At 55.8% G+C, this 57671-nt stretch carries 52 protein-coding genes, 1 rRNA gene and 2 other annotated features (1 of these 55 running past the window's edge); of the genes, 48 read left to right on the top strand and 5 right to left on the bottom strand.

The window, feature by feature from the left end:
• From clpP to KIH86_RS15980, 17 genes are all read left to right on the top strand, one after another.
• Positions 1–119, top strand: partial view of an ATP-dependent Clp endopeptidase proteolytic subunit ClpP gene (clpP, locus tag KIH86_RS16060; RefSeq protein ID WP_223083806.1) — the final stretch only. It extends 472 nt beyond the left edge of the window; only the last 119 of its 591 coding nucleotides appear in the window; its start codon lies beyond the left edge, outside the window; the stop codon is at positions 117–119.
• Between the two features lie 11 nt (positions 120–130).
• Positions 131–1387 (top strand): ATP-dependent protease ATP-binding subunit ClpX, encoded by a 1257-nt coding sequence (clpX, locus tag KIH86_RS16055; protein ID WP_038698041.1) that lies wholly within the window; start codon positions 131–133, stop codon positions 1385–1387.
• A gap of 194 nt (positions 1388–1581) precedes the next feature.
• Positions 1582–2718 (top strand): flavodoxin-dependent (E)-4-hydroxy-3-methylbut-2-enyl-diphosphate synthase, encoded by a 1137-nt coding sequence (gene ispG, locus KIH86_RS16050; RefSeq protein ID WP_223083805.1) that lies wholly within the window; start codon positions 1582–1584, stop codon positions 2716–2718.
• Positions 2719–2869: 151 nt separating this feature from the next.
• Complete coding sequence (lonB, locus tag KIH86_RS16045) at positions 2870–4579, top strand: ATP-dependent protease LonB (protein ID WP_223083804.1); 1710 nt, start codon at positions 2870–2872, stop codon at positions 4577–4579.
• A gap of 230 nt (positions 4580–4809) precedes the next feature.
• Positions 4810–7176 carry an endopeptidase La gene (gene lon / locus KIH86_RS16040; RefSeq protein WP_223083803.1) on the top strand — a complete coding sequence of 789 codons (2367 nt, stop codon included), beginning with the start codon at positions 4810–4812 and terminating at the stop codon, positions 7174–7176.
• 105 nt (positions 7177–7281) lie between these two features.
• Positions 7282–7908 carry a ribosome biogenesis GTP-binding protein YihA/YsxC gene (gene yihA / locus KIH86_RS16035; RefSeq protein WP_223083802.1) on the top strand — a complete coding sequence of 209 codons (627 nt, stop codon included), beginning with the start codon at positions 7282–7284 and terminating at the stop codon, positions 7906–7908.
• 251 nt (positions 7909–8159) lie between these two features.
• Positions 8160–9332 carry a nucleotide sugar dehydrogenase gene (locus tag KIH86_RS16030; protein WP_223083801.1) on the top strand — a complete coding sequence of 391 codons (1173 nt, stop codon included), beginning with the start codon at positions 8160–8162 and terminating at the stop codon, positions 9330–9332.
• A 235-nt stretch (positions 9333–9567) separates the two neighbouring features.
• Positions 9568–10950 carry a glutamyl-tRNA reductase gene (gene hemA / locus KIH86_RS16025; protein WP_223083800.1) on the top strand — a complete coding sequence of 461 codons (1383 nt, stop codon included), beginning with the start codon at positions 9568–9570 and terminating at the stop codon, positions 10948–10950.
• Positions 10951–10968: 18 nt separating this feature from the next.
• The gene (gene ccsA, locus KIH86_RS16020; RefSeq protein ID WP_223083822.1) at positions 10969–11796 is read left to right on the top strand and encodes a cytochrome c biogenesis protein CcsA; all 828 of its coding nucleotides are present in this window, start codon (positions 10969–10971) and stop codon (positions 11794–11796) included.
• A gap of 3 nt (positions 11797–11799) precedes the next feature.
• Positions 11800–12450 carry a precorrin-2 dehydrogenase/sirohydrochlorin ferrochelatase family protein gene (locus KIH86_RS16015; protein WP_407672288.1) on the top strand — a complete coding sequence of 217 codons (651 nt, stop codon included), beginning with the start codon at positions 11800–11802 and terminating at the stop codon, positions 12448–12450.
• Positions 12451–12453: 3 nt separating this feature from the next.
• Complete coding sequence (hemC, locus tag KIH86_RS16010) at positions 12454–13413, top strand: hydroxymethylbilane synthase (protein WP_223083799.1); 960 nt, start codon at positions 12454–12456, stop codon at positions 13411–13413.
• A gap of 4 nt (positions 13414–13417) precedes the next feature.
• The gene (gene cobA / locus KIH86_RS16005) at positions 13418–14965 is read left to right on the top strand and encodes a uroporphyrinogen-III C-methyltransferase (protein ID WP_223083798.1); all 1548 of its coding nucleotides are present in this window, start codon (positions 13418–13420) and stop codon (positions 14963–14965) included.
• A gap of 247 nt (positions 14966–15212) precedes the next feature.
• Complete coding sequence (locus tag KIH86_RS16000; protein ID WP_223083797.1) at positions 15213–16232, top strand: SPL family radical SAM protein; 1020 nt, start codon at positions 15213–15215, stop codon at positions 16230–16232.
• 132 nt (positions 16233–16364) lie between these two features.
• The gene (locus KIH86_RS15995; RefSeq protein WP_223083820.1) at positions 16365–17351 is read left to right on the top strand and encodes an aldo/keto reductase; all 987 of its coding nucleotides are present in this window, start codon (positions 16365–16367) and stop codon (positions 17349–17351) included.
• A gap of 496 nt (positions 17352–17847) precedes the next feature.
• Positions 17848–18846, top strand: coding sequence for a porphobilinogen synthase (hemB, locus tag KIH86_RS15990; RefSeq protein WP_223083796.1), 999 nt, complete (start codon positions 17848–17850; stop codon positions 18844–18846).
• Between the two features lie 158 nt (positions 18847–19004).
• On the top strand, positions 19005–20306 hold the full coding sequence (gene hemL / locus KIH86_RS15985) for a glutamate-1-semialdehyde 2,1-aminomutase (RefSeq protein WP_223083795.1): 1302 nt from the start codon (positions 19005–19007) through the stop codon (positions 20304–20306).
• A 59-nt stretch (positions 20307–20365) separates the two neighbouring features.
• Positions 20366–21250 (top strand): RluA family pseudouridine synthase, encoded by an 885-nt coding sequence (locus tag KIH86_RS15980; RefSeq protein WP_223083819.1) that lies wholly within the window; start codon positions 20366–20368, stop codon positions 21248–21250.
• 128 nt (positions 21251–21378) lie between these two features.
• On the opposite strand, the gene greA is transcribed toward KIH86_RS15980, so the two are convergent.
• Positions 21379–21864 (bottom strand): transcription elongation factor GreA, encoded by a 486-nt coding sequence (greA, locus tag KIH86_RS15975; RefSeq protein ID WP_223083794.1) that lies wholly within the window; start codon positions 21862–21864, stop codon positions 21379–21381.
• 251 nt (positions 21865–22115) lie between these two features.
• Between greA and KIH86_RS15970 the strand changes: the two genes are divergently transcribed.
• The 16 genes from KIH86_RS15970 to minD all read left to right on the top strand — a co-directional run bounded on the left by KIH86_RS15970 (position 22116) and on the right by minD (position 40775).
• The gene (locus KIH86_RS15970; protein ID WP_223083793.1) at positions 22116–23429 is read left to right on the top strand and encodes a LysM peptidoglycan-binding domain-containing protein; all 1314 of its coding nucleotides are present in this window, start codon (positions 22116–22118) and stop codon (positions 23427–23429) included.
• Between the two features lie 243 nt (positions 23430–23672).
• Positions 23673–24068 (top strand): GntR family transcriptional regulator, encoded by a 396-nt coding sequence (locus KIH86_RS15965; protein WP_223083792.1) that lies wholly within the window; start codon positions 23673–23675, stop codon positions 24066–24068.
• 16 nt (positions 24069–24084) lie between these two features.
• On the top strand, positions 24085–25485 hold the full coding sequence (locus KIH86_RS15960) for a DUF5808 domain-containing protein (RefSeq protein WP_223083791.1): 1401 nt from the start codon (positions 24085–24087) through the stop codon (positions 25483–25485).
• 63 nt (positions 25486–25548) lie between these two features.
• Positions 25549–25824: a binding site (T-box leader), on the top strand.
• 160 nt (positions 25825–25984) lie between these two features.
• The gene (locus KIH86_RS15955) at positions 25985–28618 is read left to right on the top strand and encodes a valine--tRNA ligase (RefSeq protein ID WP_223083818.1); all 2634 of its coding nucleotides are present in this window, start codon (positions 25985–25987) and stop codon (positions 28616–28618) included.
• 5 nt (positions 28619–28623) lie between these two features.
• Entirely contained in the window at positions 28624–30003 is a 1380-nt protein-coding gene (locus KIH86_RS15950; RefSeq protein ID WP_223083790.1) for a bifunctional folylpolyglutamate synthase/dihydrofolate synthase, read from the top strand.
• Between the two features lie 7 nt (positions 30004–30010).
• A complete protein-coding gene (murC, locus tag KIH86_RS15945; RefSeq protein WP_223083789.1) occupies positions 30011–31399 on the top strand; it encodes a UDP-N-acetylmuramate--L-alanine ligase in 1389 nt (462 codons plus the stop codon).
• Positions 31400–31589: 190 nt separating this feature from the next.
• Positions 31590–32756, top strand: coding sequence for a GGDEF domain-containing protein (locus KIH86_RS15940; protein ID WP_223083788.1), 1167 nt, complete (start codon positions 31590–31592; stop codon positions 32754–32756).
• Between the two features lie 143 nt (positions 32757–32899).
• A complete protein-coding gene (locus KIH86_RS15935; protein ID WP_223083787.1) occupies positions 32900–34270 on the top strand; it encodes an SPOR domain-containing protein in 1371 nt (456 codons plus the stop codon).
• 192 nt (positions 34271–34462) lie between these two features.
• A complete protein-coding gene (locus tag KIH86_RS15930) occupies positions 34463–34708 on the top strand; it encodes a DUF4321 domain-containing protein (RefSeq protein WP_223083786.1) in 246 nt (81 codons plus the stop codon).
• Between the two features lie 51 nt (positions 34709–34759).
• Positions 34760–35542 carry a Maf family protein gene (locus tag KIH86_RS15925; RefSeq protein ID WP_235775444.1) on the top strand — a complete coding sequence of 261 codons (783 nt, stop codon included), beginning with the start codon at positions 34760–34762 and terminating at the stop codon, positions 35540–35542.
• A 434-nt stretch (positions 35543–35976) separates the two neighbouring features.
• On the top strand, positions 35977–36666 hold the full coding sequence (gene radC / locus KIH86_RS15920) for a RadC family protein (RefSeq protein ID WP_223083784.1): 690 nt from the start codon (positions 35977–35979) through the stop codon (positions 36664–36666).
• Positions 36667–36735: 69 nt separating this feature from the next.
• Positions 36736–37767, top strand: a complete 1032-nt coding sequence (locus tag KIH86_RS15915) for a rod shape-determining protein (protein ID WP_223083783.1) — start codon at positions 36736–36738, stop codon at positions 37765–37767.
• A 63-nt stretch (positions 37768–37830) separates the two neighbouring features.
• Complete coding sequence (gene mreC / locus KIH86_RS15910) at positions 37831–38712, top strand: rod shape-determining protein MreC (RefSeq protein WP_223083782.1); 882 nt, start codon at positions 37831–37833, stop codon at positions 38710–38712.
• Complete coding sequence (mreD, locus tag KIH86_RS15905; protein ID WP_223083781.1) at positions 38709–39239, top strand: rod shape-determining protein MreD; 531 nt, start codon at positions 38709–38711, stop codon at positions 39237–39239. Before mreC ends, mreD begins: the two co-directional genes overlap by 4 nt.
• Positions 39240–39316: 77 nt before the next feature.
• Positions 39317–39976, top strand: coding sequence for a septum site-determining protein MinC (gene minC / locus KIH86_RS15900; RefSeq protein WP_223083780.1), 660 nt, complete (start codon positions 39317–39319; stop codon positions 39974–39976).
• A gap of 4 nt (positions 39977–39980) precedes the next feature.
• Positions 39981–40775 carry a septum site-determining protein MinD gene (minD, locus tag KIH86_RS15895; protein WP_223083779.1) on the top strand — a complete coding sequence of 265 codons (795 nt, stop codon included), beginning with the start codon at positions 39981–39983 and terminating at the stop codon, positions 40773–40775.
• Positions 40776–40976: 201 nt separating this feature from the next.
• Here the strand turns inward: minD and KIH86_RS15890 are convergent, their stop codons facing one another.
• Positions 40977–41153: a hypothetical protein gene (locus KIH86_RS15890; protein ID WP_223083778.1), complete on the bottom strand. Its 177-nt coding sequence runs from the start codon at positions 41151–41153 to the stop codon at positions 40977–40979.
• Positions 41154–41434: 281 nt separating this feature from the next.
• Between KIH86_RS15890 and KIH86_RS15885 the strand changes: the two genes are divergently transcribed.
• From KIH86_RS15885 to obgE, 8 genes are all read left to right on the top strand, one after another.
• Positions 41435–42274: a peptidoglycan DD-metalloendopeptidase family protein gene (locus KIH86_RS15885; RefSeq protein WP_223083777.1), complete on the top strand. Its 840-nt coding sequence runs from the start codon at positions 41435–41437 to the stop codon at positions 42272–42274.
• Positions 42267–43109 carry a M50 family metallopeptidase gene (locus KIH86_RS15880; RefSeq protein ID WP_223083776.1) on the top strand — a complete coding sequence of 281 codons (843 nt, stop codon included), beginning with the start codon at positions 42267–42269 and terminating at the stop codon, positions 43107–43109. The genes KIH86_RS15885 and KIH86_RS15880 overlap by 8 nt, the downstream gene beginning before the upstream one ends.
• 17 nt (positions 43110–43126) lie before the next feature.
• The gene (locus KIH86_RS15875; RefSeq protein WP_223083775.1) at positions 43127–44377 is read left to right on the top strand and encodes an Rne/Rng family ribonuclease; all 1251 of its coding nucleotides are present in this window, start codon (positions 43127–43129) and stop codon (positions 44375–44377) included.
• Positions 44378–44501: 124 nt separating this feature from the next.
• Positions 44502–44586: a sequence feature (ribosomal protein L21 leader region), on the top strand.
• Positions 44587–44600: 14 nt separating this feature from the next.
• The gene (rplU, locus tag KIH86_RS15870; protein WP_223083774.1) at positions 44601–44912 is read left to right on the top strand and encodes a 50S ribosomal protein L21; all 312 of its coding nucleotides are present in this window, start codon (positions 44601–44603) and stop codon (positions 44910–44912) included.
• Between the two features lie 13 nt (positions 44913–44925).
• On the top strand, positions 44926–45261 hold the full coding sequence (locus tag KIH86_RS15865) for a ribosomal-processing cysteine protease Prp (protein WP_223083773.1): 336 nt from the start codon (positions 44926–44928) through the stop codon (positions 45259–45261).
• 18 nt (positions 45262–45279) lie between these two features.
• Positions 45280–45591 carry a 50S ribosomal protein L27 gene (gene rpmA, locus KIH86_RS15860; RefSeq protein WP_223083772.1) on the top strand — a complete coding sequence of 104 codons (312 nt, stop codon included), beginning with the start codon at positions 45280–45282 and terminating at the stop codon, positions 45589–45591.
• 243 nt (positions 45592–45834) lie between these two features.
• Complete coding sequence (locus KIH86_RS15855) at positions 45835–46566, top strand: Spo0B domain-containing protein (RefSeq protein WP_235775443.1); 732 nt, start codon at positions 45835–45837, stop codon at positions 46564–46566.
• A 21-nt stretch (positions 46567–46587) separates the two neighbouring features.
• Entirely contained in the window at positions 46588–47898 is a 1311-nt protein-coding gene (gene obgE / locus KIH86_RS15850; RefSeq protein WP_223083771.1) for a GTPase ObgE, read from the top strand.
• 90 nt (positions 47899–47988) lie between these two features.
• On the opposite strand, the gene KIH86_RS15845 is transcribed toward obgE, so the two are convergent.
• The 3 genes from KIH86_RS15845 to KIH86_RS15835 all read right to left on the bottom strand — a co-directional run bounded on the left by KIH86_RS15845 (position 47989) and on the right by KIH86_RS15835 (position 50292).
• The gene (locus tag KIH86_RS15845; RefSeq protein WP_235775442.1) at positions 47989–48672 is read right to left on the bottom strand and encodes an ABC transporter permease; all 684 of its coding nucleotides are present in this window, start codon (positions 48670–48672) and stop codon (positions 47989–47991) included.
• A 46-nt stretch (positions 48673–48718) separates the two neighbouring features.
• A complete protein-coding gene (locus tag KIH86_RS15840; protein WP_223083769.1) occupies positions 48719–49453 on the bottom strand; it encodes an ABC transporter ATP-binding protein in 735 nt (244 codons plus the stop codon).
• A 65-nt stretch (positions 49454–49518) separates the two neighbouring features.
• Positions 49519–50292, bottom strand: a complete 774-nt coding sequence (locus tag KIH86_RS15835) for a MerR family transcriptional regulator (RefSeq protein WP_235775441.1) — start codon at positions 50290–50292, stop codon at positions 49519–49521.
• 302 nt (positions 50293–50594) lie between these two features.
• Here KIH86_RS15835 and KIH86_RS15830 point away from each other — a divergent pair, with 302 nt between their 5' ends.
• From KIH86_RS15830 to KIH86_RS15800, 7 genes are all read left to right on the top strand, one after another.
• Positions 50595–51032 carry an ACT domain-containing protein gene (locus KIH86_RS15830; protein ID WP_038697963.1) on the top strand — a complete coding sequence of 146 codons (438 nt, stop codon included), beginning with the start codon at positions 50595–50597 and terminating at the stop codon, positions 51030–51032.
• 73 nt (positions 51033–51105) lie between these two features.
• Positions 51106–52392, top strand: a complete 1287-nt coding sequence (locus KIH86_RS15825; protein ID WP_223083767.1) for a homoserine dehydrogenase — start codon at positions 51106–51108, stop codon at positions 52390–52392.
• A 139-nt stretch (positions 52393–52531) separates the two neighbouring features.
• Positions 52532–53512 carry a homoserine kinase gene (thrB, locus tag KIH86_RS15820; protein ID WP_223083766.1) on the top strand — a complete coding sequence of 327 codons (981 nt, stop codon included), beginning with the start codon at positions 52532–52534 and terminating at the stop codon, positions 53510–53512.
• Positions 53509–54396 (top strand): prephenate dehydratase, encoded by an 888-nt coding sequence (gene pheA / locus KIH86_RS15815; RefSeq protein ID WP_223083765.1) that lies wholly within the window; start codon positions 53509–53511, stop codon positions 54394–54396. The genes thrB and pheA overlap by 4 nt, the downstream gene beginning before the upstream one ends.
• Positions 54397–54400: 4 nt before the next feature.
• A complete protein-coding gene (gene ilvE, locus KIH86_RS15810; RefSeq protein ID WP_223083764.1) occupies positions 54401–55285 on the top strand; it encodes a branched-chain-amino-acid transaminase in 885 nt (294 codons plus the stop codon).
• Between the two features lie 231 nt (positions 55286–55516).
• Complete coding sequence (locus tag KIH86_RS15805; protein WP_223083763.1) at positions 55517–57076, top strand: LysM peptidoglycan-binding domain-containing protein; 1560 nt, start codon at positions 55517–55519, stop codon at positions 57074–57076.
• Between the two features lie 425 nt (positions 57077–57501).
• Positions 57502–57671, top strand: a 16S ribosomal RNA gene (locus KIH86_RS15800); the annotation flags it as partial.

Genomic DNA, 57671 nt, shown 5'->3' with positions numbered 1-57671 from the left:
CTGGTCAGCCCCTTGAAAAAATCGAGCGCGACACGGACCGCGACAATTTCATGAGCGCGGAAGAAGCCAAAGCGTACGGCTTGATTGACGAGGTTCTGTATTCACCGATCAAATCCTAAGGGGTGGTTAAATGTTTAAATTTAATGATGAAAAAGGGCAGCTGAAATGCTCGTTCTGTGGGAAATCCCAGGAGCAGGTTCGCAAGCTCGTTGCGGGACCCGGCGTTTATATATGTGATGAATGTATCGAGCTGTGCACGGAGATCGTGGAAGAGGAACTCGGTCATGAGGAAGAACTGGACCTGAAGGATATTCCGAAGCCAAAAGAGATTCGCGATATTCTCGATCAGTACGTGATCGGCCAGGAGCAGGCGAAGAAATCCCTGTCCGTAGCCGTATACAACCACTACAAGCGCATCAACAGTCAGAGCAAAATCGAAGACGTCGAGCTGACGAAGAGCAACATTTTGCTGCTCGGCCCGACCGGCTCCGGCAAGACGCTGCTGGCCCAGACGATGGCCAAGATCATCAATGTTCCGTTCGCGATCGCGGATGCGACCTCCCTTACCGAGGCCGGCTACGTCGGCGAAGACGTAGAGAACATTCTCTTGAAGCTTATTCAAGCTGCTGACTATGATGTGGAAAAAGCCGAGCGCGGCATCATCTATATCGATGAAATCGATAAAGTGGCCCGCAAGTCCGAGAACCCGTCCATCACGCGCGACGTTTCGGGCGAAGGCGTTCAGCAGGCGCTGCTGAAAATTCTGGAGGGAACGGTTGCATCTGTACCGCCGCAAGGCGGACGCAAGCATCCGCATCAGGAATTTATTCAGATCGATACTACCAACATCCTGTTCATCGTAGGCGGTGCCTTTGACGGACTGGAACAGTTGATCAAACGCCGTGTCGGCAAGAAGGTCATCGGCTTCAACGCTTCCGAGGGTGGACAAAAGGAACTGAAGGCGGGCGAATACCTGTCGATGGTACTGCCGGAGGATCTGCTGAAATTCGGTCTGATTCCCGAATTCGTAGGCCGTCTCCCGGTCATCTCCACGCTGGAGCCGCTTGACGAGAAGACACTTGTCCGCATCCTGTCCGAGCCGAAGAATGCACTCACGAAGCAGTACGCCAAGCTGCTGGAGATGGATAACGTGTCGCTGAAATTCGAGCCACAGGCGCTCGAAGCGATTGCCAAGGAAGCAATCAAGCGCAACACGGGCGCCCGCGGTCTGCGGGCGATCATCGAGAGTATCATGCTTGACGTGATGTACGAAGTGCCTTCCCGCGACGACATCAAGGATTGCGTCATCACGGAGAAGGTTGTTCAGGAGAAAGCTCTGCCCGAGTTGAACCTGAAGAAGGATAAGAAGCAGGAAGAAAGCGCGTAAACCGCTTTTAGCACAAATATAAGGGGCACAGCACATATAAGCTGCGTGCTTATATGCGCCCCATGAGGACATCAGCAGGCGTTTATTCTTGAGGAGTCTACTATCACTTGCCATTAGTCTCCACCTTCCTTCCGCCCCCCGTCACATGCGGGAGCGCAAGGAGGGTGGAGCTTTGGCGTTATGGGGGAGAAATCATGTTCCTTAGACATCAGACGCGCCCCGTCAATGTGGGCGGGATCACAATCGGAGGAAACAATGAGGTTGTCATCCAAAGCATGTGTACGACGAAGACAGCGGATGTAGAGGCAACGGTAGCCGAAATTCTGCGTCTGGAGGAAGCGGGCTGCCAGATCGTCCGGGTCACGGTCAATAATGAAGAAGCCGCAGCTGCCATTAAAGAAATCAAGAAGCGGATTCATATTCCGCTTGTGGCGGACATTCACTTCAATTACAAGCTGGCACTGCTGGCGATTGAGAACGGCATCGATAAGGTCCGGATCAACCCGGGCAATATTGGCCGACGGGAGAAGGTAGAGGCAGTCGTTAAAGCCTGTAAGGAGAAGGGAATCCCGATCCGGATCGGTGTTAACGCCGGTTCTCTGGAATCCAATCTGCTGGAGAAATACGGATATCCTACGCCTGAGGCGATGGTCGAGAGCGCGCTCTTTCATATTGGAATCCTGGAGGAACTGGATTTCCATGATATTATCGTATCGCTGAAGGCCTCCGATGTGCCGATGGCGATTGAAGCGTACCGCAAAGCAGCCGAGGTTATTCCGTATCCGCTCCACCTCGGCATCACCGAATCCGGCACGCTGTTCGCCGGAACGGTCAAGAGCTCGGCCGGGATCGGCGCGCTGCTCTCCATGGGCATCGGCAACACGGTCCGGATCTCGCTGAGCGCTGATCCGGTGGAGGAAGTGAAGGTTGCCCGCGAGCTGCTCAAGACCTTCGGTCTGATTTCAAATGCGGCAACTCTGATCTCCTGTCCAACCTGCGGACGGCTGGACATCGATCTGTTCTCCATCGCCAATGAGGTCGAGGAGTACATATCCAAGATCAAGGTGCCGATCAAGGTGTCGGTGCTGGGCTGTGCGGTTAACGGTCCCGGCGAAGCGCGCGAAGCGGACATCGGCATCGCGGGAGCCAGAGGGGAAGGGCTTCTGTTCCGCTACGGCGAGATGATCCGCAAAGTGCCGGAAGCCGAACTGCTGGCGGAGCTTAAGAAGGAAATTGATATCATCGTCTCCCATTATGAAGCCACCGGCGAAATTCCGGGCCGAAAGGCGCATCATGACAAGGTAATGGGTGTGACATCTGAAGCTAAATAATCCGGGCTGATCTTTAGCGCCGCTTCCGTACAGGGAGGCGGCGCTTGCCGTCTTCTGGCCGCAGCAGTCAGAAATCTCCCTTGTTGCGTTTAGGCCTTTGGGAAAAGGCTATACTACCAAGTAGCGGAACTAAGAATGGGAGGTCAAAGCTATGGAACTAAGTGTACTGCTGATGGTCGTGCAGCTGTTCTTCGCACTGGTTATCGGCGTTTACTTTTGGAATTTACTGCGCGGACAGAAGACGAACAAGACGGCGGTGGAACGCGAATCGCGCAAGGAGCTAGAGAAGCTGCGGAAGATGCGGGCGATCTCGCTGACCAAGCCCTTGGCCGAGAAGACACGGCCCGCCAGCATTAAGGATATAGTCGGTCAGAAAGATGGGCTTAAGGCTCTCAAGGCGGCGCTGTGCAGCGCCAACCCTCAGCATGTCATCGTTTACGGTCCGCCGGGTGTGGGCAAGACGGCAGCCGCACGTGTTGTGATGGAGGAGGCCAAGCGGAACCCTCTGTCGCCGTTCAAGGCAGATTCGAAATTTACGGAAATCGACGCTACGACCGCTCGTTTTGACGAGCGGGGCATTGCCGATCCGCTGATCGGCTCGGTTCATGATCCGATCTATCAGGGCGCCGGAGCGATGGGAATCGCAGGAGTGCCGCAGCCGAAGCCGGGAGCGGTGACCAAGGCGCATGGCGGCATTCTTTTCCTGGATGAAATCGGCGAGCTGCATCCAATTCAAATGAACAAGCTGTTGAAGGTGCTGGAAGACCGGAAAGTTCATCTGGAGAGCGCATATTATAATTCGGAGGACGGGAATACGCCTGCTTATATTCACGATATTTTTCAAAACGGGCTGCCGGCGGATTTCCGCCTGGTCGGCGCAACGACCCGGTCGCCGCATGAGATTCCGCCGGCGCTGCGCTCCCGGTGCATGGAAATCTTCTTCCGGCCGCTGCTGCCGGATGAGATTTCGATAATCGCGCGGGACGCCGTGCAGAAGATCGGGCTGAAAGACAGCCCGGATGCCATTGCCGTTGTGCAGCAGTACGCGACGAACGGCCGCGAGGCGGTCAACATGATCCAGCTCGCCGCCGGCCTCGCGCTGACCGAGGAACGTGACCGGCTGTCCGCTGCCGATGTGGAGTGGGTCGCAAGCAGCAGCCAGCTGCAGCTGCGGACCGAGCGCCGCATTCCGACCGAGCCGCAGGTAGGGCTGGTGAACGGGCTCGCGGTCTGCGGGCCGGGCATGGGCACGCTGCTGGAGATCGAGGTGACGGCAACTCCAGCGCCTGGCGGAAACGGACGGCTGAACATAACGGGAGTCGTCGATGAGGAAGAGATCGGCGGAGGCTCCCGGACGATCCGCCGCAAGAGCATGGCGAAGGGCTCGGTAGAGAATGTGCTGACCGTTCTGCGCTCGATGAATCTCTCGCCGGACCGTTACGATCTGCACGTTAATTTTCCCGGAGGCACGCCGGTCGACGGTCCTTCGGCCGGGGTAGCGATGGCGGTGGCAATCGCCTCCGCGATCCGCGGCCTTCCTGTCGATAATACGGTTGCGATGACCGGGGAAATCGGCATTCACGGCCGGGTGAAGCCGGTCGGAGGTGTGGTCGCCAAGGTAGAGGCTGCGCTGCAGGCGGGCGCAACGACCGTGCTTGTGCCGAAGGACAACTGGCAGTCGCTGTTCGCCGATCTGGAGCCGATGCGCGTTATCCCGATCGAGACGGTGGAGGAAGCGTTCCGTCATGTGTTCGGCGTACTGCTGGAGGATGTGCGCATGCCCGCCATCTCCGGCGAGACCTTCGCGCCTGCGCCTTCGCTTCTGAAGGCCGATGCTTCAAGCGAGAGCGCCAATCTGTAGAATAGGAAATCCGTCGCTGTACAGCCAGCCGCCGGAAAGCGGTCCGACCGGAGAATAGAGCGAGTTCTCCGGTCGGCTGTTTCATGTTCTATTCCGCAAGATAGCGGAAGGAAACAGCAGTTCACGGATACACGGTACGCAGTGTGGGGTTCGTTGGTGTTTTGAAGCCGCTTTTGTTAAAATATATAAACAACAATAGGTTACAGAGAGCGATTGGAGGTCAACAAGCGATGGTATCCAAACAGACAAAAGGTCGCCGCTTCCCTTTGCTGCCGCTCCGAGGTCTTCTTGTCTACCCCAGTATGGTCCTGCATCTGGATGTCGGACGCGAGAAGTCGGTAAAAGCGCTGGAAAAGGCGATGGTAGAAGATAATTTGATCCTCCTCTGTTCTCAATCGGAAGTCAATATTGAAGAGCCGGGACAGGATGATATTTTTCGGGTTGGTACGGTCGCCAATGTCCGCCAGATGCTGAAGCTGCCGAACGGTACGATTCGCGTATTGGTGGAGGGCGTGGAACGGGCCGAAATTATTAACTATACGGACAATGAGGATTTCTACGAGGTGATGGCAAGGGAGCTGCCGGAGCAGCCGGATGCCGATCACGAGAGCGATGCGCTTATGCGCACCGTACTAAGCCAGTTCGAACATTATATTTCCTTATCCAAAAAAGTAACGCCGGAGACGCTTGCTGCGGTCTCCGATATTGAAGAGCCCGGCCGGCTGGCTGACGTCATTACAAGCCATCTGTCTCTCAAGATCAAGGATAAGCAGGAAATCCTGGAGACAATTGACGTGCGCCAGCGTCTGGAGAAGCTACTGGATATTCTTGGCAATGAACGCGAGGTTCTGGAGCTTGAGCGGAAGATTAACCAGCGGGTCAAGAAGCAGATGGAGAAGACACAGAAGGAATACTATCTGCGCGAACAGATGAAGGCGATCCAGAAAGAGCTGGGCGACAAGGAAGGACGGGCCGGAGAGGCCGAGGAATTGCGTACCCAGGCGGAGGAGAAGGAGCTGCCGGAGCGCGTGCGGGAGAAGATCGAGAAGGAAATCGACCGCCTCGAGAAGATGCCGGCCAGCTCCGCTGAGGGCGGTGTTATCCGCAACTATGTGGAATGGCTGCTCAGCCTCCCCTGGAGCGAGTGGACCGAGGATGATCTGGACATCTCCAAGGCTGAGCAGGTGCTTGATGAGGACCATTACGGTCTGGATAAGCCGAAAGAGCGTGTGCTGGAGTATCTTGCCGTCCAGAAGCTGGTCAAGAAGCTGAAGGGACCGATTCTGTGTCTGGTTGGACCTCCCGGGGTCGGTAAAACCTCGCTGGCGCGTTCCATTGCCCGTTCACTGGGACGCAAGTTCGTCCGCATCTCGCTTGGCGGCGTGCGCGACGAAGCGGAAATCCGCGGCCATCGCCGCACTTACGTAGGCGCCATGCCGGGACGGATCATCCAGGGGATGAAGACCGCTGGCTCGCTCAATCCGGTGTTTCTGCTTGACGAGATCGACAAGATGGCATCGGATTTCCGGGGAGATCCTTCGGCTGCGCTGCTGGAGGTGCTGGACCCGGAGCAGAACAATACATTCAGCGATCATTTCATCGAGGTTCCGTTTGATCTGTCGAATGTGATGTTTGTGACGACGGCCAATGCGGTTCATAATATTCCCCGCCCGCTGCTAGACCGGATGGAAATGCTCTATATTCCGGGCTATACGGAGCTGGAGAAGCTGCAGATCGCAAGCCGCTATTTGCTTCCGAAGCAGAAGAAGAATCATGGTCTCGAAGAAGGCCAGCTGGCGATTGAAGAAGACACGCTGCTGCGGGTGATTCGCGAATACACGCGGGAATCCGGCGTCCGGAACCTGGAGCAGCAGGTGGCGGCGCTCTGCCGGAAGGCAGCCCGGCAAATCGTATCCGGCGAGAAGGAGAGCATTGAGATTCTCCCGGATGACGTCAAGGATTATCTGGGAGCGTCGAAGTACCGGTACGGCATGGCCGAACTGGAAGATCAAATCGGCACCGTGACGGGTCTTGCCTGGACCGAGGTCGGCGGAGACACGCTGATGATCGAAGTGACCGTCGTTCCCGGAAGCGGGAAGCTGACGCTGACCGGCCAGCTTGGCGATGTCATGAAGGAGTCCGCGCAGGCTGCGTTCAGCTACACCCGGTCCAAAGCGGAAGAACTCGGCATTTCACCGGATTTCTATGAGAAGAACGACATCCACATTCATATTCCGGAAGGCGCTATTCCGAAGGACGGACCTTCGGCTGGAATTACGATCGCTACCGCGCTGATCTCCGCGCTCACGAAGCGCGAGGTGTCCAAGGATGTCGCGATGACGGGTGAGATTACGCTCCGCGGCCGCGTGCTGCCGATCGGCGGACTGAAGGAGAAGTCGCTGGCGGCCCATCGCGCCGGATACAAGAAGATTCTTCTGCCGAAGGACAACGAGCGGGATCTGAAAGAGATTCCCCAGAGCGTCCGGAATGATGTGGAATTTGTTCCCGTCTCCCATATGGATCAAGTCCTGAAGCATGCGCTTGTCGGCTCGGCTCTGCACGAGTTGCCCGAAGCGTCAGTGGAGACGATGCATTAATCTTGATGAGACGAGGCTCCGTCCACTCAGCGGCGGGGCCCGTTTTGCTGAAAGCTGACAAGTTGGTCAGGAATTATTATTCGTTCGTACAAGAAAGGAAGTCCTATGAAAGTTACCTCTGCCGAATTTGTGATCAGCGCCGTCGGGCCTGCCCAGTACCCGGAGGATGCCCTGCCGGAAATCGCCCTTGCGGGACGCTCCAATGTGGGAAAGTCCTCTCTGATCAACCGGATGATCAACCGGAAGAATCTGGCCCGCACCAGCTCCACACCGGGCAAAACGCAGCATATGAACTATTACCGCATCAATGAGCGCCTGTATTTCGTGGATTTTCCGGGCTATGGCTATGCAAAAGTGTCCAAAGTGCAGCGGGCAGCCTGGGGCAAGATGGTCGAGAAGTACCTCGCCGAGCGGGAGACACTGAGGCTGGTGCTGCTAGTCGTCGACCTGCGCCATCCGCCTACTAGCGACGATAAGATGATGTACGACTGGCTGAAGCATTACGGCATCCCGATGTGCGTCGTGGCCACCAAGGCGGACAAGATCCCCAAGACCCGCTGGCCGAAGCATATCAAAATCATGAAGGAGGCGCTCGGCGTGCAGCCCGGCGATAACTTCATTCCTTACTCCTCGGAGATCGGGCTTGGACGGGAGGATTTATGGAGCCTCATTGCCTCGCTGACGGCTGAAGAGGAGCCGGAGAGCGGACAGGAGACGGAGAGCGTCGAATAATATACTGCGCAGACAGTTCAGGCAGCTGACCCGGGAGGGCGGCTGCCTTTTTTAATAAAGGCATTTTGCATCATTTCAATATAGACGCTTGTAGCTTTAAGGTTTTCGCCGGGGCTTCCTCAATACGTTAAGGGAAATACTGGATAAAGTTACATCCATTTGCCGGCAATAATCTGGACAGGGAATTCGGGATTGCGTTATATTAAGGTAATATTTGAACTGCCACATGATCTAAGAAACGGAGGATGGAGATGCGAAAAATAGCCGTTGCCGGAATCGGATATGTTGGTCTGTCCAATGCGGTGTTATTGGCCCAGCACCATGAGGTGACCGCCTATGACATCATGGAGGAGAAAGTGAATCTCGTTAATGCCCGGAAATCGCCGATTATCGATCATGAGATCGAACACTATCTGGCGACCAAAGAATTGAACCTGACTGCCACAATCGATGCGCAGGAGGCGTTCGGGCAGGCGGAATATGTGATTATATCAACGCCGACGAACTATGATCCCGAACAGAACTATTTCAATACGAGACATGTCGAAGAAGTCATTGAGACTGTGCTGTCCATCAACCGGGACGCAGTCATGATAATTAAGTCGACCGTGCCTGTAGGATATACGAAGTCGGTCAAGGAGAAATACAACATCGGCAATATTTTATTCTCTCCCGAGTTCTTAAGGGAAGGTAAAGCTTTGTACGATAACCTGTATCCGTCCCGTATCGTACTTGGCGAGCGTTCGGAGCGGGCGGAGACATTTGCGGCACTGCTGGCCCAAGGGGCGTTGAAGGAGAATATCGATGTGCTGTACACCGATTCGACGGAAGCCGAGGCGATTAAGCTGTTCGCCAATACGTACCTGGCAATGCGTGTTGCATTCTTCAACGAGCTGGATTCCTATGCGGAAATTAGGGGGCTTGATGCACAGCAAATTATCGAAGGCGTTGGGCTCGATCCCCGGATCGGCAACCATTACAACAATCCTTCCTTTGGCTATGGAGGTTACTGCCTGCCGAAGGACTCGAAGCAGCTATTGGCCAACTACCAGGATGTACCCAACAAGATTATGGCCGCCATCGTCGACGCGAACCAGACGCGCAAGGATCATATCGCCGATATGATTCTGAAGCGCAGTCCCCGGACGGTGGGGATTTACCGGCTGACCATGAAGATGGACTCCGACAACTTCCGCGAATCCGCCATTCAGGGCGTGCTGAAGCGTATTACAGACACGGGGGTTCAGGTCGTCATTTTTGAGCCGGCGATTGGGGAGCCTGAGTTTCTGGGGGCGAAAGTGGTTAATGATTTTGAACAATTTGTAAGCATGAGCGATGTGATCGTGGCCAATCGGCTGTCCCCTGAAATCGAGAAGATCGATCCGGGCAAAATATATACTCGAGATCTATACAGCAAGGATTAAGCTTTTTTTAAGCGTGAAAATGCGTACTGGAGTACTTTGTAATTATTCTAATTTCATATATAGTTCAAAAAGATGGCCGGGAAGACGGTTTGTGTTGTGATATACTTAACAAAGAATTTTTGATAATTGTGATTGAATTAGCAGCTCCAATACGGATTGAATATAATTTTGGACTGCGCGAATGTTATATACAGCACAGATTTAGACCAGATTATTTAGGATGGTGAACTTTCAGATGCACATCGTCGCGGTTGGCTTGAATTATCGAACAGCGCCTGTCGAGGTGAGGGAACAGTTCGCTTTTGCGGAGCAGGATTTGCCTGCGGCGCTTCACCAGCTGATGCGGACGAAGAGCGTGCTGGAGGGAGTCATCGTTGCCACCTGCAACCGGACGGAGATTTATGTGGTCGTGGACCGGCTGAATATGTGCGGCTATTTTCTCCGTAACTATATGGAACAGTGGTTCGGCGTGAAGAGCGAGCAATTTACACAGCATATGTATCAATATGAGGATGATCAGGCGATTCAGCATCTGTTCCGGGTAACCTGCGGACTCGATTCCATGGTGATTGGCGAGACGCAAATACTGGGACAGGTTCGCGGTGCGTTCCTGACCGCCCAGAGTGAAGGCGCGACTGGAGCCTGGTTTAACCGGCTGTTCAAGCAGGCGGTTACGGTCGGCAAGCGGGCGCACAGCGAGACATCGATTGGCGAGAGCGCGGTATCCGTCAGCTATGCGGCCGTCGAGCTTGGCAAGCGGATTTTCGGAAGCTTCACGGGTAAAAAAGTGCTTATTCTCGGAGCAGGCAAAATGAGCGAATTGACCGTCAAGCATCTATACAGCAACGGGGCGGCGGAGGTAGTCGTCGCCAACCGGACGCTGGCGCGGGCCAAGGAGCTGGCCGAGAAGTTCTCGGGCCGGCCGCTGACTCTGGAGGAAGCGTCATCGCGGCTTCGGGATTATGACATTGTCATCAGCTCAACGGGCGCGGAAGGCTATGTGCTGAGCTCGGAGGCGATTGCGGAGAGCATGAAGAGCCGTCCATCCCGCCCTTTGTTCATGATCGATATCGCGGTGCCCCGTGACATCGACCCTTCGGCTTCGGCACTCCCGAACGTATTTCTGTACGATATCGATGATCTGGAGGGAATCGTGGAGAACAATATGGAAATGCGGCGCAGCGAGGCTGTGAAGATTGAAGGGATGATTGCCGAAGAAGGCCAGCAGTTTCAGCAGTGGCTCAAGACGCTGGGCGTCCAGCCTGTGATCCGGGCGCTGCAGGAGAAATCGAACTCGATTCACGAAGAGACTCTGGAGAGCCTGTTCAACAAGCTTCCCGAGCTGGACGAGCATCAGCGCAAGATCATCCGCCGCCTGACCAAGAGCATTGTGAACCAGATGATGCATGATCCGATCAATGTGATTAAGGAAATGTCCGGCGGCAAAGAGGGAGCGGAAGCTCTTGGACTGTTCACCAAAATCTTTGCGCTCGAAGATCGACTGGAATCCGCCGATGAAGCCGGCTCCGCACAAGCCAAGGAACGGAAATTCCCGGAGATCCAGCCGGAAGCCGGCGGTGCTATGAAGTCGGCTCCCTTTGCCCCGGCCGGTCTCTAGGAAGGATGTCGGCATGTGATGCGCCATCTTAACGAAATATACGACGCAGCTCTGCTGCTGTACGCCCTGAGCCTGCTGTTTTATTTCTCGGACTGCGTGAAGCGGAATCCGGAACGGAAGCGGCTGGGCACAGGGCTTCTTGTTATGGTAGGCATCCTGCAGAGTGCAGGGCTCGGTATACGCTTTTATGAGGTGAGCGGGCTGCCGGTGTTTACCCCATACGATTTTCTGTTCGGATTCTCCTTCACGATCGTACTCGTATCGCTCGTCCTAAGCCTGTTGAAGCGTTCCGAATTTACCGTGCTGCTTCTCGGAGCGGCAGGCTTCAGTGTCTTTCTGCTGAACCGGTTCTGGCTGACGGCGGAAGATCATACGCTGCAGAGCTGGGAAGCGGTGCATGGCTGGCTGTCGCTTCATGTGATTTTGGCCAATCTGAGCTTCGCTGCGCTAACGCTGGGGGCTGTGTTCGCCGTGATGTATTTATTTTTACATGCCAGATTGAAGCGCAAGAAGTGGGGGGACTCCGTCAGAAGACTGCCGAGTCTGGAAATGCTGGACCAGTATTCCTATACATCGGTGCTGGCAGGAATGCCTCTTCTGGCCGGGTCGCTGATTGTTGCGGGCATCTCCATCATTTCGGAAGGCAGGCTTGGGCTGTTTCTGGATTTGAAGGTGCTGTCCACGCTTATCGGGCTTGGGATTTACATAACCTATTATGTGATCAGGCGTTCCGGACGGCACACCGGAATCGTGATTGCGCGATGGGCGGTCTCTGGATACGGATTCATCATTCTGAATTTCCTGTTGAATTCATGGTCCCGGTTTCACCGTTGGGGAGGGGAATAGCTGTTGGAGACGAGGTATTTGCCGGTCATGCTGGATGTTCGGGAACGTAGATGCGTGGTGATCGGCGGCGGCAAGGTGGCGGAGCGAAAAACGCTGGGTCTTCTGGAGGCCGGAGCCGATGTTACGGTAATCAGTCCGGCGCTGACTCCGGTGCTGCAAGAGTTGGCCGGGCGTTCCTCCCTCGAGTGGATGAACCGCCGTTATGCTCCCGGGGATGCCCGAGGAGCTTTTCTTGTATATGCGGCGACCGACGACCGCGAGCTCAACGAGGCCGTCGCCCGGGAGGCGGACGGTCTGGGCATTCCCGTCAATGTGGGGAGCCACGGCGAGGCGGGCAGCTTCATTACACCCGGCGTATTCCGCAGAGGGCGGCTGACCGTAGCGGTATCGACCTCTGGTTCGGGGCCTGGCGTCGCGGCCCGGATTACGAAGCTGCTGGAGGATACGTTCGGCGGTGAATACGAGCAGTACCTGGATTTTTTGTATGAGATGCGCAGGGAAATCAAACGCCGCGAGACGTCGCCGGAGATTCGAAAAGCCCTGCTGAAGAAGCTCGGCACGCTTGAGGTTCTGGATGAAATCCGGGCCGGAACGTTTATGGAATGGGGTCCGGAGCGGATAGCATCCTGGATCGCCCAAAATCGGGAGGAATAAGGCATGCGAACGATAATGGTAGGCAGCAGACAGAGCGCGCTCGCGCTGACACAGACGGGCCAGGTGATCGCGGATTTGCAGCGGCTCTGCGCCGAGCACGGCTTTGCTTTTACATTTGAGGTGAAAAAAATCGTCACGAAAGGCGACCGCATTCTCGACGTTACGCTCTCCAAAGTCGGCGGCAAGGGGCTGTTCGTCAAGGAGATCGAACAGGCGATGCTGGATGGGGAGATCGACATGGCTGTGCACAGCATGAAGGATATGCCGTCCGAGCTGCCCGCCGGATTAATCAATGGGGCGGTGCCTCGGCGGATTGATCCACGCGACTGCCTGATTACGCGCGGCGGCCAGGGACTGGCCGGGCTGCCCCAAGGCGCCAAGGTTGGCACAAGCAGTCTGCGCCGGTCCAGCCAGCTGGCGGCGCTGCGGCCCGATCTGGACATTCAGCCGGTTCGTGGCAACATCGATTCCCGGCTGAAGAAGCTGGAGAGCGGCGAATATGACGCCATTCTGCTAGCAGCCGCCGGACTGACGCGGATGGGCTGGCAGGACCGCGTGACAGAGTATCTGCCGCCGCAGGACTGTCTGCCTGCCGTGGGCCAGGGCGCTCTCGGCATTGAATGCCGGGAAGAGGATTCCGAACTGCGCCAGCTCCTGTTATTATATAATGATGAAGATACCGCCCTTACCGTCGCTGCGGAGCGCCGTTTCCTTAGTGTGCTGAACGGTGGCTGCCAGGTGCCGATCGGCGCTTTTGCCACCCTTGCAGTGGAGGGGGCTGCCAGCGGTACGGGAGAGGGAGAACGGAGCCTGACGCTTACCGGAATGGTAGGTACGCCGGATGGAGCTCGGATTTTGAAAGAGACTCGCACCGGGACCGATCCGGTCACGCTCGGGGAACAGGTGGCGGAGGCGCTGATCGCCAAAGGAGCGGAGAGCATTCTGTCACAGCTAAGGGGATGAAGAGATGAAGGGGAAGGTCTATCTGGTGGGAGCCGGTCCCGGGGACGCCAGGCTGATTACGATTAAAGGGATGGATTGCATCAAGAAAGCGGATGTGCTGGTCTATGACCGGCTTGCCAGTCCGCGGCTTCTGAAATGGATGCCCCCTGGCGGGGAGAAGATTTATGTCGGCAAGCTTCCCGACCGGCACACGATGAAGCAGGAGGAAATCAATCGGCTGCTCGTCGATCTGGCTTTGCAGGGCAAGACGGTTGTCCGGCTGAAGGGCGGCGACCCGACGATTTTTGGCCGGGTGGGCGAGGAGGCCGAGCTTCTTCGGCGCAATGGCATTCCATATGAGATCGTGCCGGGCATCACCTCGGCGATCAGCGTACCGGCATATGCCGGTATCCCGGTCACCCATCGGGACTATGCCTCTTCGCTCTCCATCATTACCGGGCATGAGAGCCCGGACAAGCTCGACCGCTCGATTCACTGGGACAAGGTGACGAACGCGACGGGCACGCTCGTCTTCCTGATGGGCGTCGCGAAGATCGGCTATATTCGCGACAATCTGATCCGGCACGGCCGTTCGCCGGAGACGCCGGTCGCGTTGGTCCGCTGGGGAACCCGGGCGGAGCAGGAGACGCTTGTCGGCACACTCGCCGACATTGAGGAGAAGGTGCTGGCGGCGGATTTTCAGCCGCCGGCTGTCATCGTTGTCGGCGAGGTCGTCCGGCAGCGGGAGGAATTGAAATGGGCCGAGCAGCTTCCGCTGTTCGGCCGCCGGATCGTCGTAACGCGCGCCCGCAGCCAGGCGAGCGAGCTGGTGGAACGGATCGAGGATCTGGGGGGCGAGCCCTATGAGTTCCCGGTCATCGAGACGATAATGCCGCAGGACGCCGAGAAGCGTGAGGCTATCGCTTCGGCGCTGTCCCGCCTGCCGGAATATGACTGGGTGTTCTTCACCAGTCCCAACGGCGTCGATTTCTTCTTCCGTCATCTGATGGAACGAAGAGTCGATATCCGCGGCCTTCACGGCGCCCGCCTTGCGGCCGTGGGCCCGGCAACGGCGGAGGCGCTGGCGCAGCGCGGCCTGATCGCCGAGGAGCTGCCGGCCCGCTTCCGGGCGGAAGGCCTGATCGAGGCCTTCCAGGGCGAGCTGAAAGCGGGCCAGAAGGCTCTGCTCCCGCGCGGCGATCTCGCGCGGGACTGGCTGCCGGCGAAGCTGACGGAGCTCGGGCTTGAGGTGACGGAGATTGATACCTACGAGACCGTTGTGACCGGCGAGGATGATGACGAGCTGCTGAAGCTGCTGGAGGAAGGGCGGGTTCATGCTGTTACTTTCACCAGCTCCTCGACCGTGCGGAACTTCCTGGAGATTCTGAAGCGGATGGGGATCGAAGATCCGCTGCCGCTGCTTGAGCCGGTCAAGATCGCCTGTATTGGTCCGCTGACAGAGAAGACCGCCGTAGAAGCCGGGCTGAAGCCGGGGCTGCTGGCGGAAGAAGCGACGATTGATTCGCTTATCGGCGTGCTGTGCCAGTGGAATGAAGAGGTGCGGAAGCCGTGACCTCTTAAGGGCCTTGGTGAGCAGAATGATTGGACAGAACGGATAGAGCGGATAAACGAATATGGAACGGATATGCTGTGGAACCGGGGCCGAATGGCTCCGGTTTTTTTGCCATCCATTAAATGAACCGTTAATTCGAAAAATGGCTGCAGGAACAATCCGGCCGGATTCCTTGCTCCATTTCCGGTGTATGATTTCGGAGATATGTGCTATAATAAGAACAAATGTTCTTGTTGGAGGATGGGAAATGGTAAAAATCTACGAGCCGGTGACAACAAAGACGGGAATGACGCGTGTGAAAGAGGAGCGGATGCCTTTCGGCTGGTCGATCAATTCGTACCGGGGCTGCGCGCATGCCTGCAGCTACTGTTTTGCCCGGGGCTTTCAGGGCTTCCTTGACCGGAAGGGGGACGATGAGTTCCAGAATCACATTCTGCTCAAGACGAATGCGGCGGAGGCGCTCGAAGAACAGCTGGCACGTCTTGCCAAGCGATTCAAGCACGATCTTGCAGCCATGCGAGAAGAGGTTGGCGAGGTTATGCTTGGAACGGTGACGGACCCTTACCAGCCGGTGGAGAGCAAGGCCCTGCTCACCCGTCAATGCCTGAAGGTGCTGGCTAGGTATCAAATCCGAACCTCGGTTACGACGCGCTCCCCACTGATTCTGAGAGATCTGGAGCTGCTGAAGGAGATGCCGTCGCTTTCGGTTAATATTAGTCTAAACATTTTGAATGACGGAATTGCGCGACGATTGGAACCGGGTTCTCCCCTGCCCTCCAGGAGGGTGGAACTGCTGCATCGTCTTGCGGAGCATGGCATCATGACAAATGTGTTCATTGCCCCGATCCTCCCCCTGCTCTCGGACAGCGAGGAGGAGCTGGAGAGACTGTTCCTTACTGCAGTGGAGTCTGGGGCCGGGTCTATCATGACATCGCTGCTGCGTCTGTCGCCGGAGGTTAAGAACTGGTATTTCCGCACACTGAAAGAGGAATTTCCCGACCTCCTTACGCCGTACCGCAAGCTGTATGCAGGGGGCGGTTATGCGGAAGACGGGTACCGGGGCGAGATGTCGCGGCTGCTGGACAGCCTGCATCGCAGATTCGGTCCGGACCTTCGGAAGAACCGTGAACGCCATGCCTGCCGGAGCCTGCCTATGGAGAACCTGACGGGATTGGAGCAGGAGATGCATCAGGATACACAGGTAAATAGAAGGCTGCCGGAACCGGCTGAAGAACCGCCGCTGGAACAGCTGTCGTTCTCTTTCTAGAAAAGGAGTCGGTAAGGGGATCGGTGGGCAGCTGGCTGGCACGGAGATGCGTTTACCTTCGGATCGGAGTAAAATGAAGGACATAACGTTGCCGCTTATTTCACATCCTAATCGGGAAAAGAGGGAATGAATTTGAAGAAACGCGTATTGGGCAAAACGGGGCTTGAAGTATCAACGCTGGGTCTGGGCTGTATGGGAATGTCCGAGTTCTACGGAGGGCGGGATGACGAGGAGTCCATCAAGACCATCCACCGAGCGCTGGATTTGGGGGTGACCTTTCTCGATACGGCGGATATGTACGGTGTGGGCCGGAACGAGGAACTCGTCGGGCAGGCAATCCGGGGACGGCGGGACAGCGTCGTTCTGGCAACCAAGTTCGGCAATGTCCGCGCCGCCGATGGCGCGATGCTCGGCGTCAACGGTCGTCCCGAGTATGTGAAGATGGCCTGCGACGCCAGCCTGAAGCGGCTAGGGGTCGATTACATCGACCTCTATTACCAGCACCGGGTCGATCCGGATACGCCGATCGAGGAGACGGTAGGAGCCATGGCCGATCTGGTACAGGCCGGCAAGGTCCGGTATCTCGGGCTGTCCGAGGCTTCCGTGAAGACAATCGCCCGGGCGCAGTCCGTTCATCCGATTACCGCGCTCCAGACGGAATACTCCCTGTGGAGTCGTGATGTGGAGGATGAAATCTTGCCGTTCTGCCGCGAATCGGGCATCGGGTTCGTGGCGTACAGCCCGCTCGGCCGGGGTTTCCTGAGCGGTCAGATCCAGTCATTCGACGATTTGGAGGAGAGCGATTATCGACGGTTCTCTCCGAGATTCCAGGGCGAGAACTTCAAGAAGAATCTGGACCTTGTGGACCGGATTCGCGAAATCGCGCGGGACAAAGGCTGCAGTCCCTCCCAGCTCGCGCTCGCCTGGCTGCTCAGCGCCGGCGAAGATATTGTGCCGATCCCAGGCACCAAGCGCAGATCGTATCTGGAAGAGAATGTTGAAGCGGCCCGGATTACCATGACGCCTGAAGAGTTGGGTCTAATTGATGAAGCCGCGCCGAAGGGAGCGGCGGCGGGATTCCGCTATCCCGAAGCCTCTATGAAATGGCTCAATAACTGAGGAACCGTTCATAAAATAGTCTGAAATTCACCGAAATCACTGTGATATACTTAACAATGACCTTGCCAATAATATGCATGTAAACGATGAATGGACAACCCCGCATGACTGTTGGGTGTCCGGGCGCGTAACTCATGCGCACGCCTGAAGGCGTCCAGACGCGTGAGTCAATAGCCATGGACTCTATACGGCGACTCAGCGCGTAACTCATGCGCACGTCTGAAGACGTCCAGACGCGCGTGAGTCAATAGCCATGGGCGCCATACGGCGCCTCAGCGCGTAATTCATGCGCACGCCTAAAGGCGTCCAGACGCGTGAGTTATAGCCATGGGCGCCTAACGGCGTCCGGGCGCGAATGCCATACGCGCCTAACCCTGAGCCGGCTGCCGCCAGAAGGAAGTGTCTTACGCTTCTTTGGCAGGGCAGACGGCCGGGGTTTCTTGCTGTTTAGGGGAACCAATGAATGAAGCTGAAGCGACTATAGGAGGAACCTTTCATGAGCTTTCCAATTGTGCGTCACCGCCGCCTGCGGTCTTCCGCAGCCATTCGCGGCATGGTGCGTGAGACGGTGCTGAACCCGCTGGATTTGATCCAGCCGATCTTTGTAACCTTTGGAGCCGGTGTGAAGCGGGAAATTGCTTCGATGCCCGGTGTTTATCATTTCTCGCTTGATACGCTGAAGGAGGAAGTGGACGAGATCGTCTCGCTCGGCATCCCTGCTGTGCTGCTGTTCGGCATTCCCGAGACGAAGGATGCCATCGGTTCCTCCGGCTTTGACGAAAGAGGCATCGTACAGGAGGCAACCCGGCTTATCAAGCAGTGGCATCCCGGGCTGCTCGTTGTCGCCGATACCTGCCTGTGCGAATTTACGGACCACGGCCACTGCGGCATGGTGCATACCCACACGGTGGACGGGGTCCTGCATGGCGATGTCATCAACGACGCCAGCCTCGAGCTGCTGACGCGGACCGCTGTCTCGCAGGCCAAGGCCGGAGCAGACATTATCGCGCCGTCGAATATGATGGACGGCTTCGTTGAGGCGATTCGCGCCGGTCTGGATGAAGCGGGCTTTGAACATGTTCCGATCATGTCCTATTCGGTCAAATACGCTTCCGCCTTCTACGGACCGTTCCGTGAAGCGGCGGATTCCGCGCCCCAGTTCGGAGACCGGAAGACGTATCAGATGGACCCCGCCAACGTCCGGGAAGCGATCCGCGAGGCGGAGAGCGACGTGCTGGAGGGCGCCGACATGCTGATGGTGAAGCCGGCTCTCGCTTATATGGACGTCATCCGGGTCATCCGTGACCAGTTCGACCTTCCGCTTGTGGCTTACAACGTCAGCGGCGAATATTCAATGGTGAAGGCGGCGGCGCAGCAGGGCTGGATCAATGAGAAAGCCATCGTGCTGGAGCTCTTGACGGGGCTGAAACGTGCCGGCGCCGATACGATCATCACCTACCACGCCAAGGATGCGGTCCGCTGGCTGCGCGAATAGAAGCGCGGCACCGGACAGTGCTAACACGGATCATGGAGTGCGAATAACGGAGTGCGAATCACCAAGCACTAATGACGGAGCACGCACGGATCACCGGGCACGGATCAAGGCATACAGCGGTTCCGGGGTCCGGCTAAGACAAGAAGGAGGGTGAAGGTATGGAGAAGGAACAAATCTCACGCAGGGAAGAGGCTTCCCGGGCGGCATTCGAAGAGGCGAAACGCTATATTCCCGGCGGAGTGAACAGCCCTGTCCGGGCATTCAAATCGGTCGGACTCACTCCGGTATATGTGGAGCGGGGCCAAGGCTCCCGAATCTACGATATCGACGGCAACAGCTTTATCGATTACATTCTGTCCTGGGGACCGCTGATTATGGGGCACGCCCATCCGGACGTCGTTCAGGCGCTGCAGGAGACGGCAGCCAAGGGTACGAGCTTTGGCGCGCCGACGCTGCTGGAGACGGAAATGGCCAAGACCGTGGTGGAACGGGTCCATTCCGTTGATATCGTCCGGATGGTCAACTCCGGCACGGAAGCGACGATGAGCGCCATCCGTCTGGCCCGGGGATACACCGGCCGAAGCAAAATCTTGAAATTCGAAGGCTCCTATCACGGCCACGGCGACAGCCTGCTTATCAAGGCAGGCTCCGGCGTCGCCACCCTCGGCCTGCCGGACAGCCCCGGCGTGCCGGAAGGCATCGCAGCCAATACGATCGCAGTTCCATATAATGACCTGGAATCGGTCAGACTGGCCTTTGAACGATTCGGAGAGGATATTGCGGCCATTATCGTGGAACCGATCGCCGGTAATATGGGTGTTGTCCCGCCTGTTCCCGGATTCCTGGAAGGACTGCGGAAGCTGACGCTTGACTACGGAGCGCTGCTGATCTTCGACGAGGTCATGACAGGGTTCCGCGTGAACCGCGGCTGCGCCCAAGGATTGTTCGGCATTACGCCGGACTTGACCTGCTTCGGCAAGGTGATCGGCGGCGGTCTTCCGGTCGGCGCTTACGGCGGCCGCCGGGAGATCGTTGACCGGATTGCGCCTTCCGGTCCGATCTACCAGGCCGGTACACTTAGCGGCAACCCGCTCGCGATGGCCGCCGGTCTCACGACCTTGAAGCTGCTGACGCCTGAGGTCTATGAACGGCTGGAAGCTCTTGCCGCCCGCCTTGAAGCCGGACTGAACGCCAATGCCCGGGAAGCCGGCATTCCGCTGACCGTGAACCGTGTCGGTTCCATGGTGTGTCCGTTCTTCTCGGAGGGACCGGTCACGAATTACGACACGGCGAAGAGCAGCGATGTTGCCCGGTTCCGCACCTACTTTGGCAAAATGCTGGAGCGCGGCATCAGCCTCCCGCCTTCGCAGTTTGAGGGCATGTTCCTCTCGGCAGCGCACAGCGAACAGGATATCGACGATACCCTGGAAGCCCATCGCGCCGTCTTGAAGTCGCTGTGAAGCCTGGGAATCAGTCGAAGCGGCCGGGGTGGGTCCGCCGGGGCGAGTGGCTGGAGACCATGCCCGGCAGGAGCCTGCTTGCTGCGGAGGACCGGATAGCTGCGGCCTGCCTATGGCTGAGCGAGACGGTCGGGATGCCGGACAAGCTGCGGGAACGGCTCCTGCGGGAGAACGGAATCCAGCTCAAGGGTGACCGGCTGCGTCTGGCGCTCTTTCCGTCAAGGGAGCCGGGAATCGACCCGCTCTGGCACGAGCTGGAGATCTTGTTCGAGGATGACTTCTGTCTTGTTGTCCATAAGCCGAGCGGCATGGCTGTGCATCCGGACGGCAGCGGCGGCAGCGCGGTGACGCTGGATCATGCAGTGGCCGCGCATTACTCTGCCAGCGGGCAGAGCTGCGCCGTCCGCCATATTCACCGGCTCGACAAGGAGACGACCGGACCGGTTCTCTATGCGAAGAATGAGCTGGCCCAGCTTGTGCTGGATGAGGCTATGCGGAGGAAGGACATTACCCGAAGATACGCTGCCATCGTGAAGGGGGTTGTGCCCAAGAGCCTCCAGACAATCGACCTGCCGATCGGACGCGACCGCCATCATGCTTCGCGCCGCCGGGTTTCGCCTGGCGGACAGCCTGCTGTGACCCGCATCGTTCAGCGGGAGGCATGGAGGGAGGCGACGCTTCTTCGACTGGAGCTTGAGACGGGACGCACGCATCAGATTCGGGTTCATCTCAGCCATATGGGACATCCCCTGTACGGCGATGCGCTGTATGGAGGTCCGGAGGGACCGCAGCTTTCCAGCGGACGGAAGCTGAACCGGCAGGCGCTGCACGGGGAATCCCTGGCGTTCCCTCATCCATGGACCGGCGAAGTCATCGAAGCCGAAAACCCTTGGCCGGAGGATATGATGCTGCTGCGTGCAAGGCTTGAAGGCAGCAAGCAATAGCGCATAAACGAAAAGGATCAAAAGCCCCGGCCTTCCGTCCGGTACGCTTTTGATCCTTTTTTATCTGATTTGAATGGATAAGCGCTGCGCTTAGACAGTTCTTCTCTTTCCTCGCTGAACAGCGATTGTTAAGCCAGGCGAATCTCCAGCAGCTCGTACTCGATCAGGCCGGCAGGGGCGTCCACCTTGATACTGCTGCCTGCCGATTTGCCAAGCAGTTCTTTGCCGAGCGGGCTTTCGTACGAGATTTTATTCGCAGCGACATCGGCTTCGGCCGGACTGACAATACGATATTCCACCTGTTCGGAGAACTCGATGTCATTCAGCACGACGATGGAGCCGACGTTCACCGTAGTTGCATCCAGACTGTCCGAGTTGACAACGCGGGCGTATTTCAGCATGTTCTCAAGCTGTTTGATCCGGGTCTCCATGAACGCCTGATCATCTTTGGCCGAGTGATATTCGCTGTTCTCCTTCAGGTCCCCATAGCTGATTGCCACCTTGAGACGCTCGGCCAGCTCTTTGCGCTTCACGGTTTTAAGGTCCTTCAGTTCCTCTTCCAGCTGGGCGTAGCCCTCCGGCGTCAGAATGATTTCATCTTCCTTATTGGCCATTTTGATCACAACTCCAATTTTTCTGGGCTATTTTATTCTATTGTACCCCAAATGGAGCTGTCAGCGATAGTCGAAGCGGAAATCCTGATGAGCGGATTGGGAAGAGGTTGGAAGGAGACAGGAAAAGAGCTTTTCGCGAACGGGTGTCATGCGTCAATTCCCTGAGCATATACATAGGGGGAGTAACATTTTGGGCTTGCGCTCCGGGCCTGTCCCGGAGTCAGATTATGCCAAGGAGGAGGACGTTTCCCGTGTTTGACCAGTCCCACGGCCTGCGGTTTGACATTTATGAACGCATTCATCTGCCTCAAGACCTTCCGGGAATTGCCGAACTGGAAGAAATTGAGCTGCTGCCCGATATTCAGGTCACCCAGCGCGAGGACCGCGCGGAGCTGCACGGACAATTGGTGCTGACAGGCCTTTACCGGAGCGAAGACGACATCACCCAGCAGCTGGAGCATTCCATTCCCGTTGAAATCACAGTGCCGCTGACCCGTATCAGCTCACTCGATGAAATCGGGGTTGAAATTGAGAATTTTGATATCGATCTGCTGACGATGCGGAGCCTCAATGTTACAGGCGTCTTGTCGCTGCGCGGTATCGAGGGGGGAGGGAACGTTCCTGCCTGGCAGCGCGAGGAATATACTGTTGTCTACTCTCCCGAAGAGGATGAAGCCCGCGAAGAAGAAGGAAGAGACCAGGAGAATCCGGGAGACGACAGCGGCAAGCTGTATGAGAATTCCGTGTGGACCTTCGGCGAAGGCGCAACGGAAGATGGAGAGCCGGAGGATCATTCGTTCCATGGAGTTGCCGCGGCTCCGGAAGCGGTGCAGGAAGAACCAGTATTGGCGCTGAGCGACGAGTGGGGTGAGGGGGCAGACGCAGCGGACGGCTTGTCTGAGAGAGAGACGGTCCAGGAACCGGCGAAGCTGCCCGGAACCGCCGGGTACGCAGCTGCAGGGAGCGGGGAACACCTGGGCAAGACGGCAACCGGCAGTGAATGGGGACGCTTAGGGAATGCGGAAAAGACGGAAAGCGCGGAGAATGCGGCAGCGGAGTCTGCAGAAGAAGCGGAGAACAAAGGAGACTTGGCCGTCATTGAGGATGAGCCCTCCACCTCAGTTGGCGATCCGGAAGAAGAGGCTGTACAGACAGCCATAGTGACGCCGGAGCAGTCTGTGCTCCCGGAGGAGAAACCAAATCTGAAGATTGCCTTGGGCAGCAAAAAAGAGAACGTGAACAAGGACAGTGAACATCTGACCTTCTCTTCCCTTCTCCCCTTCGGACACAGACAAGACGAGACGGAGGAACAGCCGGAGGAGAAGACGGCAGCCCGTGTTCCGGATGCTGAGGTTGAGAAATCGGATGACCGCGAATGGAAGAGCCGCTTTATGCGTACCCAAGACTCGGAGGCTTTCCGGAAGGTACGGTTATGCATTGTCCAGCGGGAGGAGACGCTCGATTCCATCGCCGAGAAGTATCAGCTGAGCACTCGAGAGCTTGTGCTGTACAACCGCCTGCCCGGGCAGACCGTGGAGGAAGGCCAGGTTCTATACATCCCATAACGCCTGTGTACTTCATCAATCTATACATTTCTTAGCCTGCATATTTCACAATTCTCAACGTCAGTAACCTCACTATCGATGAGTGCAGCAAGTGCAGCAGATCCTATTCATGTCCCGGTCCAACAAGGCCGGGATTTTTGCTGTCTAAGGCCAAAAAAGGGCTTGGCGGCAGGTTGCGGAATTTAAGAATTATTTGTATTATATACATTAATACAAATAATACTGAATTTTCGGAGGCACCCCATGATCCTTACCCTGGATTTCAAGAGCGATACCCCGATTTATGTCCAGCTGCGAAATGCCATTGTCGTGGCGATCGGAAGAGGAGAGCTGCAGGACGGAGAGAGACTTCCGACCATCAGGCAGCTGGCTCAGGAGCTCGGCGTAAATGTGATGACCGTCAACAAGGCCTATGCCATTCTGAAGAACGAAGGCTTCCTGTCCATCGACCGCAGGCATGGCGCGGCAGTAACAAGGCCGGATGGAGGCGACACGGTATACAAGGAGAAGCTGGAACGCGAGCTGACCCTTGTCATCAGTGAAGCCGCGCTGAAGGGCATCGGCCGTCAGGAGTTCCAGAGCATGTGCAGCGGAATCTTTGCAGCTCTTGCCGCAGGCCGGCAGACGCTGACGGAATAGAAAGGGGGTTCTCTAAGTGAGCCTAGTCGTTCTATTCATATTGATAGCCCTGTTTATCCTTGCGGTCACTCAGCTAATCTATGGGGGCAGGATGCAGGTGCCGGGCGGCGTAATCGTCCTGGGCATCGGCTTCCCGAAGGATGCAGCGGATTCGGAGGAAGTACAAATGCTGAGAGCCCGTCTTCGTCGGAACAACCTGGCGCTGATTGCAGTGGGCGTGCTGCTTCTGCTGCCGATGTTAGCGCTCAGGGACATGTTCTCACTGGTCTTCGTGTATTGGTGGGTTTGGCTTGTTGTCTTCCTTACTGCCGGCTACAAGCTGTTCGCCGCCAGTCACCGCTCGGCTTCGCAGATCAAGCAGGCCAAAGGCTGGAGCCTTGGCGAACGGCGCGTCGTTCGAGCCGATACTACGCTGATTCTGCAGAAGAGCCGGCTGACCGTATCGCCTGGCTGGTTCGCCGTTCCCCTGCTGGTATCCCTGGCGGCCATCTGTTACGCCGTGCGCGGTTCGCAGGATACGGGGACATACCTGGCCGTCCAGGCCGCGGGCGTGACGCTGCTGTTGTTTCTGGTGTCCCTGGCGATTCGCCGGATGCGTACCCGGGCTTACAGTGCCGACAGCGCCATCAATGCAGCGCTGAACAGGGCCCAGCGCCGGACATGGTCCTTTCTCTTTCTCGGGCTTGCGCTGCTGGACGCCATCTTCGCTGCCTTTGCCGTATGGACCGGACTGCAGGAAGCTGCATATCTGGACACCGTCTGGTACATCGTATTGGGTATCCAGATTGCCGTACCCTTCGCCGGCGCCGCGTATACGGATCATCAGGCGAAGAAGTGGCAGCTCGAGCTGGAGAAGTCGGCGGAGCAGCCATTCATTACCGATGACGACGAGTACTGGGTTAATGGTCTTTGGTATTACAATCCGGACGACCGCAGCATGATGGTTCCGAAGCGGGGCGGGATCGGCCTGACACTCAATATGGCGTCCCGGGGCGGAAGGCTGTTCATGGGAATCACCGCTGCGTTCGTGGTCTTGCTGATAGCGGGGATATCGATTTTCACCGTCCGGGAAGATTGGATGAAACCTGCCATGAGCATAAATGCCAATGGAGAGGTGAGAGTAGAGAGTCCGAGCTACGGCTATTCTTTTTCGCTGGATCAGGTTCAGGATATTGCTCTTGCGGACACCCTCCCCTCGGGCAGACGGGTCAACGGGGTATCCACCGATACGTACGCCCGCGGTCACTTCAAGCTGAAGGAGTGGGGAACGGCCCGATTGTATGTATACAAAGATTCTCCGCCATATATCGTCATCCGTCTGACGGATCAGACCGTCGTGTTCAACTATAAAGACAAGGAAGCCACACTCCGGTTGTTTGAGGACCTGAAGGAAAAAAGGGGCCCTGTGGGAAAATAGGCTCTTCTTGGTTGACTAGGGCGTAAGCAAATTGTATGATGTAAGGTAATAAGCCGAAAGTACGTAAAGACTGGGAACGGGAAGAGTAGGCGGTCAGCCCTTTCAGAGAGCGGAGAGCAGCAGCTGTGAGCCCCCGCAGGATAATGACAGCCGAAGTCGCCCTGGAGTCGCGCGTTTGAGCCGGAGGATTCCGTGAGGAAGCCGGTTAGAACCCGCCGGCCGCAGACCGTTACTTCTGCATGAAGTGTCGCATGTTCAAGAGGACTGCTTGCATTCCTTGATTTGTATTGCATGCGAAACAAAGGTGGTACCGCGAAAGAATGACCTTTCGTCCTTTGAGGACGAAGGGTCTTTTTGTTTTTCTGAGGGCTGCCAGCCTTGCAGGAATCAAGTTTCAAACTTACGGAGGGAATCAATCATGACAGAACAATCTTTGACTTCGGCGCAGCCGGAGATTAAGCAGTCGGGAGAGACGACAGGCGGCACTGCCGGCGGCGGTATGCCGACAACCTACGATCCGAGAGCCGCCGAACAGAAATGGTATCCGTATTGGATGGAAGAGGGCTTCTTCCGCGCCGGACAGCGTCCTGAAGCGAAGCCGTATACGATTGTGATTCCGCCCCCTAATGTAACGGGGATGCTGCATATCGGGCATGCGCTCGACTTCACGCTGCAGGATATTCTGATCCGCACGAAGCGGATGCAGGGCTACGATACGCTCTGGCTGCCGGGTACGGACCATGCGGGCATCGCGACCCAGACGAAGGTGGAGCAGAAGCTCCGCGAGCAGGGCATTTCACGCTATGACCTCGGACGCGAGAAATTCCTCGATCAGGTCTGGGCATGGAAGGATCAGTACGCCGAAACCATTCATGAGCAGTGGGCCAAAATGGGCCTGTCGCTCGACTACAGCCGAGAACGGTTCACATTGGACGAGGGCTTGTCGAAGGCGGTTCGTGAAGTGTTCGTGAAATTGTATGAGAAGGGTCTCATCTACCGCGGCAAGCGCATTATCAACTGGGACCCGGCGGCCCGCACGGCGCTGTCCGACATCGAGGTTGAGTACAAGGAAGTCAACGGGCATCTTTATCATCTGCGTTATCCGTTGAAAGACGGCAGCGGGTACATCACTGTGGCGACAACGCGTCCGGAGACGATGCTCGGCGATACGGCTGTGGCGGTTCATCCGGAGGATGAGCGGTACAAGGACATGATCGGCAAGACGCTTGTTCTGCCAATCGTTGGCCGCGAGATCCCGGTTATTGCAGATGAATATGTGGAAAAAGAGTTCGGCAGCGGCGCGGTGAAAATCACCCCGGCCCACGATCCGAACGACTTCGAAGTCGGCCAGCGCCATAATCTGCCGCAGATCGTCGTCATGGACGAAACCGGCACGATGAACGCCGAAGCCGGTCCTTATCAGGGGCTGGACCGCAGCGATTGCCGCAAGAAGATCGTCGCGGACCTCAAAGAGCAGGGCGTGCTGATCTCGATCGAGGATCATGTGCATCAGGTTGGACACAGCGAGCGCTCCGGCGCCGTAGTTGAGCCGTATCTGTCGACCCAGTGGTTCGTAGCGATGCAGCCGCTGGCCGAAGCTGCGATCAAGGCACAAAAGGACGGCACGGGCGTTAACTTCGTTCCGGACCGGTTCGAGAAGATCTACCTCCACTGGATCGAGAATGTACGCGACTGGTGTATTTCCCGCCAGCTGTGGTGGGGCCACCGCATTCCGGCCTGGTATTCCGAATCAACCGGGGAAATGGTCGTTGCCCGCGATGAGGAAGAAGCGAAGCGGATCAGCGGTCTGACGGACCTCAAGCAGGACGAGGATGTACTCGACACCTGGTTCAGCTCCGGCCTGTGGCCGTTCTCGACGCTCGGCTGGCCGGAGGACAGCGAAGACATGAAGCGCTACTACCCGACCGATGTGCTGGTAACCGGCTATGACATCATCTACTTCTGGGTGGCGCGGATGATCTTCACGGCGCTGGAATTCACCGGCGAGAAGCCGTTCGCCGACGTTCTCATTCACGGTCTTGTCCGCGATGCGGAAGGCCGCAAAATGTCCAAATCGCTCGGCAACGGCGTAGATCCGCTTGAAGTTATCGAGAAGTACGGCGCGGACGCCATGCGCTACATGATTTCGACGGGCAGCACGCCGGGACAGGATTTGCGCTTCCGCTGGGAGAAGGTTGAGCAGGCGCGTAATTTTGCCAACAAGATCTGGAACGCTTCCCGCTTCGCGCTGATGAATCTGGAGGGCGTTGCCTACGAAGATATCGACATCACAGGCGAGCTGGGAACCGCCGACCGCTGGATTCTGCATCGCCTGAACGAAACTTCCCGCGATGTTTCGCGTCTCATTAATGCGTATGATTTCGGCGAGACCGGCCGGCTGCTCTACAATTTCATCTGGGACGATCTCTGCGACTGGTATATCGAGTTCGCGAAGCTGTCGCTCTACGGCGAGAATGCCGAGGCCAAGCGCAGCACCCAGTCCGTTCTGGCCTATGTGCTGGACCGCACACTGCGTCTGATTCATCCGTTCATGCCGTACATTTCGGAGGAAATCTGGCAGCATCTGCCGCATGAAGGCAAGACCATTACGCTGGCTTCCTGGCCGGAATACGATCCGGGCCTGGAGAATGCGGACGCAGAGGCGGAAATGAACCTGCTGATGGATATGATCCGCGCGGTTCGCAACATTCGCGCCGAGGTCAATGTGCCGATGAGCAAGAAGGTCGAGCTGATCGTCAAAGCCGGCAGTCCGGAGACGCTGGCGATCATCGAGCGCAACGGAGCGTATATCAGCCGGTTCGCAAATACATCTTCCTATGTGGCGGGCCTGAATCCGGAAGCTCCGGAGAAGGTGATGTCCGCCGTGGTTACGGGGGCCGAGCTGCTGCTTCCGCTGTCGGGACTGATCGATATCGAGCAGGAAATCAAGCGGCTTGAAAAAGAAGTGCAGACGCTGAGCAGCGAAGTGGAGCGCGTCGAGAAAAAACTCGGCAACCCCGGCTTCGTCTCCAAGGCGCCGGCCAAAGTCATCGAAGAGGAGCGGGCGAAGATGGCCGATTATTCGGCCAAGCGCGAGAAGGTGCTGGCCCGCATTGCCGAGCTGAGGGGATAAGGATTATGGAAGAGATTAGCGGGGCCTCTGCTGCGGCCCCCTTGCACACATACACGGAAGCAGTGAACTGGATCAACGGCTTGATCCCGTTTGGTATCCGGCCCGGCCTGGACCGGATTGAGAAGCTGATGGAATACCTCGGCCATCCTCACCGCAGGCTGAAATTCATTCATGTCGCGGGAACGAACGGCAAAGGCTCGACCTGTGCGTTTTTGACATCTGTGCTGAGACAATGCGGTTACTCCGTCGGAACCTTCACCTCGCCGTACATTACGAAATTCACGAACCGGTTTCAGTATAACGGCGAGGACATTCCCGAAGAGACGCTGACCATGCTCGCGAACCGTCTTTATCCACTGGTGGAGGAAATCGCCGCAACGGAGCTGGGTTCGCCCACCATGTTCGAGGTGTCCACGGCGCTGGCAATCCTCTATTATGCGGAGGTCTGCTATCCCGACGTCGTCGTATGGGAGACAGGGCTCGGGGGAAGGATGGATGTAACGAACATCGTTACCCCGATTGTCTCAATCATAACGAACGTGGGCTATGATCATACCGATGTTCTGGGGGATACCCTGGAACAGATCGCTTTTGAAAAAGCGGGCATCATCAAGCCCGGCGTTCCTGCCGTCAGCTGCGTTTCGCAGCCGGAGGCGGTCGCCGTTCTGAAGGAGAAGGCCGCTTCCTGCAAGTCCACGCTGTATCTGGCGGGCGAGCAGTTTGCCTGCCGCAGCGAAGGCGTTCAGCAGGACGGGCTGCAGTCCTTCATTTTTGATGGCCCTTTTCGTTCTATCGACCTGTCCATCGCGATGAAGGGCGAGCATCAGATTGCTAATGCAGCGGGAGCCATGATGGCCCTTGAAGTGCTGCGCCAGTATATGGCGTTCATCCTGGAGGATGAGGACCTCAAGGCGGGCTTCCGCAAGACGTTCTGGGCGGGAAGACTGGAAGAGATTCCGGGCTCTCCCCGGATCGTGCTTGACGGTGCGCATAACCCCGAGGGGGCGCAGGTGCTGGCGGCGAGCCTGCCGAAATTTTACAAGTATCGAAAATTAAATTTATTGATGGGTATGCTGTCAAACAAGCATCACGAGTCGTACTTCAAGCATATACTTCCTATAGTGGATACGCTCATCCTGACCGAGCCGGATTTCCGGAAGAAAATGGACGCTGAACACCTTCAGTCAATCGCGGAGAGTCTGCGGGAGAACTACGCCAAGGAGCACTTGGAGATAGTGGTGGAGCACGATTGGGATCAAGCACTGCAGCGTCTGAAGTCGATAACAGACGATGAGGATTTGGCGGTCGTCTCCGGTACGCTTTACCTGATCGCCGATGTGCGAAGCGCGCTTTTGCGGCAACCCGATTCTGAAAAAGGCTGGTGACAAACGGTTGGATACGACGGAACGAGTTCATTTTATAGGAATTGGCGGTTATGGGATGAGCGCTATTGCCCGCGTTATGCTGGAGATGGGGTATAACGTAACAGGCTCAGATGTGGCCGCTCAGGAATTGACGGAGAAGCTTATCGCCAAAGGCGCGAAAGTATATATCGGACATACGGCGGAGCAGGTAAAGGGAGCCGATCTTGTTGTTTATTCCACGGCTCTCCCCAAGGATAATGTGGAGCGCGTCGAGGCGGAGCGGCTGAACATCCCGGTCCTGCACCGCTCCCAAATGCTGGCCCGCCTGCTTAATCAGCGCAAGGGCGTTGCGGTTGCCGGTGCGCACGGCAAGACGACCACATCCTCGATGATTGCGCTGGTCATGGAGGAGTGCGGGGTCGATCCTACTTATATTATCGGCGGGGAGATCATGAACGTAGGCACGAACGCCAAGGCCGGACAAGGTGAATTTGTCGTGGCCGAGGCCGACGAAAGCGACGGTTCCTTCCTGCAATATCACCCGTGGCTTGCGATCGTCACGAATATCGAAGCCGATCATCTGGAGAACTACGGCGGCGATTTCGAACGGCTGAAGGGCGCTTATGCGCAGTTCATGAGCCAGCTTCGGGAAGACGGCACCAACATTGTATGCGCGGATGATGAGACGGTGATTTCTTTGCTTCCGAAGGTGAACACTTCGGTGACGACCTTTGGCATTCGTTCCGAGGCGGCGGACTACAACGCCTCCGATATCGTGCTGGGCGACCGTCAGGTTTCTTTTACGATGAATCATAAGGGCGAGCAGCTGGGACGGATCCGGCTGTCCGTGCCCGGCCAGCATAATGTCTATAACGCGATGGCTACAGTTATTGCCTGCCTGAAAGCCGGGCTGCAGTTCGAGGATATCGCGGCAGCTATTGTTAAATTCAACGGTGCCAAAAGACGGTTCCAGGTGCTCGGCGAGACGGACGGCATTCTGGTGATCGATGATTATGCCCATCATCCGACTGAAATTCAAGCCACAATCAGTGCGGCCAAGGCGACAGGCAAGCGGATCATCGCGGTCTTCCAGCCACAGCGCTATACCCGCACCTTCTTTCTCCTCGACGCATTCAGCCGGGCTTTCGGCGATGCGGACGAAGTGATCATCACTGATATTTATTCGCCTGCTGGCGAGAAGCAAATCGAAGGTGTGACCTCCGCCAAGCTGGCGGAACTGATCGTCCAGAACAGCAATCCTGCTGCCCGCTACCTGGCTGCCAAGGATGAGGTTCTCGCCGATTTGAAGAGCCGTGTAGCTTCAGGCGATCTGGTCATCACCATGGGGGCTGGCGATATTTACAAGGTCGGCTACGCACTCGCCGATTATTTGAAGGGACGGGAAGGTTCGAACTGATCGGCCGCAATCCCCGGCTTACGCATTCTCCGGAAGCATTGATGCTGAAGGAGAATGCGTTTTTTTGTAAACCATTCATCAGGAAAAATAAGACTTTAGACCCTGAACTCCGATAGTATATAGTAGATAGATATCAGAACGTCTTGGGGCATATCATCTTGGGCAGACAGAATGAATGGTGGTGCATACGATGGATTTTCATCTGGATATCGGAACGATCCTGCTTACGCTGGTGATCGGGAATATCGCAACAGCGCTGCTAGTCGCGACTTATCGCTTCCGTGTTCCGGTTCACAGAACCTTGTCAAGCTTTGCTCTATCCAAGTGGCTGCAGTCCGCCTGCTGGCTGCTGGTGCTTATGCGCGGAGTCTGGCCCTTTTCCACGCTCGTCCTGCTCGGCAACGCGTTGTTTCTCGTGGGCGGCAGTCTGGAGATCATCGCGCTGCTGATTCTGGCGGAAGTGCTGGATGGCTGGTCGCGCCGATATTTTATTGTAATCGCCTCTGCGGGAATTCTGGCCTATGGGCTCGTCTATTTCGGACATGGGTCTGAAGATCTGCGAATCGCTGCGGCCTCGTTAACGGCTTCGTTCTTTCTCTTCTGGGCGGCGATTCGCCTGCTCTTGTCCCGCAAGAACTCTTCACTGCTGTCTTTAATGGGACTGGGATACATCGTCATCGCGTCTGCAATTATGGTTAGAGGGCTGACGGCGCTGTTCACGGATAAGGCCATGAATGTCTTCTCGGACGGACTCGTTCAGCATGCGTATTATCTGGGGATGTTTCTGTTTATGATCATTGGCTCGGCGGGCTTTGTTCTCCTGCTTCGCGAGAAGGCCTATGAACGGCTGCAGAGAATGGCTGCCTATGACGAGCTGACCGGCGTACTTAACCGCCGTGCCTTCAGGCAGCAGGCTGAAGAAGCGGTGCGAAACGCGGCCGTCCGCAAGGAACCGGTATCCTTTCTCTTGCTCGATATCGATCACTTCAAGCGGCTGAACGACAGCTACGGCCATTTGGTCGGCGACGAGGCTCTGCAAAGCTTCACTGTATCTGTCGGGAACTGCCTTAATCCGCGCGATCTGTTCGGACGCTTTGGCGGCGAAGAATTCGCGGTGCTGCTGAAGGGGGCGGATGAAGCCGCCAGCGAAGAGACATCCGAAAGAATCCGCAAGGCGGTAATGAATTCGCGGCTGGAAGGACATTCGCTTCAATATACGGTCAGTATCGGCGTTGTTACGATCGTTCCGCAGCGGCAGACGAGGCTTGATCAGCTGTACAAGCTCGGCGATGCGGCGCTGTACCGGGCCAAGCACGGCGGACGCAACCAGGTGGTGCGCGGCAGCGCTGCCACATAAGCATCGCCTAAGATTAAGAGCAAGATCCACGGATGAACGTCCTGCGGCCTCCTTTGGCGCCATGCGTTTTCCGGATAACTGGCATACCCGTCCACACTCCATCATATCTTGTCTTATAGACTGGACAAGGTGAGGTGGACGGATTGAACAGCGGAAGAATGACGTTCCGGTTTGATAATGGAAAGATCCGGAGTGAAGATCATCAGCTTGAATCCGGGACGAAGGAGACAGTCGTGGAAGTCCCGGAAGAGAACAAGCCGGAGCCCCGGGGCGAGCTCTATAGTCTGGAGGAGGCGCGGCAGGCGGCCGGAGGAAGAACGCGGCAGGATAGCCGCGCTGCGCACAGTCCGGGAAGAACGGCCAGGGAGTATCGGCTGGAGGAACTGGAGAAGGCCTATAATCAGCGGAAGACGGACCGGAAGTATCCCGATCCTTATCCGGCGTTTCCGGAGCCGGATTATGATGAAGCGGACTATCGGGAGAGCGAGCAGAGCCGGGTCCCGTCTTCCGGCGATTCCTATCGTTATTACCGCCGGAGCGAAGCAGCGGCTGAGCCCGAAGAGAACTCCGGTCCCGCCGGAAGCTATTCCGACTTCGATTACGGCTCCCCGCTGTATCGGGATAATGAACACGGCGGGCCTGCGCATTCAGCGGATGAGGAAGATTATCCGGTGTGGGGCGCCAGTGAGGATGACGGCGGGGGCTACTATACCTCCGGAAGGCCGTCATCCTGGTGGCGGTTTCCGGTGTCAGTGGCGGGCGCGCTTGCCGTCGGACTGATGCTGGGCTACGCAGCGCTGCATTATTTGGGCGGCGGCCATACGGGAAACACCGCCGATCAGGCTTCGCCGCAGGCCGGCATCGAGCAGAGCGCGAACGGAGGCGCAGCGGCCTCCGCCGTCTCCGTCCAGCTGCCGGCCCAGACCTATTACCTGCTCCAGTACGGCGTGTTCAGCACGCCGCAGGGCGCGGAGCAGGCGAAGAAGGAACTGGCGGATGCCGGGCTTGCCGCCGGCATCTTCGCCGCCGGCGACAACCGCGTCTACGCCGGCTTGTCCGCTGACCGCGGGCAGGCGGAGCAGCTCGCGGTACGGCTGAAGGCTCAGGGAATCGAGCCTTATCTGAAGGAGCTCACGCTGCCGGCTGTGAGCCGCCTCTCGTTCGGGGGAGACGCGGATGCGGTCTCCCGGTATTTTGACGACAGCGGCCGGCTGCTGGGCGAGCTGAGCTCGCTCTCCGCCTCGCTGCTCGGCGGAGGGACCGCCGCTGATGCTGCGGGCATCAGCGATCTCCATATGCTGTGGAGCCAGGATATCAAGGCGCTGGAAGCGGGGCTGCCCGCAGAAGGACAGGCGGCGGCGAAGGAGATGGAGACGGCTGTGAGCCGGGGCATCTCCGCCATGAGCGAGTACCAGAAGAGCAAGGCGGACGGCCTGCTCTGGGAGGTCCAGTCTTCCATGCTGGACATGTTGAGCGGCCAGCAGAAGCTGCTGGCGGCGATGGAGGTCCGCTAACCAGGAATGGACGCGGATCTGTGACTAAATCGCATAGCCGGGTAACCAGCTGCTGAGGCAGTCTGGCGGCCCGGCTTCATCAACCGGGAGATCCGGCGGGGCATAAGAGCACCGCCGGATTTTGCGTTGTGCTCCTCTCCATTTTGACTTTATAATAGGGTGGATGTCACAATGGGTGAGGGAAGACGGTCGATGAAAAAGAGAAATGTAGGAATACTTGTGCTCTATATAATCTTGGGCTGGCTGGCCGGAGCATGGGTCGCCAAGCTGCTGGAGCCGGTCAAGAGCTTGTCTTTTTTGACGAAATCCACTTTGATCAAGTGGTCGCCGCAGGCCGATCTGGATATCCTGATGTATGACGTAACGATTCAATTGAAGCTCTGTATACTCAGCCTCGCCGGCATTATCGTGGCCGTGTGGCTGTACCGCAGAAAATAGACCGGCCGCCTGGACCGGCAGCCGGATACCGGGAAAGGATGTTGGATGGCTGTGACCGAAACAGACGGCGAAATAACGCCGATTATTCTCGCTTCCGGTTCGCCGAGACGCCGGGAGCTGCTGTCCCTGCTCGGACTTCCGCTGAAGGTGATTCCAAGCGATGCGGATGAGAGCTTTCAGCCGGAATGGATGCCGGAGCATATTGTAAGCACGCTTGCGCTGCGCAAGGCGGAAGCCGTGCTTCCGCAGGCCGGGAATAAGCCGGGCGTTGTGGTCGGCAGCGATACGATCGTCGTGCTGGATGGGCGGGTGCTCGGCAAGCCGCGGAACGAATCGGAGGCGCGGGATATGCTGGCCTCCCTTCAGGGAAGGTCGCATTCCGTCTTCACCGGACTGGCCTGCGTGTGGGCAGGACAAGCGGGAGAAGTGATCGGAGCGCTTCCCGAGGATATATGGAAGACGGTTCCGGGAGAGCCGGGGGATACGGCGGATGCGGCTTCCCCGGAATTGGGAAATGGAAATGACGGCATCATCACGCCGCTTCCATTTGGCGGATTGGGCCGGTATGCGGTGATTCCGGGACCATCACGTGAGAAGCCGCTGGCGCTTGCGGGATACACGGAGAGCAGAGTCACGTTCCGCCCGATGACCAGCGCCGAGATCGCAAGCTATATCGCCACGGGAGAGCCGATGGACAAGGCGGGCTCTTATGGCATTCAGGGCATCGGCTCCGTGTTCATCGAGCGGATGGAGGGCGATTTTTACAGTGTTATGGGCCTGCCTCTGAACCTGCTGTACAAGATGCTGTCCAGGTTCGGAATAAGTCCCTTTTGACACACCGCGATTTATAGACAGTATCCAAGAAGACTTCTGAAAGGCCGTAAGGCTGGAGGAAGTCTTCTTTTGTGACAAAATCAACAAAGTATCAACAAAGTATCAACAACTTCGACAAGATTTCGATCAGCGTTATTCTATTAGAAAGAATATTCTGCCCTACCGGTTCGGAGCGAACAGGGCGGTACTTAAGGATTTCATGGGACAGGTCGTCAGCGCCCCTGCCTTCAATGCCCTAGCTCACCGATTGGTAATCCATTCCGGGCTTCATTTCTATTTGTATTGCACTGGCTTTCCCCGTATAATAATTGAGGGTGTGTAGGAAAATGACGACACCTGAGGAATTTCGGTCTAATCACGGCCGGGCAAGAGCTTATTCAATTAATTCTCATGCAGCCGACTGGATACATAAAGGCTGAAAGGAAGAGTACGGGATGGAATCGTCAACGTTTTTGCTGCGAGACCTTCCCCATGAAGAACGACCGAGAGAACGCATGATGCATTATGGGGCGGAATCACTGAGCCAGGCCGAGCTGCTGGCTATACTGCTGCGAACGGGAACCCGCCGCGAATCGGCGATTCATATGGCGCAGCGCATATTGGGAGAGGCGGGCGGCATTCGCGGCCTGTCTGACCTCAGCATTGAAGAACTGACGCAAATGAAGGGCATTGGTCCCGCCAAGGCCGTGCAGCTGAAAGCCGGCATTGAGCTTGGAAGGAGAATGGCGAACAGCCGGATGGACCGGGCGGTTATTATCCGCAGTCCGCATGACGCGGCTGCCATTCTCACCGAGCAGCTTCGCTATTTGCAGAAAGAGCATTTCGTCTGTCTCTTTTTGAACACCAAAAATCATGTGATCGCGCAGGAGACGCTGTCGATGGGAAGCCTGAACGCTTCGATTGTCCATCCCAGAGAGGTGTTTCGGGCGGCCATTAAATGCAGCAGCGCTTCCATTATATGTGCGCATAACCATCCAAGCGGCGATCCGACGCCGAGTCCCGAGGATATTTCCCTAACCCGGAGATTGCTTGAGGCTGGCGAAATCGTCGGCATCGACGTGCTGGATCATCTCATTATCGGAGACAGTGAATTTGTCAGTATGAAGGAAAAAGGCCTGATGTAGCATTCTTTAAAATGAACAAAATACTTAAAAAATGAACGAAGCACATTGACAGGAAAGGGAGTTTACAGCATGTTGGGTGGCTTTACAAAAGATTTGGGAATTGATCTGGGAACAGCGAATACACTGGTATATGTCCGCGGAAAAGGAATTGTAGTTCGAGAGCCTTCCGTTGTGGCTATCCGTACCGATACGAAGACCATAGAAGCCGTAGGCGAATCTGCCAAAAAAATGATCGGCCGCACACCGGGCAACATCCGTGCGATCCGTCCTATGAAGGACGGCGTTATCGCCGATTTTGACACGACCGCTACAATGATCAAATACTTCATCCGCCAGGCGCAGAAGCAGCGCTCCATGTTCCAGCGCCATCCGAATGTGATGGTATGCGTGCCTTCCGGCATCACGGCGGTAGAGCAGCGCGCCGTTGAGGACGCGACGAAGCAGGCGGGCGCGCGCGAGGCCTATATCATCGAGGAACCGTTCGCCGCAGCGATCGGCGCCGATCTGCCGGTATGGGAACCGACGGGCAGCATGGTTGTCGATATCGGAGGGGGCACGACGGAGGTTGCTGTCATTTCGCTCGGGGGCATCGTAACAAGCCGTTCGGTGCGCGTGGCCGGCGATGAAATGGACGAGTCAATCATTCAGTACGTCAAGCGCCAATATAATCTGATGGTCGGGGAACGTACGGCTGAGCAGCTCAAGATGGACATCGGCTCCGCGCTGCCGCTGGAGAAGGCGGAGACGATGGAAATTCGCGGCCGCGACCTCGTAACCGGTCTTCCCAAGACGCTGACCATTACCTCGGACGAGATATCCGAAGCGCTGAACGATACCGTGAACGCCATCATTGAAGCGGTCAAGGTAACGCTTGAGAAATGTCCGCCGGAGCTTGCGGCCGACATTATGGACCGCGGCATCGTGCTGACGGGTGGCGGCGCGCTGCTGCGCAATCTGGATAAGCTTCTGGCCCGCGAGACCGGCATGCCTGTCATCGTCGCGGAGAACCCGCTGGACTGCGTGGCGGTCGGCACAGGCAAAGCCTTGGAGAATATCCATCTGTTCAAAACCCGGGGCAGCGGATCTCGCTCCAAACGGTAATAAATAGGCGGAGGACGAAGAACGGAAGAACTCTTACGCGGGAGAGAAAACGGTTGTTAGAGGGTGTTGAAACTGTTTAAGCTGTTAAGCAACAAGCGGCTGTTCATACTGTTAATTACGCTGGTGCTATTCATTGTGGTCATGGGCTTCTCCCTCGGAACCCGAAAATCGCTCTCCTGGCCGGAGAATTTCGTCAGGGATACGACCGGTTTTGTGCAGAATGTGTTCTACAAGCCCGCTGGATTCATAGCGGGCTTGTTTGAAGATATCGGCAACCTGAAGAAAATGGCCGAGGAGAACAAGCAACTGAAGATTGTCGCTGCGCAGTATACGAGGGAGAAGGCAGAATATAACCAGATTAAGGCAGACAACGAGCGTTATGAGAAGCTGCTGCATTTCACACAGGCACAGACCAATAAATACAACTACGAATATCATTATGCACAGGTCGTAAGCCTGACAACGGAGCCCGGCAACAGCACGCTTGTCATTGATCTGGGCTCCAGGGACGGAGTTAAGGCGAACATGTCGGTCATTTCGGAAAAAGGGATGGTCGGCATCATTAGCCAGGTTAGTAATTTCACTTCTACAGTGAAGCTGCTGACGATGATGGACAGCAGCGATCCGAATTCGCAGCCGCCGATCGCGGCCACGGCAATGAACAAGATCAACCAGACATTTGGCATGGTCGAGAGTTATAACCAGCAGACCGGACGGCTGATTATGACACGCATTGCGGCGAACGATCCGATTGCCAAGGGAGATACCATTATCTCATCCGGCATTGGCGGAGTGTATCCCCGCGGTCTTACAATCGGCACTGTGGACAGCGTGAGTGTTGGAGAATACGGGCTGACTCGAACGGCGATCATTAAGCCCGCAGCCGAATTTGAAGACTGGAAGCAGTTGCTCGTTGTATACACGCCCGAGGAGGCAGGGCAGTGAGCGGGCGCAAATCAGTCCTGATCGTGCTGCTGTTTCTGTTATTCGTAATGGAAGGAACGGTACTTCCCTGGCTGATTCCGAACAGCTGGGCGACGCGGATCATTCCGAATGTGGTACTTATCATTCTGTTATTCGTAACCGTCTATCATCACCGGCATACAGCTCTGGTGCTGGGCATCTGCTTCGGCATGCTGCATGATGTAGTCTTCTACGGGAGAATCCTTGGAGCCCACTCGTTCGCCATGGGCGTCTCGGCCTATTTGATCGGGCTGATCTTCCAGCTGCCGCGGGCTCCGCTTCCGTTGATGATGACGATTATTATGCTCGGAAGTTGGCTGAACGACAGTATTTTGTACGGAATTTATCATACGTTCAAATTGACCCAGGACTCTTACGACTGGGCCCTGATGCATTATATGCTTCCTACCATGCTTATTCATTTCGCCCTTGGGCTCGCTCTCTATATCCCTGTTCGCCGGCAGCTGGAGAAGCTGTCCAGACCGGTGCGCAAGGAAGAGAAGGACTGAAGCCGCCGCATTTTCTCCGCCACAAGCAGGAACTAGAGGGCTTCGGCGCGAATGAATGAGGATGGGGGGAGGGTCATATGACAGTTAAATCCAAGCATGTGCGGATCAAAGGCATCAAGGACGGCCTGGTCTTCCTATTAGATGACAAATGTCCCTTTGAAGAACTGCTCGGTGAGCTCCGCTACAAGCTGGAGCACAGCCATCAAAATATTCTCACAGGTCCCATTGTGCATGTGGACATCAAGCTCGGCAGCCGGCAAGTCACCGAGGAGGAGAAGGAAGCCGTCCTCGATATTTTGCGGGGTCAGGGCAATCTGCTGATCCGGTCGTTCGAAGCGCAGGAAGCGCCTCAGGAAGAACCTGTCGGCTCGCTTTCGACGTTGAGTGGTATGGTTCGCTCCGGCCAGGTGCTGCATCACAGGGGTGATCTGCTTTTTCTGGGCGATGTGAATCCCGGAGGGGCCATAACCTGCACCGGCGACATTTATATTCTCGGCGCGCTTCGGGGCATGGCTCATGCAGGCATGGAGGGCAATGAAACGGCAGTTATCGCAGCATCTCTGATGGCTCCGACGCAGCTGCGCATTGCCGAGGTCATCAGCCGGCCTCCGGATGAGTGGGAGACCCGGGAGAGCAGCATGGATTTCGCTTTTTTATCGGACGGCGTGATGCAGATCGACAAGATCCATAACCTTGTCAAGCTGCGTCAGGATTTAAATGTGTTTAAAGGGGTGTAGCCTCATGGGAGAAGCGATCGTAGTAACCTCCGGCAAAGGCGGTGTGGGCAAGACAACCACAACGGCCAATATTGGAACCGCGCTGGCGCTGCAGGGGAAGAAAGTATGCCTTGTCGATACCGATATCGGGCTGCGGAATCTCGATGTCGTTATGGGACTGGAGAACCGGATCATTTATGATCTTGTGGACGTTGCCGAAGGCCGCTGCCGCCTGAATCAGGCGCTGGTCAAGGACAAACGGTTTGACGAGCTCTATATGCTGCCGGCTGCCCAGACCAAGGACAAGACCTCGGTTTCGCCCGAGCAGGTCCGGGATATTGTGCTGGAACTGAAGAAGGAATACGAATACATTCTGATTGACTGCCCGGCTGGCATTGAGCACGGCTTCCGCAACGCGATAGCCGGAGCGGACAAGGCAATTGTGGTGACGACGCCGGAGAATGCGGCAGTCCGCGACGCCGACCGTGTCATCGGGCTTCTGGAACAGTCGGAGGTGGAGTCGCCAAGACTGGTCGTTAACCGGATCCGGCCAGGCCTCGTGAAGACCGGGGACATGCTGGATGTGGAGGATATTCTTCAGGTGCTGAATATCGATCTGATTGGCATCGTTCCGGATGATGAACTTGTCATCAAGGCCGCCAATATGGGGGAGCCGACGGTCATGAACCCGGACTCGGGGGCCGCTATCGCCTACCGCAATATCGCCCGCCGCATTTTGGGCGATTCGGTGCCGCTTATGCAGCTTGACCGCAAGCCCGGAACCTTTAAGAAGCTGAAGAAATTTTTTGGACTCGGCTGAGACGAGCCCTTCAATCCACTGATCATACGGCTTAACATGCATACAGCCCGCGTCTTTCATGTACGTATACTCACACGAAAGACGCGGGCTGTATTTTTGTGGAGGACGTCACTCTCCCTCTATCGTCATCAGAAGTCCGGCTGATAGTTGGCCATGCCGATCGAGGCGGTTAGAAGTCAGGCCGTCGGAGGGCCTTGAACTTCAGATTTCCGTGGCGCTGTTCTGCCATAAGCAGGCACATCGCCACGCGGCCAGCCGAACCACTCCGAGGGCGAGCGGTGAGACGCCGGATGACGGGGCCAACCTCTGCACCGTACCCGTAGTACCACACAGAACCGCGGCAAGCAGCACGGCGATGGCCGGTAATTTAGCGTTCACACATTCATACAACCTCCCCGTTATACCTTGGTGCTTAGAGCAGTAAGAAAGTTCCCTTAATTAACTGAGCGTAGGAACGGGAAGGGAGCCGGTTATTCCGAAGTAAGAAACAGGAGTAGTTAAAGCTCGAAAGGATAGGATAGCCGTGCAAGTCCTCCGCACTCCATCCTCCTTTCGCTCCCTTAATAAATCGACATGTTTATAGCAGATTTCCATCCGGTTCTAAACAGGCTTACTGAGCTCATAGAATGAGAGCAAACAAGCCCGCCGGAGGGATCAGTATGGGTTACAAAGCAAGGGATGAAAAAGATCGCAAAGATATCCGGGATTGGCGCGGCCATAACCGCGATACCACCGGAGAGTCGTTCTTCAAAGCTCCGGGGAGTCCGGGAATCGAGGACTGGCGGAAACGCGTTGCCGGAGAGAACGGAGAGCCTGACCCCGAGAAAGCCTGGAAGACCCGGAAAATGGATTGGGAAGACGAAGGGAACCTCAACAAGCCGAGGTTTTGGCAGGGATTGATGCGGCGAATGATCGCAAGCGCACTTCTTTTTGGCGTGGTCTGGGGCGTGTTCCTGATCAAGCAGCCCTGGGCGTACCGTGTGCAGGATGTGGTGGCCGACGCGCTGAACAAGGATATGAATTTCGCTTCCGTCCGGACCTGGTATGACCGTTATTTCGACGGCGCTCCCGCCTTTATCCCGATGTTCGAAAATGGGGAGCAGCCCGCCCGCAAAGTCACCGCCGCCGGCAGACTGACCGCCCCCCTGACCGGAAGCATCGTCAGACCGTTCGCCGTTTCGCTTAAAGGGATCGAAGTCGTTCCTTCCTCGGAGACGGGACCCGGCGTGACAGTGAAGAGCATCGATATCGGAAGAGTGCTGTCCGTAACAAAAGAGACCGGAGGGGGAATCAGAGTAGCGATTCAGCATACGGGGGGGCTAACCGCCGAGTATGGCCACCTGAGCGGGACGAAGCTGAAGGCGAATGACTGGCTGGAGAGCGGGGATACCGTCGGATGGCTGCAGGAGCCGGCAGGCGCTTCGGCCAATCTGCTGTATTTTTCACTGATGAAGGATAAGAAGTACGTAGACCCCACGGAAGAGATTACCTTTGATTAGGCTAAAAGGCATTGCCTTCTCCCTGCATCCGCTGTTCGTTATCATCCTGCTGCTGTCGATTGTCACCGGACAATTCCTCGAACTGATCACGCTGTTCGCCATTGTGCTCATCCATGAGCTCGGACATGTCTGGGCTGCCGAACTTGCCGGAGCCTCCGTCAAATCCGTGCAGCTGCTCCCCTTCGGGGGCGTGGCGGTTATCGAGGATAACGGCCGTCTTACCGCCTTCCGGGAGATCGGCATCGCCATAGCCGGGCCGCTTCAGAATGTCCTTCTGATCCTGGCCGTGCTGCTGCTGAAAGCCATAGGCTGGGGAAATCCGGCTTTCATGAACTATTTGATTCACGCGAATTTGATGATCGCCTTGTTCAATCTGCTGCCCATCCTTCCTCTTGACGGGGGCAAAATCGTACAGGCTGCCGTCAGCCTCCAGGTCCCTTATTATTCGTCGCTGCTCTGGTGCGGCAGGGTCAGCGTCGTCTTCAGCGCCGCGGTGGGCGTCTATGCGCTGCTGCCGCTGGAATACGGCGGAGGTCTCCGGTTGAATCTGCTCCTGATCGCCGGATTTTTGCTCTATTCCAACATTACGGATCATCGTAATCTGCCGTACCGGTTCCTTTCTTTTTTGATGAAAAGGGAGATTTTGTACGAGCAATACCGGGACAAGGGGAGTCCGGCCAGTCCGATTGTTGCTTCTTATGCGAAACCTTTGGATGAGATATTGCGTCTATTTAAGCGGAACCGGTATCATTTAATCTATGTGCTGGATGCCGAGGGGAGCGTGACGGCCGTTGTGCCGGAGCAGCGTTTGCTCTCGTCTTATTTTGGAATGTGAGAACCAGAGGTGAAGCCATGAAACAAATGATCGTTCACTGTTCGGAGCAAATGACCCGTATGGCCCTTCTGGATGAAGGGAAGCTTGTAGAATATGCCGCCGAACACGGAGGACAGGAAGGACTGGTAGGAAGTTATTACAAAGGGAGAGTAATCAATGTGCTGCCCGGTATGCAAGCCGCTTTTGTCGATATCGGACAGAAAAAGAACGCATTTCTATATATAGACGACGTGCTGCATCCGCATCTGGAGAAGCAGCCTCTCGTGAAGCCTTCCATCGATACGCTGCTGCATCCGGGGCAGGAAATTGTCGTTCAAGTCCGAAAGGAGCCTCGCGGCGGAAAGGGGGCCCGGGTCACGACGCATTATACGCTGCCCGGACGTTGGATGGTTTATATGCCATCTGCCGAGTATGTAGGTGTCTCCAAAAAAATTGTCCGCGATTCCGAGCGGAATCGGCTCAAGGCGCTGGGCGAACGTCTGCGGAAGGACGAAGAGGGCCTTATTATGCGCACAGTGGCGGAAGACGAGCCTTCGGAAGCGGTGGAAGGCGACCTTGAACTGCTTCGGGCGCAGTGGAAGGGAATTATGCGCAGGGCCGCTGGGGCCGAGGCTCCTGCGCTTCTGCACCGTGATCTCAGCATTGTCCAGCGTTTTATCCGGGACGCCTTTGACCCGAAGCAGGACGAGCTTATCATTGACTCGGCTCAAGCTGCCAAAGAGGCTGAAGAGTTTCTCGAGGATATGGCTCCCGGCCGCTCCGGCGCAGTCAAGCTGGACGAGACCGGCGATTCGGTCTTTGTCCGTTACCGGATATGGGACGAGCTGAACCGCAGCTTCGCCCGCAAAATCATGCTGGACGGCGGAGGCACGCTGATTTGGGATGAGACCGAGGCGTTCACCGTTATCGATGTCAACACAGCCCAGTACACAGGTGGTTCAACGCTGGAGGAGACGGTGACGCGGACGAACCTGCTAGCGGCTGAGGAGATCGGCAGACTGATCCGCCTGCGGGATACCGGCGGTATTATTATCGTCGATTTTATCGACATGGAGCAGGAGGAGCACCGCAGGCTGGTTACTGACAGGCTGGAAAGCGTGCTGGCGAAGGACCGAACGAAGACGCATATTTTGGGCTGGACCCGGCTGGGTCTCCTGGAAATGACACGTAAAAAAGCGCGCCAGACATCCGGCGTCGTCCAGATTCCCTGTCCCTGCTGCGGTGGAACGGGACGGAGCGTAACGCCGGATTTTGCGGCGGAGGACTAGCGGCTTAAAGGCTGTAGCCTGGTTTTGGATTGAAGCTTGACCTTTGATTGGACGTTTGAGATTTGGTTTGACTGAAGAATGGTTTTGTGTTACTATCATCAAGTATGTGTTGGTAGAGTGCCATCACATGCTGTAACCGCTCCGATCAGGTACTCCAAGCGCGGTCCTTTCAGGACAGCCACCTGGATTAGGCGAGTCTGAGACATGAGGAGGTGCAACTAGCATGTATGCAATTATTGAAACTGGCGGCAAGCAATACAAAGTTCAAGAGGGCGATGTATTGTACATCGAGAAGCTGAACGCGGAAGACGGAGCAAGCGTAACGTTTGACCGTGTCCTGGCTGTATCGAACGAAGGCGGTCTGACGGCGGGTACTCCGCTCGTAAGCGGCGCTTCCGTAACGGCGAAGGTGGAGAAGCATGGTAAGGGTCAGAAGGTTGTCGTATACAAATACAAACCGAAGAAGAACTACCACAAGAAGCAAGGCCATCGTCAGCCATACACGAAAGTAACGATCGAGAAGATCCAAGCGTAAGAAGGTGCGTTGAATGATTAACGTACGCATCACACGTTCTTCTCCCCAAGGATCGATTATCGCTTTCGCTGTAAGAGGCCATGCCGAATACGACAGACGGGGAAGAGATATCGTATGCGCCGGCGTTTCAACGGCTACGGCCGGAACGGTGAACGCAATCGAGACCCTCACCGGAGTCGTGCTGGATTCTACCATGAAGGACGGTTTCTTAAGCGCAACGATGGTTCCTATCGATGATGCAGAAACCGCAGCGAAAGTCCAGCTTCTGCTGGAGTCCATGGTCGTTATGCTGGGTATTATCGCACAATCGTACGGTAAGTATATCAAAATACAGGAAGTTACTCTTTAAAAGAAGGAGGTAGACAGCATGTTGAAATTTGATCTTCAGCTCTTCGCATCGAAGAAAGGTGTAGGTTCCACAAAGAACGGTCGTGACAGCCACGCGAAACGTCTTGGCGTTAAGCGTGCCGACGGTCAAGCCGTTACTGGCGGAAGCATCCTGGTTCGTCAGCGCGGAACGAAAATTCACCCTGGTACGAATGTGGGCATCGGCAAGGACGATACCCTGTTCGCCAAAGTGGACGGCGTTGTGAAGTTCGAGCGTCTGGGACGCGATCGCAAGAAAGTGAGCGTCTACCCGGTAGAAGTCGCTCCGGTAGCGGCGGCTCTGGAAGTCTAAGCTCACCTGCCATAACTGGTTAGAAGCCCCCGGCATGAAAGCCGGGGGCTTTTTTAAGTGTCGAAGCGTCCCACCGTTCCCGCCACATTCACAGACCGGTCCGCCCTGAATTTCTTCCTCTTTCTGGTGAATTCGCGGGATTTCGTATGGTATACTGGGTAAACATGAGGTAGTTCGGCCTGCGGCAGGCGTGGATCATTCACGAACGTAAGAGGGACGGGGTAAATGATGAAATCCTGGAAAATGGCATTGGGTATTTCGATGGCATCGCTCGCGGTGCCGGCCGCAATCGCCTGGATCTGGCCCACGCGCTGGGCTGGTCTGCTGGCTGCGGCATGGGGCGCAGGAGCAGTGTTGGCCTCCGCACGTGCGATTTGCGCGGATGGCGAAAGAGAACGCCAACGGCAGGAACGCGCGCTTCAGCAGGCGGCGATCCGGACATTGAATCACCATCGCCATGATTGGATGAATGATCTCCAGGTCTTATACGGATACATTCAGCTCAACAAGCCTGATAAATCGGTGCAGACTGTGGAAAGAATAAAAGAACGTATCGCGCTGGACAGCCGCATATCCAAGCTGGGTATCCCCTCTCTCGTCTTCTTTCTCCAATCCTACCGTACGGTGGGCGGAAATCTGGAGCTGAACGTTGAAGTAGAGGAAGGGCTTCAGCTCGGGGATAAGCTGTCTCCCGAAGCCGGTGAGGAGCTGACCTCGGCGGTGATCGGAGCGGTCAGAGCATGCCAGTTTGGAGGGACGGGGCTTTCTGGAGAGCCGCGTCAGCTGAGTATTTCGTTCTGGCAGGAAGACGGGGATGCCGTAGTCGCTTTCTGTGCAGAAGGTGAAGGCCTTAAAGGCGGAGCGGGTTTCCGGGAACTTGTTGTAAAAAATACAGTGCAGAGCAAGCTTGTCCGGAGAGAGAGGTCCGGGAACAACCGGATGGATTTGGAGCTTCGCCTGCCGATCGGAATGTAAGTAAGGGAAGGTGAGATATCCATGTTTGTAGATAAAGCCAAAATCTACGTCAAAGCCGGTGACGGCGGCGACGGTCTGGTGGCTTTCCGGCGCGAGAAATACGTGCCGGAGGGAGGTCCTGCCGGCGGTGACGGCGGCAGGGGCGGCGACGTGATCTTCCGTGTGGATGAAGGTCTGCGCACGCTGATGGACTTCCGCTACCAGCGGCATTTCAAAGCCCAGCGGGGAGAGAAGGGCCGCAACAAGAGCCAGCACGGCGCGGGGGCTGACGATATGATCGTCCGCATTCCGCCGGGAACCGTACTGATTGATGACGATTCCGGCGAAGTAATCGCCGATATGACCCGCCACGGCCAAGAGGTTGTCGTGGCCAAGGGCGGCCGCGGCGGCCGTGGCAACATCCGGTTCGCCACCCCGAACAATCCCGCTCCGGAGCTTGCGGAGAATGGGGAAGAGGGGCAGGAGCGCTATGTGGTGCTGGAGCTGAAGGTCATGGCCGACGTTGGCCTGGTCGGCTTTCCCAGCGTAGGCAAATCCACGCTGCTGTCTGTCGTTTCCGCAGCCAAGCCCAAGATCGGAGCTTATCATTTCACGACGATCACCCCCAATCTCGGAGTGGTGGATGTTGGCGACGGCCGCAGCTTTGTGATGGCCGATCTGCCGGGACTGATCGAAGGCGCCCATGAGGGCGTGGGGCTTGGCCATGAATTTCTCCGCCATATCGAACGCACGCGGATAATCATTCATGTGGTGGATATGGCCGGTTCGGAGGGACGAGATCCCTTTGACGACTGGGTGAAGATCAATGACGAGCTGAAGCTGTACAACGTCGGGCTTGCCGAACGGCCGCAGATTGTCGCAGCCAACAAGATGGATATGGAAGAGGCCGAGGCGAACCTGGCTTCCTTCCGCGAGCGTGCCGAGAGCGTCATCCCGAATCTTGAGATTCTGCCGATCTCTTCGCTGACACGCCAAGGCATTCAAGAGCTGCTCTACCGCGCCGCCGATCTGCTGGATTCCATTCCGCAGGCGCCGGCCGTGGAAGAGGTTACGGAGAGCAACGAACGCAAAGTGTACAAGCTGAAGCCGACAGAGGACGATTCGTTCACTATTACCCGGGATAACGAAACGTATGTTGTTCACAGCGAGAAGATCGAGAGAATGCTGAAGCGCATGCAGCTGAATTCGCATGACGCCATTTTGAAGCTGGCCCGGACGCTTCGCCATATGGGTGTCGATGAGGAGCTGCGCAGACGCGGCGCCGTTGAGGGCACGATTGTCCGGATCGCGGACTTTGAGTTCGAATTTGTAGAGAACAGCAGCTACTATTAAGCAGCGAGGTAATTTGGATATAATCAAGCAGGATCGGCGCGTCTTTCCTTCGGGGATGGCGCGCCGGTTTTTTGTGTTATGGTCAGCGAATTATTCCCATTTGAACAAGCGAAGAGATATGCCCACACAAATCACAGCAAGTACAAACATTATAGTTATGGGAAGGATAACGCTCTCCATTGGCATGTCAAGCGACGCGGCCTTCAACATCTTGATGCCCTGTGTCAGAGGCAATAGATCAGCCGCTTTTTGAAGCGCCCTAGGCATGACTTCGTAAGGCAAGGTAGCTCCGGAAAAAAGGAGCATCGGAAAATACAGCAGGCTGGCAGCAGCACTTGCCGCTTTCATGTTTGGTGCCAGCCCGCCCACCAATAGCCCTATACTGAACATGGATACCATGACCAGTAAATATGCGCCGATAAAGTGCAGCCACGAGCCATGATGCTGATAACCGAAGAACATAGCTGCAGTCATGTAAACAAGGATCAGCGAAACGATGGAATAGAGCGCATAGACGGCAATCTGTACGGCTAGTATTAGGGCAGGACTGGTTGGCGTTACTTTAAATCGTATTAGAATCCTCCTGCCCCGGTAATCGGATACCACTAATGGAAGTCCCATCACTCCCCCGGCACAAATGGCAATTGTCGCCACCGCACCAAAAGATTGCTCCAGGAAGGTATATGCCGCGCCATTGAAAGCTGGTTTATTTCCGAACACCGCACCTAAAATGATCACGGCGACGACAGGCATGCAGATTGCAAAGATGAACATGTCCATCCCCCTCAGAGACAGTTTACATTCTGCTTTGAGCAGCGCCCTAAATGCTCGCATTTTCTTTCTCCTCCTCGTCTGTATACCACAGATAAGCATCCTCAAATTTCTCATAAGGACTGGCCGCAACCGCTTCTCGCACTGTCCCGTGGAATATGCTTTTCCCGTTTTTCAGAATCATGATTTTGTCGCAGAGGGTTTCCACCTCATCCATGAAGTGAGAGGTCAACAGAATGGTTAACCCTTTTGCTTTTAAGTCGGAAAGGCTTCTCCATACATCGCGTCTGGCTCTCGCATCAAGCCCGGTAGTCAACTCGTCTAAAAATACAACATCGGGGTTTGGGATTAACGCTAGAACGATGAACAGCCGCTGCTTCTGTCCTCCCGAAAGCTCTTTCACATAGCTTTTCAGCTTGTCTGAAAGCCCAAATTGCTGCAGCAGGTCCCTATAATCCGTCGCTGTTTTGTACAGGGATGCAGTGACCTCGCAAAGCTCCGCCACCTTTATTTTGTCCTGGTAATTGGCTTCCTGAAATTGAACGCCGACTCTCTCGAATAGTTGCTTTCGTTCTTTTAGCGGATTCATTCCCAAAATGGAGATCGTTCCGCTGTCCTGTTTTTTGGTGCCTAGCATACACTCAATGGCCGTACTTTTGCCTGCACCGTTTGCACCCAGCAAGCCGAATACCTCGCCATGGCAAATCGAAAGATTCAGATGATCAACCGCTTTGACGCTGCCGTAAGATTTGCTCAAGTTTTCTGCCTTGATCGTTGGTTCCACGTTATCAAATTCCTCCTTGATTTCTCTCTTTGCCTAAAAAAATAACACCACGGGAAAGTCTGGTGTCAAAGTGTAGGGTTTGCACTGTATTGTTCTTTCATTTTCTCAAGCTGAGTGAGCATTGCTTGTGCGTTTTTCTCGGCGTATTGCAAGGATGTAAGCAGTTTATCGCATACGGAGATAATGTCATCATCTTCTTCGGGTGTATCAATTGCCTCCCGTATGTCCGCTTTCGGATCACTGGTTACTGTATTTAGCATCCGTAAGATTGCTGCAAGGGAGTAGTTGGCACAGCGCAGGGAGCGTATAATTTTCAGCCGCCTGATATCCTCGTCGAAGTACACACGATAACCATTTTGCTTGCGCTTCACAGTCAGTAAACCGTTCATTTCCCAATTCCTTAAAGCGTCCATTGAGATTTGCAGAAGGTCAGCCGTTTCTTTTCTGGTTAAAATAGCGCCGCTCAGTTCTTGATATTCACCTGACAACAGCTTCTCTGTAATCGCAATGGCTTCTTCGGCGTTTCTTTGTTCTCTGGTTAATTGCTCGATATAACGCTCGGTCAAATGAATAGCTTTGTTAAAATTCAGGGCAGACGAGGCCTTGATCATATCAATTGCTTGTTTGCGAAGACCATTTTGCAAAACCTCGACTTGTAGAGCGGTCCTCGCAAGCTTCAGCTGCTCCACATGGAAATCTGTAAACACACGATAACCATTCGCTTTCCGTTCCGGCTTAGGGATAAGTCCAACTTCCTCATAAAGCCGCACCGTATTGGGATGAATCCCGAAGATGCGCGCTATTTCTGCCGTCCTATAAGTATTCATAAAACCGATCACCCCTAACTTCTCTGTTCACGATATCATCAGGAAAAAGTCTGGTGTTCTAATGGAGGGTTTATATTGTAACCAATTCGAACAATGACCACAAGAATAACTTTGTATCGCGGAAAAAGCATAACGGCAAGCTATGCAGTTCTTATATGCTTTGTCCTTTGCGGGGGAGGCCCTACTTGCGAAAAGTGAGTGTTGTCGCTTTAAAGCAAGAGTGCATCGGTTCTGTGAAAAGTATTGCAATTGCAGAGGAATCATTTTATAATGTCCACTATATGAAAACAAAAGTCTCCGAGGAGAGGACGTTTGTGAAAGAACGTTATTATTTGGTTCGTGAAGATATTTTACCCGAAGCGGTGCTGAAGACGATGCAGGTCAAGCAACTGCTGGAAGCCGGGGATGCCAAGACGGTGCATGAGGGTGTAGAACAGGTCGGTCTTAGCCGGAGCGCGTTCTACAAATACAAAGACGGCATTCATCTGATCCACCAGCTGGAGCGGGAACGGATCGTCACGATATCGATGGATCTGGAGCATGAGTCAGGTATGCTGTCCAAAGTGCTTGGCGCTGTCGCCGGGCATGGCGCGAACGTCCTGACCATTCATCAGAGCATTCCGCTTCAAGGTTGGGCCAATGTTGTTCTTTCCATCGAGATCACCCACTTGAACGACGAGCTTGGCGATATGCTGGACAGTCTGAAAGGAATGCCGGGAGTCAAGCGGGCCGCAATTGTGGGGCAAGGATAATCGCGAAAGGCGGCGCATGGCTATGACGATGTTGGTGAGAGGGATAAATACGTTAAGGGGGATTCAGATTCAAATGAAACCGGTGAAAGTAGGATTGCTCGGTCTGGGAACGGTCGGCACAGGTGTGGTGCGAATCGTGCAGGGGAACCAGGAGGATCTGAGCAGTCAAGTCGGCTCGCCGATTATCATCGAACGCATCGCTGTCAAATCGGCGGATAAGCCCAGGTCGATCGAGATCGATCCGGCGAAGCTGACCACAGACCCGTGGGAGGTTATACGCGATCCCGAGATCGATGTTATCGTGGAAGTAATGGGGGGCGTCGAGACAACCAAAGGGTACATACTGGAGGCGCTCGAACGCGGCAAGCATATCGTAACTGCGAACAAGGATCTGATGGCGCTGTACGGTGCGGAGATTCTGGCGAAGGCCCAGGAGAAGCAGTGCGATGTCTTTTACGAAGCCAGTGTGGCTGGAGGCATTCCGATTATTCGCACCCTGATTGAAGGGTTCTCGTCTGACCGAATTGTGAAGATCATGGGCATTGTTAACGGCACGACCAATTACATACTGACGAAGATGAGCCAGGAGGGGGCATCCTACGCCGATGTGCTGAAGGAAGCTCAGGAGCTTGGGTACGCCGAAGCCGACCCGACCTCTGACGTGGAAGGACTGGATGCCGCGCGCAAAATGTCCATTCTCGGAACGCTCGGCTTCCGTACCAATGTTGAGCTTCAGGATGTGAGCGTGAGCGGTATTTCCCAGGTCAGCAAGGAGGACATCCAGTTCGCGAAGCGCCTCGGCTATGAGATCAAATTGCTGGGCATCGCGGAGAGCAAGAACGATGAATTCAGCATCAGCGTTCAGCCGACCATGATCCGGGCGAGTCATCCGATCGCTTCCGTGAACGGGGTCTACAACGCCGTTTATGTGTATGGGGAAGCGGTTGGAGAGACGATGTTCTACGGCGCTGGAGCCGGCGAGATGCCGACAGCGACCTCGGTTGTCGCCGATCTCGTGGCGGTAATCAAGAACCTGAGACTCGGCGTGAACGGTCTGAAGCAGATTGTGCCGTACAAACAGAAGAAGCTGACAGGCGACGATCATATTTTCTATAAAAATTTCCTTCTGCTTCATGTAGACGACAAGGCGGGTGTGCTGGCCAAAATCACCCAGGTCTTCGCCGAATGCGACGTCAGCCTGGATTCGGTCGTGCAGCAGGCGAATCCGAGCAATCCGGATGCCGAGATTATTATCGTGACGCATAACGCCAGCAAAGCCAGCATGAACAAGGTGCTCCAGCGCTTCGAAGAACTTGAGGTCATCCGCCGGGTGAAGAGCCACTACCGCGTTGAGGGCTGATCCCGGGCTGTAGCCGGGAAGGAAATTATCTTTAAAGGAGACTTATGGGTTGTGAGAAATTCCGGAAGAGAAGATAATAGAGAATGTAAGTGTCATTTAGAAGGCTTCATGCCGGCTGACGCTCCAGCGAGGTGCCATCATGTCCAGTAATCGTAAATCCCGAGTAAGAGTCCCGGGAAGCACGGCCAATCTCGGCCCCGGCTTCGATACGCTGGGAATGGCGCTGTCGCTGTATGCCTGGATAGAAATGGCCGAAGCGGAGGATACGGTATTTCATCTGCACGGCGATGAGATGAAGAACGTGGCACAGGACAAGAGCAACCTGATCTACAAGGTTGCCCAGATTGTATTTGATGCTGCCGGTGTATCCGTGCCTGAGCTTGAGATTTCCATGTATTCGGAAATCCCACTCGCACGCGGACTGGGCAGCAGTGCGTCCGCCATTATCGGCGGTATGGTCGCGGCCAACGCCCTGATCGGCTCTCCGCTGGATGAGGCGGCGATCTTCGATATGGCGACCGCGCTCGAGAAGCATCCCGACAATGTCGGCGCCTCCCTGTTCGGCGGAATCATCGCCGCCGCCTGGGACGGCAGCCATGCGGATGTTATCCGCATCGAGCCGCCGGAAGACCTGGACACACTGGTCGTCATCCCGGAGTTCGAGCTGGCGACCTCGAAGGCGCGCCAGGCGCTGCCGACCGAGCTTGCGATGGCCGACGCCGTATACAACGTCAGCCGCTCATCGCTGCTGACCGGAGCCCTGGCCTGCGGCCGGCTCGATCTCATCGGCGCGGCGATGCGCGACCGCCTGCACCAGCCGTACCGGGCGCCGCTTGTGCCCGGCATGGAAGCCGTGCTGGCCGGAGCGACGCAGCACGGTGCGCTCGGCGTTGCGCTCAGCGGCGCCGGCCCGACGCTCATTGCGCTGGTGGACCGCAAGGAGTCCCGCAGAGATGAACTGGAAGCGTTCATGAAGGACACGATGGCGGTTCATGGCATTCAGGTGGCTTCCCGCTGGCTGTCGCCATGCAAGTCCGGTGCCGCTCTGCTGCCGGCATCCCCGGAAGGGATGCAAAATCAATCATTTTTGGATATGATAAAAGGAGAAGTACGTTCATGAAATCGATAGCCGTATTGCCGGAAGGGACGACATCCCATGAAGCTCTGCTGTATCTTATGAAGGGGGAGTCCTGCCGGCCGGCGTTTCACAAGCTGATATCGGATGTATTTCTGGCCACAGCAAGAGGGGAAGCGGATTACAGCGTCATCCCGATTGAGAATACGATTGAGGGCTCGGTCAGCATGCATATGGACTGGCTTATTCATGAAGTGGACCTGCCGATGCAGGCGGAATGGATTTACCCATCCATACAGAATCTGATCGTAAATCCCGGCGAATTCCGGAATGCGGAAGGCAAGGCTGATTACTCCGGCATAACGAAGATTCTCTCTCATCCCGTCGCGATGGCGCAGTGCGGTCTGTTTATCCGTGCGAATGCGCCTCAGGCCGAGCTTGAAACGGTCGGCAGCACCTCGGAAGCCGTGGAGATTGTGAAGAATAATCCCGGCAGGGGCTGGGCAGCCATCGGGATCGAGCTGGGTGCCAGAACGCACGGCCTTGAAATCATCGCTCCAAAAATCACTGATCACGGCAACAATTTTACCCGTTTCGTACTGGTCGGCCCCGAGAAGCTTCAAATCCCCCGGACTAAGACGGGAAGCAAGACAAGCGTGCTGGTAACGCTGCCGGAGGATTTTCCGGGCGCGCTTCATCAAGTGTTGTCGGCGTTCGCCTGGCGGAGATTGAACCTGTCGCGGATCGAATCGCTGCCGACCAAGAAGAAGCTGGGCGCTTATTATTTTTATATTGATGTGCTCGAACCGCTCGACTCGGTCCTTCTCCCTGCCGCTATTGAGGAAATCAAAGCCTTGGGCTGCATGGTCCGAATCCTGGGCTCGTATCCCACATACACCTATGAGGAAGAGAAAGCGGAGGTGCAGTAAGTTCATGTCAGAACAGTGGATTTATCTTGATGGAGAATATGTAACAAAGAAAGATGCTGTGGTATCCGTATTCGATCACGGCTTTTTGTACGGCGACGGCATTTTTGAAGGCATCCGGATTTATAACGGAAATATCTTTAAGTGTAAGGAACACCTGAACCGTCTGTACGATTCAGCGAAATCCATAATGCTCGATATTCCCCTGACTTATGATGAAATGCAGGAAGCGATGGCCGAGACGATCCGCCGCAACGACATGCGCGATGGTTATATCCGTCTGATCGTCTCCCGCGGTGCAGGCAACCTGGGTCTGGACCCGCGCCGCTGCCCGAAGGCGAGCGTTGTCATCATTGTGGAGCAGCTGGCTATTTATCCGGAGGAGGCGTACCTGAACGGTCTTCGCGCGGTTTCCGTGTCGCAGCGCCGGAACATTCCGGATGCGCTCAATCCGAAGATCAAGTCGCTTAACTACCTGAACAATATTCTGGTCAAAATCCAGTCCAACCTGGCGGAAGCGGACGAAGCCATCATGCTGAACGCTCAAGGGTATGTGACGGAGGGATCGGGTGACAATATTTTTATTATCAAGAACGGTGTCGTCTACACCCCGCCTTGCTATCTGGGCGCCCTGGAAGGAATTACTCGTCTGGCCATTATCGAACTGTGCGAGCAGCTGGGCATCAAGCTCAAGGAAGAGCCTTTCTCTCTGCATGATCTTTATATCGCCGATGAAGTGTTCTTCACAGGAACCGCGGCCGAGGTTATCGCCTGCCGGGAAATCGACGGTCGAAAGATTGGCGAAGGCCATGCCGGACCGATTACCCTCAAGCTGCTCGAGGAATTCCGCAAAGTGGTGGACAAGGACGGTTACAAGGTTTGGGAATCCTAGAATAAAAAATCTGACGCAACATCCTTCCATGCTGGCGTGCTTATGCCGCGTGGAAGGATTTTTTTTGCTTCCGGGAGGTCAATCGCCCATGGGCTGCATAAGATGTAGTAACCCAAGGAGTCGGAGACTGCTGCAAAACACTGCTTCGGAAGATGCAGCCCTCGCTGTGCTTCCAACCGATGCTGCCCTTTCCAAACAACGCTCCATCACATGATAGGAGGTAAAAGCTGCGTGAAAATCCATATTGTCAAACAAGGCGACACTCTGTATGAGCTGGCTCAAAAATATGGGGTGCCGCTGGAAAAACTGATCGAAGCCAATCCGCAACTAACGAATCCAGATGTTCTGAATATCGGTGACAAGGTGAAAATTCCTGTCCCGGCAAGTCCTGTTCCGGAGAGCGGCGAGCTGTACCATAAGCATACGGTCAAACAGGGAGATACTCTGTGGAAGCTGTCCAAGGCTTGGGGCATTCAACTGAAGGATCTGATCGAAGCGAATCCCCACATCAAAAATCCGGATGTCCTCAAGATCGGTGATGTTATCAATATTCCGAAAAAGCCTGCGGCTCCACCGGCTCATGTCGGAACGACCACCGGTTCGGTGGCTGAGAAGACGACGCCGGGCGGCAAAGCGTATACGGGACCGATCGAGCAGCCGCATCACAAAGCTCCGACCGCACCGATCGAGAAGGCTCCGACCACACCAATCGAGAAGGCACCGACTGCCCCGATTGAAAAAGCACCGACTGCGCCTATACCTCAGCCGGTTCCCGTGCCTGCTCCGCCGGTTACGGAAACCGTCCATACCGAGACGCAGAGCCTGTTCGTTCAGATCTCTGTTCCGGCCCAGGAGGCTGTTGTACTTCCTGAGGTCAAACCGGTTGAGCCGTCGTACTGCCCGCCGGAACCTCCGAAGTCTTTTTGCGGCTGCCCGCCCGTACCGGTCTGCGACAAGTCGTACGGATATCCGGGTATCACGGAGAACCCCAATTATTACGACTGCCCGACTGCCTATCCGATATACGAGAGTATCCAACCGACTCCTTATATGCCTGGCATGGTTCAGCCTGCCGGATTTATGCCGGGTGCCGTCCAGCCTTCCGGGTTTATGCCTGAGTCCATGGCGCCTTACTGCTATCCAGAGCCTACACTATATGCTCAACCCGCTCCGTTTATGGACTCTGCGGCTTCGCCCCAATTTTTCCCCGGCGTTGTACCGGGCTACAGCGCGGATCAATCGGCCGGAGGCTTCATGAACTTCCCGGCAGCACCGGAGGTATCGCCTGCCTTTGTCAGTCAGGCTCCCGCTATGCCCTGGCCTTCCTGCGGCTGTGGAGGAGACTACTCCGGCATTCAGCCCGTCCCTTATGCGCAAGGAGGTTTTGATGCTCCCGGCTATGGAAGCATGCCCGAATATTCGTCGCAGCCCGTTTTCCAACCCTCTTTTTCTGGCATGCCGCAATCTTATATGATGCCGCAGACTGCTGCGGACAGCTATCAGACTCCGATGGTTTCCGGGATTCCGCCTATTCCGCAGTATCCCGGCGCACAAGAAGGGATGATGCTGGATCGTCAGCCTGTGGAGACGGTTCAGGCCGCCGTAACAGAGATTCAAGATCCGGCGCCAGCAGCCGAAGAAACCCGGACGGCAGAGCGTTCCAAACCGAAAGTCAAGACATCCGCACGCAGTACGGAGACGAAATCCGGTAGCACATCCAAAAAGCAGACCGGAGCAAAAGCCAAAAATAACGGCGCCAAAAAGCGCAGAAACCCTTGGATCTCGGGATGATTCTCTATTAGGTATATGGGCTTAAACGTGCAGACTTTCACTTGAGAAGGTCTGCACGTTGTGCTGTTCAGGGACATAATCAGGACCATAGCCATTTTATGAAAGGGCTTTAGTAGAGGGTTCTGACGTTATTAAATTGGTAAAATTTACTCGTTGTGCTGGCGTCGATGATCATGTTATATTATAAATCCAGTCGCTGATGGCTTCCTTTGCAAGAAAGGCTGATTAATAAAAGTTTTAGACCTTATTAAAAAGATCTTGCATTGTCCTGGATGGTATGATATATTAGAGATCCGGTTGACAATTGGTCATCCGCACTGAAGAGTTAAAGCAAAGAAGCTTGATCTTTGAAAACTGAACAACGAGTGAGTATTAAATGAGAATTAATTTCTCGTCAGATTCAAAATGAGCAAATCAGCTTTTCTTTAATGGAGAGTTTGATCCTGGCTCAGGACGAACGCTGGCGGCGTGCCTAATACATGCAAGTCGAGCGGAGTGGTGAGGGAGCTTGCTCCTGAATCACTTAGCGGCGGACGGGTGAGTAACACGTAGGCAACCTGCCCTTCAGACTGGGATAACTACCGGAAACGGTAGC

The sequence above is a fragment of the Paenibacillus sinensis genome, from assembly GCF_019904155.1.
Classification (GTDB): Bacteria; Bacillota; Bacilli; order Paenibacillales; family Paenibacillaceae; genus Paenibacillus_AQ; species Paenibacillus_AQ sinensis.
This window is presented reverse-complemented; position numbering and strand designations above follow the sequence as displayed.

Coding starts and splice junctions, on each gene's coding strand:
- KIH86_RS15825 (WP_223083767.1), top strand. CDS start 51,106: ATGAAACCGGTGAAAGTAGGATTGCTCGGTCTGGGAACGGTCGGCACA.
- ccsA (WP_223083822.1), top strand. CDS start 10,969: ATGCGCCATCTTAACGAAATATACGACGCAGCTCTGCTGCTGTACGCC.
- KIH86_RS15885 (WP_223083777.1), top strand. CDS start 41,435: ATGGGTTACAAAGCAAGGGATGAAAAAGATCGCAAAGATATCCGGGAT.
- KIH86_RS16000 (WP_223083797.1), top strand. CDS start 15,213: ATGGTAAAAATCTACGAGCCGGTGACAACAAAGACGGGAATGACGCGT.
- radC (WP_223083784.1), top strand. CDS start 35,977: ATGGAATCGTCAACGTTTTTGCTGCGAGACCTTCCCCATGAAGAACGA.
- hemL (WP_223083795.1), top strand. CDS start 19,005: ATGGAGAAGGAACAAATCTCACGCAGGGAAGAGGCTTCCCGGGCGGCA.
- ispG (WP_223083805.1), top strand. CDS start 1,582: ATGTTCCTTAGACATCAGACGCGCCCCGTCAATGTGGGCGGGATCACA.
- clpX (WP_038698041.1), top strand. CDS start 131: ATGTTTAAATTTAATGATGAAAAAGGGCAGCTGAAATGCTCGTTCTGT.
- KIH86_RS15955 (WP_223083818.1), top strand. CDS start 25,985: ATGCCGACAACCTACGATCCGAGAGCCGCCGAACAGAAATGGTATCCG.
- KIH86_RS15915 (WP_223083783.1), top strand. CDS start 36,736: ATGTTGGGTGGCTTTACAAAAGATTTGGGAATTGATCTGGGAACAGCG.
- KIH86_RS15940 (WP_223083788.1), top strand. CDS start 31,590: ATGGATTTTCATCTGGATATCGGAACGATCCTGCTTACGCTGGTGATC.
- KIH86_RS15845 (WP_235775442.1), bottom strand. CDS start 48,672: ATGTTCATCTTTGCAATCTGCATGCCTGTCGTCGCCGTGATCATTTTA.
- KIH86_RS15965 (WP_223083792.1), top strand. CDS start 23,673: ATGATCCTTACCCTGGATTTCAAGAGCGATACCCCGATTTATGTCCAG.
- KIH86_RS15855 (WP_235775443.1), top strand. CDS start 45,835: ATGGCATTGGGTATTTCGATGGCATCGCTCGCGGTGCCGGCCGCAATC.
- lonB (WP_223083804.1), top strand. CDS start 2,870: ATGGAACTAAGTGTACTGCTGATGGTCGTGCAGCTGTTCTTCGCACTG.
- obgE (WP_223083771.1), top strand. CDS start 46,588: ATGTTTGTAGATAAAGCCAAAATCTACGTCAAAGCCGGTGACGGCGGC.
- greA (WP_223083794.1), bottom strand. CDS start 21,864: ATGGCCAATAAGGAAGATGAAATCATTCTGACGCCGGAGGGCTACGCC.
- rpmA (WP_223083772.1), top strand. CDS start 45,280: ATGTTGAAATTTGATCTTCAGCTCTTCGCATCGAAGAAAGGTGTAGGT.
- KIH86_RS15950 (WP_223083790.1), top strand. CDS start 28,624: ATGGAAGAGATTAGCGGGGCCTCTGCTGCGGCCCCCTTGCACACATAC.
- KIH86_RS15865 (WP_223083773.1), top strand. CDS start 44,926: ATGATTAACGTACGCATCACACGTTCTTCTCCCCAAGGATCGATTATC.
- hemA (WP_223083800.1), top strand. CDS start 9,568: ATGCACATCGTCGCGGTTGGCTTGAATTATCGAACAGCGCCTGTCGAG.
- lon (WP_223083803.1), top strand. CDS start 4,810: ATGGTATCCAAACAGACAAAAGGTCGCCGCTTCCCTTTGCTGCCGCTC.
- minD (WP_223083779.1), top strand. CDS start 39,981: ATGGGAGAAGCGATCGTAGTAACCTCCGGCAAAGGCGGTGTGGGCAAG.
- pheA (WP_223083765.1), top strand. CDS start 53,509: ATGAAATCGATAGCCGTATTGCCGGAAGGGACGACATCCCATGAAGCT.
- ilvE (WP_223083764.1), top strand. CDS start 54,401: ATGTCAGAACAGTGGATTTATCTTGATGGAGAATATGTAACAAAGAAA.
- KIH86_RS16030 (WP_223083801.1), top strand. CDS start 8,160: ATGCGAAAAATAGCCGTTGCCGGAATCGGATATGTTGGTCTGTCCAAT.
- hemC (WP_223083799.1), top strand. CDS start 12,454: ATGCGAACGATAATGGTAGGCAGCAGACAGAGCGCGCTCGCGCTGACA.
- KIH86_RS15930 (WP_223083786.1), top strand. CDS start 34,463: ATGAAAAAGAGAAATGTAGGAATACTTGTGCTCTATATAATCTTGGGC.
- yihA (WP_223083802.1), top strand. CDS start 7,282: ATGAAAGTTACCTCTGCCGAATTTGTGATCAGCGCCGTCGGGCCTGCC.
- thrB (WP_223083766.1), top strand. CDS start 52,532: ATGTCCAGTAATCGTAAATCCCGAGTAAGAGTCCCGGGAAGCACGGCC.
- KIH86_RS15980 (WP_223083819.1), top strand. CDS start 20,366: ATGCCCGGCAGGAGCCTGCTTGCTGCGGAGGACCGGATAGCTGCGGCC.
- cobA (WP_223083798.1), top strand. CDS start 13,418: ATGAAGGGGAAGGTCTATCTGGTGGGAGCCGGTCCCGGGGACGCCAGG.
- KIH86_RS15875 (WP_223083775.1), top strand. CDS start 43,127: ATGAAACAAATGATCGTTCACTGTTCGGAGCAAATGACCCGTATGGCC.
- hemB (WP_223083796.1), top strand. CDS start 17,848: ATGAGCTTTCCAATTGTGCGTCACCGCCGCCTGCGGTCTTCCGCAGCC.
- rplU (WP_223083774.1), top strand. CDS start 44,601: ATGTATGCAATTATTGAAACTGGCGGCAAGCAATACAAAGTTCAAGAG.
- minC (WP_223083780.1), top strand. CDS start 39,317: ATGACAGTTAAATCCAAGCATGTGCGGATCAAAGGCATCAAGGACGGC.